Origin of the sequence: Nonomuraea sp. CA-143628 (assembly GCF_050942315.1) — a bacterium.
In the GTDB taxonomy this organism is placed as follows: domain Bacteria; phylum Actinomycetota; class Actinomycetes; order Streptosporangiales; family Streptosporangiaceae; genus Nonomuraea.
In genome coordinates, this window is the sequence record NZ_CP192072.1 from 2646924 (window position 1) to 2702604 (window position 55681).

Genomic DNA, 55681 nt, shown 5'->3' on the forward strand with positions numbered 1-55681 from the left:
AGGAACGGTACGTCCTGGCCATCCTGCTCCTGTCGCCTGGGCAGCCCGTGTCCATCGAAACGATGATCAACCGGATTTGGGGCGACGCGCCGCCGACAAAGGTGCGCGAGAGCGTCCACAGCTATATCGCTCGACTTCGTGGCCGTCTGAATCGGCGGTTCGGCGATGCCCGGGCGCTGCTGATTAACCGCTCCGGGGCTTACGTTCTGGAGGTCGACCCCCAACAGATCGACCTGCATCGTTTTCGGCAACTGAACACGCAGGCACGAGCTATCGCGGCCAGCGGGCACTCGGAAGACGCGCTGCGCCTACTCCGCGAAGCGGAGAACCTGTGGCGGGGCGATCCGCTTTCCGGCCTGTCCGGGGAATGGGTGACGCAGTTCCGGACGAGCCTGGAGAGCGAGCACCGCGCGGCGATCGGCACCCGCCTGGCGATGGAGCTCGACGCGGGCCGGCACGCCGAACTGGTCGGGGAGTTGTACGGGCTGGTCGACCAATATCCGTATGACGAGTCGTTCGTCGAGCAGCTGATGGTGGCCCTGTATCGCTGCGGGCGCCAGGGTGACGCGCTGACGGCCTACCACCGGGCCAGCCACCGCCTCTCCGACGACCTCGGAGCCGACCCCGGGCCCTCCTTGCGCGGCACGCACGACCGCATGCTCCGCGGCGATCCGGACCTGGCCGTGCCGCCCGCCCGCCACCGCACTCCCGGCGGGCCACTCGCCGACAATCTGCCCCGCGATATCGGGGACTTCACCGGGCGAGAGGCGGAGCTGAACCAGCTGTACACCGTGTTGGATCGTTCCCCCTCAGCGGTCGTGATCGAGGCCATCGACGGCATGGCCGGGATCGGCAAGACGGCCCTCGCCATCCACGCGGCGCACAGACTGGCCGACCGGTACCCGGACGGGCGGTGGTACCTCCATCTCCGCGCGCACGATCCCCACCAGCCGCCGCTCGATCCCGCCGAAGGCCTCGACACCCTGCTCCGGCTCCTGGGGGAGGACCCCAAGCGCATTCCCGGGGCGCTGGAGCCGCGTGCCGCGCTGTGGCGGGCGTGGGTCGCCAACCGCAGGATGCTCATCGTGCTGGACGACGCGGCCGGCGCCGACCAGGTGCGGCCGTTCCTTCCCGGGGCACCTGGCTGCCTCGTGCTGGTCACGAGCCGGCATCGGCTCGCCGGCCTCGAAGGAGCGCGACCGCTCCCGCTGGACGCTCTGGCGCCATCGGAGGCGACGCTGCTCTTCCGCCGGATCGTCGGCCAGGACCGGCAGCTCGACGCGGGTGACGTCAACCAGCTGGTCCGTCTGTGCGGCTACCTTCCGCTCGCGGTCACGATCATGGCCAACAAGCTCCGCCATCGGCCGGCTCGCGGGGTCGGAGACCTGGTGGCGAAGCTGTCCCGCGCCAGGGACCGGCTGGCCGAGATGCGTGCGGGAGACAGCGACATCGTCACCACGTTCGAGCTGTCGTACCGGGAGCTGTCCCCGGAGCGGCGGCACGCCTTCCGTCGCCTCAGCCTGCACATCGGCGCCGACCTCACCGCGGGCGCGGCGGCCGCGCTGATCGGCTGCGACCTTGAGCGAGCGGAGCGCGTCCTGGAGGAGCTGATCGACCGCCATCTCGTGGAGGAGCCGGACGCCGGGCGGGTCCGTTTCCATGATCTGCTCCGCGCCTATGCGGCGGAACGCGCGGCCGAGGAGGAACCCGTCGAGGAGCTGCGGCGAGCCGTCCACCGGCTGCTCGACCTCTACCTGTACACCGCCGATCAGGCCGATCGCGTCCTCTATCCGCACAGGCGGCGCGCCGCCGTGGACGTCACCCATCCGGCCGTGGATCCGCCGTCCGTGAGCGACCCGCGTGCTGCCGCTGAGTGGCTGCGCGCCGAGCGGGCCAATCTGCTCATGTGTGTACGTCACTCCGCCGAGCGGGGCTTTCCGGCGCATGCGGCCCAGCTCTCGCAGGCCGTCGCGACGTACTTCGAACGATCGGCGCTCTGGGAGGAGGCCGCCCGCGTCCACGAGCTCGCCCGCCAGGCCTGCCAGGAGATGGGCGACCGCGAGGGGGAGGCTCGCGCGGAGCTCGAACTCAGCCTGGTACGCAGCCGTACGGGCCACTATGCCGCGGCCTTCGAGCATGTCGCCAGCGGCCTCAGCGTCTTCCGCGCCCTCGGCGACCGGCGCGGCGAGGCCGACGCTCTGGACCACTTCGCCGGCGTGTGCTGGCTTTCCGGGCGCAACCGCGAGGCGCTGGTGTATGCGGAGGAGGCGCTCGCGCTGTTCCGTGCCGAGGGGGATCGGCATGGGGAAGGGAGCGCGTTGCTGCATTCGGGGATCGTGCTGTCGTCTCTGGGGCGGACAGAGGAGGCGGTGGCCGTCTTCGAGAGCTCGTTGGAGATCATGGAGGGGATCGGGGATGTCGCCACCAAGGCAATGTTGTTGAACAATCTCGGGGATTTGCACCTCGCCCGTGGTGATCACCGGGAGGCGCTCAGACTCTTCCGGGACTCGCTCGCTGTCATGCGCGAGACCGGGTGGCGGCAGTACGAGGCGGTGGCCTTGAACAACGTGGCCGGCGTCATGGCCCGTGAGGGGCGCCGCGACGAGGCCTTGCATTTCTATCGTGAGGCTTTGTCAACTTATCGCGAGACCGGTGATCGCCGGAACGAGGCGGACGCGTTGAGCAATATCGGGTCGATGTACCTGGAGGCGGGGCTGACCGCTGAAGCGCTGATCCATTTTCAGAAGGCGCTTGCCCTTTCGGGTGATATAGGGGATTTGTACGAAACTGCGCGTGCGCTTCAGAGGATTGGTGACACTCAGCAGGCTAGTGGGCAGTTTGTCCTTGCTCGGGGGACTTATGAGCGTGCGCTCTCTTTATCCAGAGATGCGGCAGATCCCCAGCTGGTAGCGGGTTCTCTCCAGCGTCTCGGTGAGAGTCTTCTGCAGGTTCATGGGAGGAGTGCGGCCGAAGAGGCATGGCGGGAGGCTTTGGGGATATTCGAGCGGTTGGGCGCTCCAGAGGCTAGAATTCTCCAAGATCGCCTTAATGATCATGACGTGGCAGGATGAAATTCTAGAAACGGTCCCCTTGCCACATCTGGGCCGCTGCACGTAACTTACTGCGGTAAGTCCGAAATGCCCCCGAAAGGTAAGAATAAATGGGTGCCATGATGATGATGTGGGTCCTAGAGGCGCTGAAGTCGGTTTTCAGCTGAAGGATCCTCAAGAGAGGTGGTCCAGGCGACCCCTGAGTCGGAGATACGTCGCAGACTCGGCCTCGCCAAGCACTTCCAGTGCCATCTCATAGCAGTGATGTGCCTCTTCCGGTCGGCCGGTACGTCGGGCCAGCTCGCCCAGGCCCTCCAGGGCCGCGGCCCGGCCGACCGAAGATCCCAGCTGATCCATGATCTCCAGCGCGGAACGCAGCTCACGATCCGCCTCTGCCGGCTCCTGATCGACGTGGGCATACCCAAGAAGGATCCCCACCCGGGCCTGGTTATAGAGGTCGGCCACGTTGCTCAGCATCCTCCGCGCCTGCTCCAGGTGGATCACCGCGTCAGATCCCCGTCCCTGAGCCACGAGGACGCCGGCGAGATCCGTAAGTCCCAGCGCGGCCTGCCGGTCGGCTCCCGACCCCCGATACATGGCGATCGAGGCGGTGAACCTGGCGATCGCCACCTCGTGGTCACCCCGCGCTGCCGCGACCAGCCCGAGCCGCCGCAGTGATCCGGCCTCCCTGCCCCGCTCACCAAGCCGGCGCCAGATCTCCAGCGCCTCCTCGAACCGCTCGACAGCCTCGTCATAGCGCCCCAGATCGTTCAGGCTCAGCCCCAGGCGGTTGAGCATTTTCGCCTCGGCGTAGGCGTCCCCGGCCGCGCGCGCCGCAGCCAGCCCCGTCTCCTCCACCCCGACTCGCTCCACGTGATGGCCCATGTACAGGAACAGCGGCCATAGAGAATCGACCATCTGCCACGCCGTCACCTCCCGCCCGCGTTGGTGCGCCAGGGTGACGGCGGCGCTTAGGTTCGCGCGTTCGGCCGCCAGCCAACCGAGCGCGTCCTGCGGGCCGCCGAAGTCCGTCGACTCGGCGGGCGGCGGCTCGGCATCGCGAGGCAGTCCGGTGCGGTACGGCCGGAGCTGCCGTTCCGCGTGCGCGGCCGTGGCGAGGTACCAGGCGAGCAACCGTCCCTCGGCGTTCTCACGCTGGTCCTCGGCCTCGACCAGTTGGGCGGCGTGCAGGCGGACCAGCGTGTGATGGAAGCGGTAGCGGCGGCCGTCAGAGATGTCGGTCAGCAGGTTCGCGTCGGTCAACTCGCCGAGCAGTCGCCTGGCCTCCACCTGGGGGATGCCGGCGAGCGCCGCCGCCGCGTCGCCACCGAACGTGTTCCCTGGTACGAGGGCCAGATACCGGTACAGCCGAGCAGCTTCGGGGCGGAGCGCCCGGTAAGACAGGTCGAGCGCGGAGCGGACTGCCATGTCGTCTCCGATCGTCAGCGTCCGTTGCTCCTTGGCCAGCGCGGTCACCACCTCGCGCAGCGGCCAACTGGGCCGCGCGATCAGGTGGGCCGCCGCCACGCTCAGGGCCAGGGGCAGCCGCATGCACAGCTCGACCAGCTCGGCCGCTGCCTCCAGTTGCCGATCCAGCCGATCGTTCCCCAGCGCGTCGCGGAGAAGCGCGAGACTCGCCGCAGTATCGAAGCGGTCGACGTACACCCCGCGCGCACCCTGCACCAGCAGGCTGGTCAGCCGGTGCCTGCTGGTCACCACGGTGATGCTCGCCGGCGAGGCCGGAAGCAGCGGCCGTACCTGAGCGGCTGTCAGCGCGTCGTCGAGCACGACGAGAAGCCTCTGGTCGTGGGTCACCGTGCGATACAGCGCGGCACGCCGGGCCGTATCTCCCGGTATGAGCTCTGCCGGGATGCCAAGGGCGTGCAGGAAGTCGCCCAGCACCTCCTGCGGGCTGGCCGGGTCGTCGTCGGAGTGGCCGCGCAGTTCGGCGTACAACTGCCCGTCCGGATAGTGCGAGCGGATCATGTGCGCCCAGCTCAGGGACAGTACGGACTTGCCCACGCCGACCGAGCCCGTTATCAGCGCGGTGACTGGCACATCCGTCGCGTCTTCCCGCAGGGCCTCGAGTTCGGCGATGGCGGCCTCGCGGTCGATCAGGCGCGGCCGTGGGGGAAGTTGGCTCGGCAGGGGAAGCGAAACCGCCTCGTGGAAATGGACTCCCCCGAATATGTCACGAGCTTGGACAAGCGAACCGTGAACTATCCCAGCCGCCTCGTTGTGCACGATTTTCGACAGTTTTCTCCTGGATACCATGCAGAATCGACACCAATCCATGCCTCGGTCGCCGTGCGCCCATGCGGATGACGCGGCCTGGAGTACGGACATCAGCAGCAACAATGATGGATGAAAAAACATGCTGCAATATGCCGCAGATTATATTGGGCATGGCGCTCTGTAGTTCGCCGCTGACGTTATGGCGATAATTGGCCCGCATCAGTCGGAATGCCTGGAGAGGAACCCTGCGGCGCACCACCGAGACGCATGGCGCCGTGTCCGCCGGCGAACGCGATCAACAGAGGGGCGTCCCACTCATCTGAGGCGCACAGCCATGCGGCGCTGAACAGATTGAGATCGCTCGAGGGCGATCGGCGGAGATTCTCCCCTCAGCGGACGCTCTGTTCAGGCGATCTTGCACGTGATTTCGCACGTGGTCTGGGATAGTGGCCATGTGTCTACCGTTCACATCGAGGCCAAACCAGACCATCTGCTGCGCCTTGCCCGGCAGAAGGATCCGGTGGGCGCGGTCGCGGAGATGATCTGGAACGCGCTCGACGCGGAAGCGAGTCTTGTCAGCGTCGATCTTGAAGTCAACGAGCTGGACGGTGTGGAGTCGGTTCGTATCACCGACAACGGCCACGGCATGCCGAACGCCTCCTGCGCGAACTACTTCGGGGGTCTGGGTGGATCCTGGAAGATCACTGCCAAGGTGTCCCCCGAGCTGAAGCGTGGACTCCACGGACGAAGCGGGCAAGGCAGGCTCCGCGCGTTCGCGCTAGGTGGGCAAGTCCAATGGACCACGGTCGCGAGGGCCGCTGACGGCCGGGTTGAACGCACAGTCATCAGCGGAGTGGTCGACAGTCCTGCGGATTTCAATATTTCCGCACCCGAATGCGTAGAGATACCGTGTGGGACACGGGTGGAAGCGTCGGTCCCGGCGGACTTCGCTACCCGTCTTGCTCAGGACGACACGGCCCAACGGCTCGCTTCGACGTTCGCGCCGTTCCTGGCGGCCAATCTCGATGTGCAGATCGTCTATCAGGGCACCGTCCTTGACCCGGCCACCGTGTGGACCGACATGGCCGAATATTCGGTGCCGTGGCCGGACTTGGGGGGATATGCCGAACCGGTGCTGCGCGTTATCGAATGGCCCAAGGATGTCGGCCGAGTGCTCGCCCTTTGTGATGCCAATGGTGTCGTCCTGGACGAGCCTTCTCCGGGCATCCAAGCGCCTGGCTACCACTTCACGGCCTACCTGCTATGGGACGGCTTCGTCGAACGCCGGGACGACCTGCCCTTGGCGGAGATGGACGAGATCGGACCCCTTTTGGCACTTGCGCGGGAGACACTCCGTGCGCACGTCAAGAGACGCGACCAAGAGCGCCGAACCAGACTCATCCAGGAGTGGAAGATCGAGGGGGTCTATCCCTATTCTGAGGAGCCTGCCGAGCCCGCGCAGGCTGTCGAACGTGAGATCTTCGACGAAGTGGCCACGCGGATCTCCCGGCGCCTGCCAGGCGTGACGCAGAGCAAGAAGACCACCTTGCGGCTGCTCAGAGAGATCATTTCCCGTGACCCGAGGGGACTCTATCCGGTACTTGACGAACTGTTCCGGCTGCCTCAGTCGGAACAGGAGGAGCTCAAGCGGATCCTTCAGAGGACGAGCCTCTCTGAAGTGATCAAGGCAACCGGACAGGTCAGTGACCGGCTCGATTTCCTGGCCGCGCTGAAGAAGCTGGTCTTCGAGCCGGAGATCAGCCGGACGGTCAAGGAACGGAGCGAACTACACAAGATCCTTGAGCGCGAGACCTGGATCTTCGGCGACGCCTACGCGCTCATGGTCAGCGACCAGAGCCTGGATACGGTCCTCGTTCGCCATCTCCAAGAGCTCGGCCGGGAGCCAGAAGACGGCAAGCTCAATCCGGTCCGCCGCGAGGACGGCCGGACGGGCATCGTCGACCTCCTGCTGGGGCGTGCTCACCGGGGAAGCTCCGGGCGAGAACACCTCATAGTCGAACTCAAGGCTCCCAAGGTCAAGATCGGCCAGGCGGAGGTCGCCCAGATCAAGAGCTACGCGGAGGCGATCGTCAGCGATCCACAGTTCCGCGATGCCCGCGTTTCCTGGGATTTCTGGGTCGTCTCCACCGAGATGGCGGAGATCGTCAGACGTGATGCCAGCGCGCCGAATCGCCCGCCAGGCTGCATCGCCGAGTGGGAGGGAGGGGTCCGAATCTGGGCCCGTACGTGGAGCGAAATCATCGATGATTGCGAGGATCGGCTCCATTTCTACCGGGACCGGCTGAACCATGACCCGGCCACAGAGCACGCTGTGGAATACCTTCAGCGAGTCCATGGGGAGGTCGTACCCGCCGACAGATGACGGATAAATGTCGGTGAGGTCCGATATGAATCGGCCATGGGCACATGGGATGTGGGGCCGTTCGACAACGACTCGGCCGCCGACTGGTGCGGCGATCTGCACGACGCAGCCCCTGAGCAGCGTCCGGCGCTGGTTCGCAAGGCGCTCAAAGTCGTTGTGGGTCGTACGAGATATCTGGACAGCGATGAGGCAGTAGAGGCGATCGCGGCAGCGGCCATCGTCGCCTCTCAACGCAGCGGCATGCCGATCACCTCGCCTTATGCGCCGGACTTCCTGTTGGAAGGCGGCAGAGTGGAGATCAATGACGAACTCGTGGCGCTGGCCGTGCGGGCGTTGGACCGGCTGATGGGTGAGGACTCGGAGTGGCTGGAGCTCTGGGAGGAGAGCGGCTCCTCTCCGGAGGCCGTGGCCGTCATAGAAGGCATTCGCGGTGCTCTAGGGAGCACGTGAGCAACCTCCGAATGCCTTCGACATGCGACGGTCGCCGGCCGCTCTGCCTAGCGAAAGCTGGAAGACCGTGACGTACAGCCGGTCGGGGCGGAGGCCGAAGCCGTCGCGCAGCAGGTCGTAACCTCATCGAAGGCTCTGCTGGCCAGCGACCAGGAGCCCAGCATCTCGAACACCTTGAGCACACCGCTACCGCCGCCACGAGGACGGCAGCCTGGAGCCCCTGCCGCGATCCGGGATCGACACGGGGATGGAGCTGGAACGGCTCCTCACGATCTTGCAGGACAAGCCGTCGGTCTTCGAGACCGATGCGTTCCAGCCGTGAATGAAGACCATCCCGTCCTTGTGGAGCATGGATGAGTCGTCGTTGCGTCTGATCATGGACTACCTGCGTTCCGGCATCGTGGTCATCGGCGACGGGCTCACGCCGTCCAACCCCGGGCGAGGCTACGTGCTGCGCGGGCTCACGCGGCGGGTGCTCACCACCCTGTGGGGCGATGACTCCTCCCGCCGTTTGTCCGACCTTCCTCGGGAGCTCATTGAGCAGACGCTCTCGATGCCTTCCTCGCCGCTGGATCTCCTCCCGCGAGCCGTCCACCAACGTGGCCGCGATCTATGGAGAGATACCTTCCCCGTATGATGTACACCTTTGAGCAACTCCGAGGCTTTGTCGCCGTGGCCGAGGAACTGCACTTTGGTCGGGCGGCCATGCGGCTCCGCATGACCCAGCCGCCGCTGAGTCGGCAGATCCGGAAACTCGAATCAGCCGTGGGTGTGCAACTGCTCGAACGTGACAACCGGCGCGTGGCGCTCACGCCGGCCGGTGAGGCCTTCCTCGGCGAGGCGCGGCGGATCCTGGCCATCGCCGAAGCCGCGTCCGATCTGGCGCAGCGCGTCCACTTCGGCACCTGCGGCGTGATTCGCCTCGGCTTCACGGCCACAGCCACGTTCAGTGTCCTTGGCCGTATGCTCAACCGGCTCGAACACGAATTGCCGGACGTGCAGATCGAACTATTTGAAATGGTGACCCGCGAGCAGGTCGCGGCTCTTGCCAGCGAAGACCTCGATCTCGGCCTGGCACGCCCACCGTTCGACCCCGAGGTGTTCGATTCCCTCTTGGTGTATCGCGAGGCACTGTTGCTGGCGGTGCCCGCCGGGCACTGGCTGACCCGGCTCGATCGGCCTGCGCACGCCGATGACCTCGGCGCAGAGCCGTTGATCTTCCACGGGCAGCAGCGAGCTCGTTACTTCTACGACCTGGTGGTCAGCACTGTGCCGCTGGCCCAGGAACGAGTGGTGCACAGCGTGAGCCAGGTGCTCACCATGCTGTGGTTGGTGTCCGCCGGTCGTGGTATCGCCTTTGTTCCAGCTTCCGCAGCCCTGAACAACGTCCCGGGCGTGGAGTACGTACCCCTGGGCACTCGCCATCCCGAACCTGTCGAACTGCACCTACTGTGGTCGAGGCACTCTCGTAATCCAGCGCTCAGCCGAGTGCTGCACGCTCTGAGGACCGGTCTGCCCACGCGGTGACCTTGGTGTTCACTGAGCGCTGCCGCCGATGATGCCATCACGGTATCAAGTGATACGGAAATGCTCTTGGACAAGCATCATCAATGCTCCTTAGCGTGACGGCGTGGCGCTGACCCCCCTTCCGAACTGGCCAGCCGATTGACCACCGGCCTGCTCGCGTTCCCCGTGACCCACGGTCAACTCGCCGGCGACGAGCCCCGACACCGTGACCACCTCGCAGGGCAGGCGGCACTCGGCATGGGCCCTGGTGGAGGCGCAGGGAACTCATGTCGGCGCTGCGGCACCCGGTCGAAATCATCGCCCTCGACACGTGCCGGCTTCGGCAGGACGGCCCGAACCTGACGCACCATCCGCGTCGCATCCCAGAGGGTCGCTGCCTCACACCGGGGTTTCGTCATCACGCCTCGGTCCAAACCCCCAGAAGGGACACCCCCCATGGAATCGAGCAACGTGGATCGCAGATCACTGTTCCGCGCAGGCGCCGCGACGGCCGGGGTCAGCCTCGCATCGATGATGGGCGCGCCAGACCCTGCCGCGGCAGCATCCGCCGACGCCCAAGACCAGGGCAACACCGCCAAGCCCCGCATGGTGCTGGGCACCCAGAGGCGCTCGCCGTCTGAGGCCGCGCTCCAGGAGTTCAAGCGCCACGGCGTCGCCCGAGTGTGCGGCTACCCGGTGGACCCGCCCTACGACCAGAAGACCGGCGATCGCGGGTATTGGCTCGTGTCCGAAGTGGAGCAGGAGAAGGAGCGCATCGAGAGCCAGGGTCTGGTGATGGACATGGTCGCCCTGCCGTTCCTCGAATCATCATTGATCGACACCGACTTCCGTCCCGCGATCATGATGGGCAAGAGTCCTGAGCGGGACCGGGACATCGAGGACATTCAGCGGATGATCGAGGCCTGTGGCCGTGCCGGCGTCGGAACCATCAAATACAACATGAGCATCCTGGGTGTGATGACCACGGGTGAGGTGCCCGGCCGCGGGGGATCGAAGCTGCGCCAGTTCCGTGCGAGCGACCTCGACTACACCTTGCCGGACACCATCGCGGGCAAGGTCGATCCGGACACGTACTGGGAGCGCATCGACTACTTCCTCGAGCGGGTCGTCCCGGTGGCGGAGCAGTACAAGGTGCGTCTCGCCTGCCACCCCCAGGATCCGGGAACGCCGCCGGGCGGGTACCGCGGCGTGGTCGAGAACGTCCTCAGCGTCCCCGGCGGCAAGGGCCTGTTCACGTTCCTGGACCTGCGCCGCAATCGCTACCACGGCCTCAACCTCTGCTGCGGGACGCTGGCGGAGATGCTGTGGAACCCGAAGCGGGAGATCTACCCCATCGTCCAGAGGCTGGCCGCCACCAAGCGCGTGTTCAACATCCACCTGCGCAACATCAAGGGGCGGCGCAACGACTTCATCGAGACGTGGGGCGACGAGGGTGACATCGACCACGCGGAGATCATCAACATCCTGGCCGACGCGGGATACGACGGGGCGATCGACCCCGACCACGTACCTCCGAGTGACGCCGACCCATCGAAGTCGCAGGCATACGCGCAGGGGTACGGCTACATCCTCGGCATGATCGCGGCCGCCGAACACCGAGCAGCGCGACGGAACCCCCGAGAGTAGCCGTTCCGCGGCGTCGACCACCGCAAGATCGCTCAACGCAGCCCCTCGGCTCTGGTCCGCAAGGCGCTCAAAGCCGTTGCGGGCCGTACGAAATATCTGGACAGCGATGAGGCGTCAGAGGCCATCGCGGCAGCGGCCATTGTTGCGGTGCTCTCCAGAACGGCCCCGGTCCACTTGGATGGACCGGGGCCGTTCGTCGTGACCAGGCTTGGTCTGCCTCTCCTGTGGAGGCCGCGGGTCACAGGCTGCGGGCGGTGATGTCGCCGCTGGAGGTGGTGGCGTGGATGTCGAGCTCGGCGGTGCCGTCGTTCTTGAGGGTGTTGGCAATGCGGCCGTAGGCGGTGCCGGCGTCCAGGGAGGCCGAGACGCCGGCGGCGGCGCTGACGTCGATGTCGCCGGACTCGGTGCGGAGCACGATCTTGCCGCCGGTGGCCTCGGCGATCCGGATGTCGCCCCGTGCGGTGCTGATCTCCGCGGCGCCGCCCAGCCGGCCGACCTCGACGTCGCCGTCGGTCGCGGTGAGGCGCAGGCTCGCGGTCTCCTCCAGCTTGATCTGGTGGTAGGCGCCTTCGAAGGTGACGTCGCCGAGGCGGCCGACGGTCCGCAGTTCGGCGCTGCCCGACTTCGCCTCGACGCGGGAACCGATGGGCAGCTGGATCGTCACCTCGATGGCTCCGGTCGGGCCGAGGTACTGGTTCTTCGTCGCGGTCTCGATCCGCAGGACGCCGTCGGCGTATTCGACCGTGGTCTGCTCGGCGGCCTTGACGTCGCGGCCTTTGGAGGCGTTGGCGGGCTGGACCTCGACGGTGGTGTCGGCCCGGTCGGCCGCGATGAACTGAACGCGTCCGGCGGGGATGTCCAGGACGGCGGTGATCGGGGCGAGGGTGTCGAACTTCTGCATCGTGTGCTCCTGTTGAATCTCAGTTCAGCGTGGCCCAGTTCGTAAGCGCTGGGCCGTTCATGGGATTGAGCATCGCCGACCGTGCTGATACCGGGCCGTCGCCGTCCTGACGCCGCCGCTGACATAACGCGGAGAGCAGCCGGCCGGGCCCGGCCGGGGATCCAGCCCGGTCGGGCCTCTTGCGTTCAGGGCGAGGGCGGGTCGGCTGATTCCCGAGTTGACGCTGGCCGACATCGACTGCTTGGAGATCGAAGCCTTGGAGCCGCGGATGGGGCCCGTTTGTAGTCGTCGCTCTGGCCCAAGGGATTGCGGTGTGCGGCACCCTGAGGGGATCGGGGCCGGCTGGTCGGAGAGCGTTATGCCCGTCGGAAGGCGAGAGGCTCCTTGTTCCGGGTGTGAGCGTGGGCTGGCTGCCGATTACCCGCGGAATCTTTCGCCCTCTGCTTCCTGAAGTGTGTCCAAGCGGACACGTTGTGTATGCGATCTCGTTGAGCCCCGGCTAGGGTTACATCATCTTTACCTAGTAGGTAAATGTCCCAGGTGGGAGGCGCCGGTAGGTTGGAGGTGTACTACGAGGACCCCAAGTTCAAGAAGCGGTGTGAGTCCGACAAGGAGCGGCGCAGGCACTTTGGCCATGAACGAGCCAACGCATTGGCAAAGCGTCTGCAGCATCTCAAGGAGGCGGAGACGCTCGACGAGATGCGGCATCTCGGTGGTCGCTGCGAGGAATTGACCGGAGACCGGAAAGGTCAGTTGTCGGTCCGACTGGACGCCAACTACCGGCTCATCTTCGAACCAGAGGAGTGGATCGCAAGCGAACAAGGGTGTCTTGATTGGGCGGTAGTGACGGCAGTCGTGCTCATCGAGATCGTGGACTACCACTGAGATCGGTGAGAGCCATGCAACCGCAAGCGGTACAACAGCGTAAGAAGGGACAGTGATGGCCGGAGCCAGGACGAGACGCACGTTGTACGCGGCTGGGGACCTTGACTACGCGGTGCCGCCAGGGGAGACCCTGCGCGAGCTTCTCGAAGAGAGAGGCATGACGCAACGCGAGCTGGCTGATCGCGCTGGGCTTTCCCCTAAGCATGTCAACCAACTGATTCATGGCCTTGTTCGCCTGACTCCCGATGTCGCGGAATCTCTGGAGCGCGTTGTCGGAACTCCCGCACGGCTCTGGAACCGGCTCGAAGCGGACTACCAGTCCACGCGAACACGACTTCGATACACCAGAGACCTTGAGCAGTATGCGGGTTGGCTTAAAGAACTTCCGGTTTCCGAGCTGGTCAAGCGCAACGTTCTTCCGGAAGAACCGAAAGACGGGCCATCGCGAATTGACCAGCTCCTCGCCTTCTTCGCCGTCGCGACGGTTGATGTGTGGCGGGACATGTACGAGCGGCCGACGGCCTGTGCGTTCCGCAAGTCGAAGGTTCAAGATTCGAAGCTTGGGTCGTTGGCCACGTGGCTGCGGCTTGGCGAACTCGAGGCGCTACAGATCCGATGCGCTCCTTATGACGCCACCGAATTGAAAAGATCGCTCCCGGACCTGCGGGCTCTGACCACGATGTCGGCGCGCGAGTTCCGGCCCAAACTGCAGGAGATCTGCTCGCGCAGCGGCGTTGCGGTGGTCTTCGTAGAAGAGGTGAAGGGTGCCCGAGTCAGCGGAGTCACTCGCAAGATCGGTAGTAAGCGGGTAATCCAACTCAGCCTTCGCTACCGAACAGATGATCAGCTCTGGTTCAGCTTCTTCCATGAAGTTCATCACGTGCTCAACGCTGATGATGAGATGCGTATCGAGATCGCGGATAAGACTGATCACGAGGATCCTAGAGAGCTTGAGGCCGATCGATTCGCGGCGGATGCTCTGATACCGCCTCAGTATGCCCATCGCCTTGCCGATCTGACTTCGAAGACGCAGGTTCGCGCGTTCGCCGATGAAATGGGGATCGCTCCGGGGATTGTTGTGGGAAGACTGCAGCGTGAACATCCGCGAAGGTGGCCGTACAGGAACGGAAACGATCTCAAGCGAAGCTTGGATCTACTCGAGGTGTGAGGTTGGCACGCATGGCAACCGGAGCTCCCCTCGACCAGGGGTGCTCGCATTGTGTGGGATCCACACTGCCGAGGCGATGGGACGCGGTGCCGGTGGTGTAGGAGCCCAGCCTGCTCAGCGACCTGTCGCCCGTGGATCTTCATGGGGAGAGCGGTGCGGGGAGGAGGAACGGTGAGTTTGTCACGGTGGGTGCTCACTCCAGGTCGTAGACGGTCACCGGGATGCCTTTTGTAATGAGCCGGTGGGTGATGAGCGGTTCGACTCGGTCCCAGGTCCCGCCGGCCAGGCCGCAGCCGATCCGTGGCATATGCAGGCTCGCGCCAAGTTCGATGGCGTTGATGGCGACGGCTTCCAGGCTCCGGTCGACCGCGTCGTAGCGGATGGGCGGCCCTTCTTTGGTGTGCTGGATGCCGTGCTGGCCGATCATGTTCGCCACCCACAGGGACTCCTCGACCTGCACCAGCTGCACCTGGCCCAACTCGAATCCCGCACCTGAGCGGTGCCAGGCGCGGAACTCGGCCTCGGGTTCCGGCCAGCGGCGGGAGATGGCCAGGACGAATCCACGGCCCCAGCCGCCGACGTCATTGCAAATGTGGCAGATGATGCGCGGCTCGTTTCCGGCCGGGTGGGTCGCGTCGCCCATGAGATAGGTGATCACAGCCTGGACCTTAGGCAGGGAGGCCGACAATTCCTGTCGGACGTGCCTGGCGGGATCTTCAGCTACGGTCGCGTTGTTGCGGCATATGGCTGCCGCCCTCGACGCGGATGTGCGACTGACGTTCGGGCGCGATCTCGGTTCGGCGTGGTTCGAAACCCACGCAGCCCGAACGAAGCCATCGATGGAAGCGCCCCAGCCGGAGATGGGTGGATGGTCGGCTGGCCGGGATCCGCGTTCCGGGCAGCGCCGGCGGCGTCAGACCGGAAGTCCGTCAGACCGGAAGTCCGTCAGGCCGGAAGTCCGTCAGGCCGGAAGTCCGTCAGGCAGGAGGTCAGGCGGTCCCGTTGAACGGCGTGAGCCGGAGCCTCAGCGCTGTCGGTGCCGAATCCTGCACATAGGACGCGTAGTTCGCGACGTCGTCGAACGGGAACCCGTACGCCTTGTGGTCCCGGGTGTTCTCGTGCAGGACCCGCGCGTAATGGTTGCTGACCGACGTGAGATAGAACGTGCTCCGGTCGGTCGTCGGCTGGTCGGGGTGGTTGTGCAGGGTCGAGCGGTTGAACGCGGCGCCGAGGATCGCCGCGACCGGGCCGGAGGTGCCGCCGGCGTCCAGGGCGCCGTTGCAGTAGAAGATGTCGCGGGTGCTCGGCCGCGCGAATGTCCGGATGCCGTTGTTGAAGACGAGTTGGCCGCCGGACACCCGCCCGGTGTACGTGGTCCCGCCGACCGCCACCCGCAGGTTGGCCGACGCGTACGTGTTCCAGACCTGAGTGACGTAGGATCGAAGTACGTGGAAGAGAAGATGCCCGAGTCGATGCCGTGTCCCGGAGCGATCACCCGGAGGTTGTCGCCGACGATGAGGGGCCGGAAGGCGGGGTTGGCCGCGATGCCGGCGAAGATGGTGTCGCGGCCGTTGGGGACGAGGGTGCCGACGGTCTGGCTGGACTGCCCGTCGAGCCGGAGCTCCATCGGGATGCTGAACATGTCGACCATGGTGGTGTTGCAGAACATGCCGTCGCTCTTGAACGTGAACTCCATGAAGTCGTGCAGCACGCCGTAGCTGGGGTCCGAGCTCACCCAGCCGGCCGGGTGCTGTAACGCCGGGCGGCCGTTGCCGTCCGTGACCACCCTGAACTTCACCTTCTGGCCGATGGAGACGTAGATGCGGCCGGACATCCAGGGCAGGTTGAGGCGGGTGTCGCCGTTGGCGGCGAGCGGGATGGACAGGTCGGCGAAACCGTCGGGGCCGTTGAGTGACCCCGATACCGGCACCCTCGTGCCGTCCGCGCGGACGTAGACCTGCTGGCCGGTGGCCAGGTCGGTGCCGACGATGTAGAGGAAGATCGCGTTGTTGGCGTACCGGAAGGTGTGGTTGACGACCGTCAGGGGGAGCGTCGTGGCGGCCTCGGCTCGGGGGGCGAGGGCCAGCACCGGAGTGGCGGCGGCTACCGCCGCGCCGGCGAGTAGGGTTCGTCTTGTGATCATGGTTCGGGCTCCTCACGATCGTGCCGGGCTGCGGGGTCACCCTGCCGCCGCCCCAAAGCTAAGAGAGCGCTCTCTCGCAGCATTTGGTTAAGTTTCTTTTCTGTAAAGCGGGCTGTCAAGAGCCTGGGTGGCGGTCAGTGGAGGTGGGGTCGTGAATCTGCTCGACGACGACGCGCTCGAACGTTCCTCCGTCGTGGCCAACTGCTGGATGAACCGCGAACGCCGCCTGCCCGGCTACAACCGGGAGCTGGGCATCGACGTCGTCGACACACTGCGTGCCCGGCGGCGCCCGGGGCAGCCCGTGCGTTGGCTCGATCTGTGCTGCGGGACGGGGTACGCCCTCGGCCAGGCCGCCGACCTGCTCGGTGGCGAGGGTGGCGAGGGTGGCGAGGGTGGCGAGGGTGGCGAGGGCGGCCGGGGGGGCGAGGCTGAGATCGTCGCTGTGGATCTGGTCGACTTCTTCGCCCGCCCGCCATGCCCGCCGCGCCTGCGGCTGATCACCGCCTCCGTCACCACATGGCGGGCCGAGCATCCCTTCGACCTGATCACCTGCGTGCACGGGTTGCACTACATCGGTGACAAGCTCGGGCTACTCGCCAAGATCGGCACATGGCTCGCCGATGACGGACTGTTCATCGCGAACTTCGACGTTCGCGCCATCCGTCTGGAGGGCGGCGCGCCCGCGGGCCGCCGCCTCACCACCTCGCTGCGCTCGCAGGGCGTGACGTACGACGGCCGGGCCCGGCGGATCGGCTGGACGGGGCGGCGTCTCATCGACCTGCCGTACCGCTACCGGGGGTCTGACGATCAAGCCGGTCCCAACTACACCGGCCAGCCCGCGGTCAACTCGTACTACGAGTATTACGAATGCTAGGAAGCGGTGGCGATCGCGGCGCGGATGGCGTCGGCGCGTTCCTTGGGGAAGATCTTGTGTTCGGGGTCGGCGTCCAGGAACTGCAGCATGGACAGGACCTGGCCCGCTGATGCCCAGCTGCCTTCGTCGATGACGCGGAACGTGACCCACCAGGAGGGCGAGGGGGCCGGCATGCCGCAGGCGTCGGCGAGTGCGGCGAGGATGCCTTCGATGGCTTGGGCGCGGGTTTCGCGGGGCCAGGCGCCGTACATGACGGCTACGTCGACGACCATGACGTCAACAACTTCAAAGCTGTCACTGAGCAGGGCGCCGCCGATGGCGATCATGTCGGGATCGCGTCCGACGAAATGGACCTGGAAGCCGATGCGTGCCTCGGGTGCGGGCTGACCCACCTCGGGGACCAGGACGGCGTCGGTGAGGGTCTGGGCGAGCAGGCGGCGCTGTTCCAGCGTCAGCCTCCCTTTGGGGGTGTTCACGGTGATCACGGTCATGCTGCTGGTCCTTTCCTTCGTACAGGGTCGGTGGCGGTCTGGATGAGTTGCTCCAGCTGGACGGCGACGTGGTCGAGGGCGGTGATGTCGCGTTGGGCGCGGCACATCGCGACCGTGCCTTCGACAGCGGCGACGATCAAAGTGGCCATCTGTGCCGCTACCGCGAAGTCGGCGCCGTGCTCGCGTAGCGAGTCGGACAGCAGCTTCTCCCAGGCGGTGAACATCTCGGCGGCAGCGTCCAGGGCCTCGGGGGCCGCGTCGGCAGGTGGTTCCTCCACGGAGACGGCCAGCACCGGGCAGCCGGCCCGGAAGTCGCTGTCGAGCACGGTCTGCCGCCACAGGCCGAGGAAGGCGCGCAACCCGGCGACCGGTCCGGCGGCCAGTTCCCGGCGCAGTACGCCGGACACCAGGTCGCCGGCGAAGTGGACCGCTTCGGCGGCCAACTGCTGCTTGCCGCGCGGGAAGTAGTGGTAGGTCGAGCCCAGCGGGGCTCCGGAATGGGTGGCCAGGTCCCGTACTGTGCTGCCGGCCAGGCCGCGCCGCCGGATCAGGTCGGCGGCGCCGACGACGATCCGTGATCGCGGATCCGCCTGTGACATCGGGTACGCCCTCCTCGGAGTTGATTATGACGCTCGTTATAACCTACCGTGAGGTGCGACTATAACGGGCGTCATAACCTGGAGGACCAATGCGGGAACTCACGTTCGTGCGCAGCGGCCGTCTCGCCTGGCATGAACGCCCCGCGCCCCGCCTGACCGAACCGGGCGACGCCATCGTCCGGCCGTTCATCGCCGGACGCTGCGACGGTGACATCCTGCCGCTGCACCGGCCGGTGTCCCGGGTCATGCAGGCCGGTCTGATGCTGGGGCTGATCGACCCGGTCGTACGTGGCATCTGTGGCCCGGTACCGTTCCGTGGACCGTTCGCCATCGGCCACGAATGCGTCGCCGAAGTCCTCGAAACCGGTCCCGGCGTCACCAACGTGCGCCCCGGCCGGCGGGTGATCGTGCCGTGGTCGATCTCCTGCGGCATCTGCCCATCCTGTCTGCGGGGGCTCACCGCCAAATGCGACACCACCACTCGGCACGCCGGACGTACGCTGGCCGCCTTCGGGTTCGGCTCCGCCTGTGGCCCCTGGGGCGGGATGATCACCGATACCCTACGCATCCCCCACGCCGACCACATGCTCGTCCCGATTCCGCACGGTGTCCCCGCCCTGCGAGTGGCGGCCGCCGGCGACAACCTCGCCGACGCCTGGCGCGCCGTCATCCCGCCCCTCACCGCGCGAGGTGGTGGGCGCGTCCTGATCCTCGGTGGCGGGGCCAGAAGCATCGGCCTGTACGCCGCCGGCCTGGCCGCCGCCCACGGCGCCACAGTCGACTACCTCGATGAGAGCGCCACCCGGCGCCGGATCGCCGAAACCCTCGGCGCCCGCACCCCCCGCAACCTCGAAGGCCGCTACGACATCGCCGTCGAAGCCACCTCCCGTCCCGCCGGCATCCGCCGAGCCCTCCGCGCGCTGGCGCCCGGCGGAATCTGCACCGCCGTGGGCTACTACCTCGCCACCGGCACCCGCGTACCGCTCATGCACATGTACGCCACCGACGCCACCCTCCACCTCGGCGTCTCCCACCCCCGCGCCGTCCTGCCCGACCTGCTCGACTTCGTCGACCGCACCGGCTTCCCCGCCGAGACCGTCACCACCCTCACCGCCGACTGGGACGACGCGCCCAGCGCCTACCAGGCCAGGACCACCAAGGTCGTCCTGAGACGCGACCCCATCGCCCCGGAGCGCCCCGGGCTGGGGACTTCCCATTAGCTCGTGAGCAGAGCTAATCTTTTTGGATGAGCACAGCGGACCTTCCCGACGCCCTCGTCGGTGTCCTGACCGGTATCCAGCGGCTCATCCGGCGTCGGCTGCGCAAGGGGATGACCAGGCCGCTGCTGCGCGGCGCCCAGGTCGAGCTGCTGCGGCTGGTCGCGGCCAACCCCGGCATCGGCGTCTCGGCGGCGGCCAAGGAGCTCTTTCTGGCGGGGAACTCGGTGTCCACGCTGGTCAACCAGCTCACCGCCGCCGGGCTGCTGCGGCGCGAGATCGGCCACGACGACCGCCGCTCCGCCCGGCTGCTGCTCACCCCCGAGGCCGAGGCGCGGCTGCGGGCGTGGGAGGAGCGGCGGGCCGCGCTCGTTCGCGAGCGGGTGGAACGACTCAGCGAAGAAGACCGGGTCGCGCTGGCCGCCGCGCTTCCGGCGTTGCGCCGGCTGGCCGAGGGTCTGCAAGAGGAGGCGGAAATGATATGAGTGACGACACACCGGCCGTCGCCTGCACGGGCCTGCGTTACTCCTTCGGGCAGACCAGGGCCGTGGACGGCCTTGATCTGACGGTCGTCGCCGGTGAGGTGTTCGGTCTGCTCGGTCCCAACGGCGCGGGCAAGACCACCGCCATCCGCTGCGTGACCACGCTGCTGCCCATCCCGTCCGGGATGGTGCGGGTTTTCGGGCACGACGCGGCCACTGAGCAGATGGCGGTACGCCGCCTGCTCGGCTACGTGCCCCAGCAGCTGTCGGCGGACGCGAGCCTGACCGGGCGGGAGAACGTCTCCCTGTTCGCCCGCGTCTTCGACGTCCCCCGGCGGGAGCGGGCGGCCCGGGTCGAGCAGGCGCTGGAGGCCGTGGGGCTCGGCGACGCCGCCGACCGGATGGCCGCCACCTTCTCCGGCGGCATGGTACGCCGCCTCGAACTCGCCCAGGCGCTGGTCAGCGCGCCGCGCCTGCTCATGCTCGACGAGCCGACGATCGGGCTCGACCCCATCGCCCGCACCAGCGTGTGGGAGCACATCATGGCGGTACGCGCCGCCACCGGGATGACCGTCCTGGTCACCACGCACTACATGGACGAGGCCGACCAATACTGCGACCGGGTCGCGCTCATGCACCAGGGACGCGTACGGGCGCTCGGCACACCGGAGCAGCTCACCGACGATCTGCGTGCCCGCCTCGGCGACGGTTCGGCCCCGACGCTGGAGGACGTCTTCCGTGACGTCGCCGGCAGCGGCCTCGGCGACGGAGGAGGGGAGTTCCGCGATGTCCGACGTGCCCGCACCACTGCCACTCGACTCGGCTGACAGGAGCGGCTTCGACCTGCTGCTGGTTCCGCCGCGTGCCCGCACCGGGTGGCGGGTGCTGCCCGCCAGGGTCGCCGCGATGTGCGTGGTGGAGCTGCAGAAGCTGCGCCACGATCGCACCGAGCTTTACACCCGCGCGATCCAGCCCGCCCTGTGGTTGCTGATCTTCGGCGAGACCTTCACCCGGATCAAGGTGATCCCCACCGAGGGCATCCCATACCTGGACTATCTGGCGCCCGGGATCATCGCCCAGTCCACCATGTTCATCGCCATCTTCTACGGCATCCAGATCATCTGGGAACGCGACTCGGGCGTCCTGACCAAGCTCCTGGTCACGCCGACGCCGCGGGCCGCGCTGGTCACCGGCAAGGCGTTCGCCGCCGGGGTCAAGGCGATGATCCAGGCGGTCGTCGTGGTGCTCATCGCCGCGCTGCTGGGCGTGAGCATGACCTGGAACCCGGTACGCCTGGCCGGGGTCATCGTGGCCGTGGTGCTCGGCTCGGCGTTCTTCTCCTGCCTGTCGGTGACGATCGCCGGGATCGTGCTGACCCGCGACCGGCTGATGGGCATCGGGCAGGCCATCACCATGCCGCTGTTCTTCGCCTCCAACGCGCTCTACCCGACCACGGCCATGCCTGACTGGCTGCGGTACATCAGCGTGATCAACCCGCTCAGCTATCAGGTCGACGCGCTGCGCGGGCTGCTGCTCGGCATCCCCACGAACCTGCCGCTGGACTTCGCGGTGCTGCTCGCGGCCGCGGCGCTCGGCATCACGGCGGCCTCCTGCCTGCTGGGGCGACTGGCGCGGTAACTCACCGGCTCAGCCAGGTGAGCGCGGCGGTGACCAGGGCTTCGACGCCCATCGGCAGGGTGGGGGAGATCAAGGGCGCGAAGAAGGGGGAGTGGTTGCCCGGTACGTCCTCGGCCAGGCGGCCCTCCCGCTCGGCGCGGGCGTACTGGGACGGGTCGGTGCCACCGAGACCCCAGAAGACGGAAGGCACACCGGCGGCGGTGCCGAAGACGCCGAAGTCCTCGCTGCCCATCATCGGCGCCATGTCGGCCACCCGGGCGGCGCCGAAGCGCCTGGTGAAGGCGTCGGTCAGGTCGGCGGTGGCGCCGGGGTCGTTGGCGGTCAGGGGGAAGGCGTTGAGGGTGTGGAAGGAGGGCGGCCGGGGCGCGCCGGACGCCACGGCCTCGGCGTTGACGACGCGTTCGATCGCGGCCAGCAGGGTGCGGCGGACCTCGGGGGAGAAGGTGCGGATGTTGAGCGTGATGGACGCCTCGTCGGCGATGACGTTCTCCTTGTGGCCCGCGTGGATCTGGGCCACCGTCAGCACGGCGCGCTCGAAGGGCGACACCTCGCGGGAGACCACGGTCTGCAGGCGCATCACGATGGCCGCGGCCAGGACCACGGGGTCGACCGTACGTTCCGGCTGCGAGCTGTGCCCGCCCCTGCCGTACAGGCGGATCTCCATGCTGTCGGCGGCGCCCAGGATCTCTCCCGGCCGGATGAACACCGTGCTCGCCGGTCGCGGGAAGACGTGTTGCCCGAGGACGACGGCCGGCCGGCCGGTCAGGTCGAACAGCCCGTCGTCCACCATGGCCTGAGCCCCGGCCGCGATCTCCTCCGCGGGCTGGAACAGCGCCACGAGCGTGCCCCGCCACTGGTCGCGGCCCGCCGACAGCAGGTGCGCGGCCCCGGCCAGGCAGGCCACGTGCATGTCGTGGCCGCAGGCGTGCATGAGCCCGTCCGTGGTGCTCGCGTACGGCAGGCCGGTCCGTTCCAGCACCGGCAGGGCGTCCATGTCGGCGCGCAGCGCGACCGTCGGCCCCTCGCCGTTGCGCAGGACGCCCGCCACGCCGGTGCCGCCGATGCCGGTGCGCACCTCGAACCCGGCCTCCCGGAGGCGGTCGGCGGCGATGCCCGCCGTGCGCTTCTCCTCGAAGGCGGGCTCGGGGTGCTGGTGCAGGTCCCGGTAGAGCGCGGCGAGCTCGTCTCGGGCCGCGTCGTCGAGCCGGCCCATCACCGCGTCGATTCCCCTCATACGAGTCCTTCCAGCGTGATGATCTCCTTGCTGAGGGTACGGCGGGCGGCGTCGAGCTGGTCCGGGTCAGGGGAGGTTCGGGGGAAGCCGTCGGGCAGTTCGCGGAGTACGGCGTTGTACAAGGCGGTACGGCGAGGCTGACGCGCCGGTCGCGGCAGGCGGAACAGCGCGGCCACCAGCCGGTCCACGGTGCCGGTGTCGAAGACGGACTCCCACGCCTGCCGCTCGGGTCCGAATCCGAAGCCCTCACGGGGGCCGAGCAGGCGGGCCGCGGCGGTGGCCGCATCATCGACGCCGAGCCCGGCAGCGGTGCTGTCGAGCACCACGCCGTACTCGTGCGCCGCCGCTTCAGGCGAGACCACCCCGCGCTCCACGTCGCGCAGGACGGCGGCGGGGTCCCTGGCGTACGGGTCGCCGTAACCGCCCGCGCCCGAGGTCAGGAGGGTGATGATGTCCCCACGCTCCAGCGGCAGCACATCGATCTTGAGATGCCGTCGCTCTCCCGGCGTGCCCGGGTTGACGATCAACTCGGTAGGCGCGCCGGGACCGCCGCCCCGCACGCCCCACGGGCGGAAGCACAGCCGTTCCAGCCCCCGGGCCAGCAGTTTCGAGCCGTCGTCCAGCACGCGGAAGGTCAGTTCGAGACCGCAGCCGCCGCGCCAGCGCCCGGCGCCCCCGGAGTCCGCCCGCAGGCCGTAGCGGAGGATCTCGACGCCGATCTCCGTCTCGACCGTCTCCACCGGGTTGTTGGACAGGTTGGAGATGCCGCTGTCGCGGCCGTCCACGCCGTCGGCGCCGTCGCGGGCGCCGGTTCCGCCCACCATCGGCTCCAGCACCTGGACGTTCTGCTGCTCGGCGACCACGACGGGCACCACCAGGCCGCTGGAGGCCGCCGGGAGGATCGCCGGGGCGGCGAGCCCCAGCGCGCCGCCGACCGCGTCGTTGACGCGAGACGCCGAGGCATGCCGTACGCCCACGGCGGCCGGGCGCACGGGGTTGACCAGCGAGCCCTCCGGCGCGGTGACGCTGATCGGCTCGATGAGCCCGGCGTTGAGCGCGATGCCCGGGTCGAGCGTGCAGATGAGCGCGAGCACCCGGGTGGTGATCCAGGCGTGCGGCCGGCCCAGGGTCGCGATGTTGAAGGCTGCGGCGACCTGCGGATCCGTACCGGTGAAGTCGAGGTGCAGCTCGCCCGCGTCGAGGGTCGCGGTGACCGACAGGCGTACCGGGATGCTGGAGACCGCGTCGTCGTCGAGGTAGTCGACGAAGCGGTAGGTGCCGTCGTCGAGCCGGGACAGGGCGGCCCTGGCCTTGCCCGCGGTGTAGGAGACCAGGTCGTCCTGCGCCGCGAGCACCGTGTCCACGCCGTGCTGGGCGATGACGCCCGCGAGCCGTTCGCGGCCGGTGCGCAGGGCGGCGAGCATGGCGCGGATGTCGCCCAGGTTGGCCTCCGGCGTGCGGCTGTTGGCCGTGATCAGCGCCTCCACGTCGCGGCTGGGCTCGCCCGCCCGGACCAGCTTGACCGGCGGGATCTGCAGGCCCTCCTGGTAGATCTCGTCGTTGATCGGCGACAGGCTGCTCGGCACCCGGCCGCCGATGTCCGAGCAGTGGATGAACGCCCAGCCGTAGCCGACCACCTCGCCCTCGTGGAAGTACGGCTCGATGACCTGGATGTCGGTGAGGTGGGTGGCGAGGCCGCCGGACCGGTACGGGTCGTTGGTGATGATCACGTCGCCCGGCTCCAGCGGCCCGGCGCCCCGTACCGCCTCCAGGAGGTTCAGCCCGACGAACCCCGACACGCCGATGCCGCGCGGGTAGGCGACGAAGCCGCCGTCGAGTCCGGCGAGCGCGCAGCAGAAGTCGGCGGTCTCCTTGACGTACAGAGACCGGCTCGTACGCTGCAGCGTCAGGCACATCTCCTCGGTCAGGGCGCTCAGCCGGTTGCCGACGATCTCCAAGGTGACGGGGTCGAGCCGCACGATCAGGCCTTTCGATGTAGATGCAGGTTCCCGGCGCCGTCCACGTCCCCGGACCAGCCGGGCGGGACGACCACGGTGGTGTCGTCCTGCTCGACGATCGCCGGGCCGTCGAACGCGTCGCCCACGCCCAGGGCCGTCCGCAGATGGATGTCGGCGGCGTGCCACGCGCCGTCGAGCAGGACCTGCCTGCGGCCGTGCGGGGCGGGACGTCCTGTTCCCGGAGGTACGGCGGCCGACGGCAGCTCGGCCACCGGCCCGACGACGCCCAGCCTGGCGGTGCCCAGCTCGATGGGGGCGTGCTGGTCGCGGAAGCCGTACAGGCGCTCGTGCTCGGCGTGGAACGCCTCGGAGATCGCCGCCACCTCGAACCGGCCGGGATCCAGGGCGACACGCAGCTCGTACGCCTGGCCGGAGTAGCGCATGTCGGCCGAGTAGGACAGCGAGGAGCCTGCTGCTGAGGCGGACTGTTCGGTGAGCCAGGCGCGGGCCTGGCCGGACAGCTCGCCGAGGACGTCGGCGAGGCGGGCGGCGCTCGTGGGGTCGAGGCGGCGACGGAGGCTGCGGGCGAAGTCGCGCCGCAGGTCGGCGCCCGCCGCGCCCAGGGCGCAGAAGGTGGCGGCCGTGGGCGGCACCACGATGTGGGTGATGCCGACCTCCTCGGCGAGCATCGCGGCGTGGGTCGGGCCCGCGCCCCCGAACGGGACGAGGGTGAACAGCCGGGGGTCGAGGCCGCGCTGGGCCATGATCTTCTGGAGCTCGGTGGCCATGCCCGCCGTGGCCACCCGCAGCGCACCCGCGGCGACCTGGTGAGCCGCCTCCTCAGCAGCGCCGTCCGTCGCGGGGTCCGGGCGATCCGCGGAGCCCAGGCGAGTGGCGAGGTCGGCGAGGGACTTGGCGGCGGCGTCCGCGTCGAGCCGCATCCGGCCCCCGAGGAACGTCGCCGGATCGATCAGCCCGGTCGCCAGGTAGCAGTCGGTCACCGCTGGACGGTCCCCGCCCCGGCCGTACGCCACCGGGCCGGGCTCGGCCCCGACGCTCTCGGGCCCGACCTTGAGCACGCCTTGATCGTCCACCCGGACGACGGACCCGCCGCCCGCCCCGATCGCGCTCACCGCGACGACGGGCACGATCAGCGGCAGCCCGCCGACCGTGGTGTGCGTGGCGAGTTCGGGCGAACCGTTGACGGTCACGGCGATGTCGCTGCTGGTGCCGCCCATGTCGAAGGTGACGATGGCGCCCATGCCGAGCCGGGCGGCCGCGGCCACTCCGGCGGCCGGGCCGGACAGCACGGTCTCGATGGGCCGTTCGGCGGCGGAGCGCAGGCTCATCGACCCGCCGTTGGACGCGCTGATGAAGATGGGGGCGGGCACGCCCCGCGCGCGCACCCTGCTCTCCAGCCGCCCGAAGTAGTCGCGCATCAGCGGCTGGATGTAGGCGTTGAGGCAGGCCACCAGGGCCCGCTCGTACTCGCGTACCTCGGGCCAGACGGTCGCGGAGGCCATCAGCGGCAGTTCCGGGAGCCGCTCCCGCAGGCCGGCCGCGACGCCCTCCTCGAAGTCCGGGTCGGTGTAGCCGTGCAGGATCAGGACCGCCGCCGCGTCGGCCCCGATGGCGCGCAGCCGGGCGGCCACGCGGTCCAGTTCCGGCCCGTCCGGCTCGGCCACGGGCGCGCCGCCGGGGCCCAGCCGGGCGGAGATCTCGACGATCCGGTCACGCGGGACGAGTGGTTCCTCCTTGCCCGCGTACAGGTCGAAGGAGGACGGCATGCGGCTGCGGCCGATCTCCAGGATGTCCCGGTAGCCCTCGGTCACGACCAGGGCGATCCGCGCGCCACGGCGCTGGATGATGGCGTTCAGCCCGATCGTGGTGCCGTGCGTGATGCCGCCGATCTCCTCGGGCCGCAGGTCGGCCTGGGCGAGGATGGCCGCGAGTCCGTCGGCGACCGCTCTGGAGGGGTCGGCGGGCGTGCTCGGCTCCTTGTGGTGGACCACCAGGCCGCGTTCCGGTACGGCGGCGACGAGGTCGGTGAACGTGCCCCCGACGTCGATGCCGATCCGCGCCATCAGGGGAACAGCCGTAGTCACAAAGCCTCCGAAATGCGAGCGAACCTATCGGCGATCACCATCACGACCACGCTCGCGGCCATGAGGAGCGTGGACACCGCGGCCATCGACGGGTCGAGCTGGTACTGCACGGCCGAGAAGATCCGCAGCGGCACCGTCGTGGTGTTGGCGCCGGCCACCAGGGCCGTCACGGCCACCTCGCCCAGCGACGTGACCGCGGCGAGGATCGCGCCCGCCAGGATGCCCGGCCGCAGCAGCGGCAGCGTCACGGTGAAGAAGACCCGGGCCCGGCCCGCGCCCAGGCTGGTCGCGGCCCGTTCGAGCGCCGGGTCGAGGTTCGCCGCGCTCACCATGACCGCGCGCACCACGAAGGGCAGCGCGACCAGCGAATGCGCCAGCCACAGTCCGGGGACACTGTTGATCAGGCCGACGCCGTGGAAGTAGTAGAGCAGTCCGAGCGCGGTGATGATCTCCGGGACCATCAGCGGCGACAGCGCCAGCCCCTGGAGCAGCCGCCGACCGGGGAAAGAGCCCTGCGCCAGACCGTAGGCGGCGAGGGTGCCGATCACCACGGTCGTCGGTACGACCATGAGCACGAGGACCCCGCTCAGCCGGAACGACACCTGCCAGTCGGGCGAACCGAGCACCTCGCCGTACCAGCGCAGTGACAGCCCGGACGGCGGAAAGGCCATCGAGGCGTCCCGGTTGAACGAGCTCACCACCAGCACCACCAGCGGCGCTATCAAGAACAGGAAGACGGCCGCCGCGCAGGCGCCACCCAGCAGCCCCACGGCCCGGTCATAGCCGAATCTCCGCCGTCGCCCAGCTCTCCGTCCCAGCTCGGCTCTCCGTCGTCGCTCAGCCATGGAGCCGCCGTTCCCAGATCCGGAACCCGCCCGCGAGCAGCGTCGTGGACAGGAGCGTGAGCGCCAGCAGCGCGAAGCTGAGCGCCGCCGCGACCGGATAGTTGAACACCGTCTCCACCTGGTCGTAGACGCGGATGCCGGCCAGCGGCTGGGTGACGCCGCCGACCAGCAGCGGCGTGATGTAGATCCCCATGGCGAGGGCGAAGACGATGAGCGCGCCGGTGACCACGCCGGGCAGGCTGAGCGGCACCGTGACCCGCAGGAACGTCCGTATCGGCCCGGCACCGAGCGTCTGGGAGGCCCGGTGCAGGTTGTGGTCCAGCCCGCCGAGGGCGGTCGTGAGCGGGATGATCGCGAACGGCAGCAGCACGTGCGTGACGGCGATCACGACCGACGGGTAGCTGGTGAGCAGCCGCGCGGGCTCGTCCCGCAACCCGGTGGCGACGAGCAGCCGATTGACGACCCCGTTGCCGGACAGCAGGACGACCCATCCGTAGGTGCGTACCACCACACTGGTCAGCAGCGGCGAGATCACGATGACGAACAGCAGGGTGCGCGTCGTACCGGGGGCGCGGCGGGCCAGGACGTACGCGGCCGGGTACGCGAGCAGCACGCACAACGTCGCCACCAGCAGCGCGGTGGCCAGGGTCTCCAGCAGCGAGCCGTAGAAGTAGGGCTCGGTGAAGACCCGCTTGTACTGGTCGAGGGTGAATCCGGGCAGCGCCGTGTTGTAGGAGTCGACCGGGCTGAAGCTGAGCCGGAGCAGCTCCACGAGCGGCACCAGGAACAGCGCCGTCAGGAAGACGACCAGCGGAGCCACGTATGTCAGACCGGCCCACCGCCTGGCACGGGTCATCCGCCCGCTCCTACGTCTCCGGCTGCTCCCACGTCTCCGGCCGCCTCCACGTCCGCCCCCGCTCCCGTGTCGAGGACGATCACGTCGGCCGGGTCCCAGTGCGCGACGACGGCCGTGCCCGCGCCCGGTGGGTCGGCGGAGTCGGCGCCCGTGTCGGCGACCTGCACGGTCAGCGTGCGCCCGTTCGCCAGCCGCACCTCCACGTGCCAGGCGTCGCCGGCGAAGGCGCGATAACCGACCGTGCCAGGGACGCCCCGGCCGTTGGCGCCCTCGCCATCCGTGCCCTGGCCGTCGGCGCTCAGCCGTGTGCTCAGCCGGATGCGCTCAGGACGGATCGCGACCACCGCCCGGCCACCCTGCCGGACCGGCAGCGGGCCCGCGTCGAGCAGGATCCCGTCCACGTCGAGCCGGCCGTCGGCCACCGTGCCCTCCAGGACGTTGGCCGCGCCGATGAACTGCGCGACGAACCGCGTCGCCGGTCGGCGGTAGACCTCGTCGGGGGTGCCGAGCTGCTCGATCCGGCCGCCGTTCATGACCGCGATCCGGTCGGACAGGGCCAGCGCCTCCTCCTGGTCGTGGGTGACGAAGACCATCGTGGTGCCGATGCGGCGCTGGATGGCCCGCAGCTCCACCCGCATCTCCCTGCGCAGCTTGGCGTCGAGGTTGGACAGCGGCTCGTCGAGCAGCAGGACGGCGGGCCGGATGGCGAGGGCGCGGGCGAGGGCCACCCGCTGCTGCTGCCCGCCGGACAGCTGCCGGGGGCGGCGGTCCGCGTAGCCCTCCAGGCCGACCAGGCGCAGGGCCTCGCGTACCCGCTCCTCCCGCTCGGCCCGGTCCAGCCGCCGGATCCGCAGCCCGTACGCGACATTGCCGGCGACGGTCATGTGCGGGAACAGCGCGTAGCTCTGGAAGACCATGCCGAGCCCCCGCCGGTACGGCGGGCGGTCCGTCACGTCGGCGCCGTCGATCACGATCCGCCCGGCCGTCGGCTGCACGAAGCCGGCGACGCAGTTGAGCAGGGTCGTCTTGCCGCAGCCACTGGGCCCGAGTATCGACAGGAACTCGCCCTTGCGGATCGACAGCCGCTCCAGGTCGAGCACGCGGGCGCCCTCGTAACCGGCGGCCAGGCCCTCGATCTCGACGTGTCCGGCGCCTTCCTCGGGCAGTTCGATCAGCCGAAGATCTGGTTCCACCGCTGCTGCCATTCGTTCAGCTTGGGGGTAGCGACGGCGTAGTCGACCCAGATGAACTTGCGATAGACCTCGGGGCCGTGCTGCACCCGCTGGTCGAACTCCTTGCTGTAGGTGATCGTGTCGTTCCCGGCGGCGTACCAGGTGCCCTCGGCGAACGGCTTCTGGTTGGCCGCGGCCGTCAAGTAGTCGAGGAACTTGGTGGCGAGAACGGTCTTCGCCGTGCCGGCGGCGACGAAGTAGGAGGTCAGCGCGCCCACCGGACCGGACTTGGGATAGGTGTAGCCGATCGGCGAGCCGGCCTGCTCCATGGCGAAGGCGCGGCCGTCCCAGAAGGGCATGATCCAGGCGTCGCCGTTCTCCATGACCGTGGCGGCGTTGCCGGCGTTGGCCGGGAACGACGACACGCAGCCCTTCAGCTTCGCCAGCTGGGTGAACGCCTTGTCCACCGCGGCGGGGTCGGACAGCTTGCCGCCCTGGGAGGTGACCAGGGCGGAGAAGAACTCCAGGCCCGGGTTGTAGGTCAGGGGCGGCAGCGCGACATGGCCGCAGTACTGCTTGTCGAAGATGTCCGACCAGTCGGCGGGCGGGTTCTTGATCTTGTCGGTCCGGTACATCAGCCCGGTCGAACCCGTGGTGAGCGGCACCCCGTACTGCTTGCCGTCATAGGCGGACTTCTCGGTCAGTACGGGGTCCAGCTCCTTCCAGTGCGCCAGCCGGTCGGTCGGGAGCGGCTGGAGCAGACCGGTGGCCGCGGCGGGGCGCGAGGCGTCGGGCGTGAAGGCGATGACGTCGAACGGCGGGTTCTCGCCGCCGGCCGCGCGCAGCTTGGTGAGCCATTCGGCGTTCGCGCCGTAGACGAGGTTCACCTTGACGCCCGTGTCGCGTTCGAACGGTTCGACGAACGATTTCTTGAACAGCTCGCCCCAGGCCCCCGCGAACGCGGTGACCGTGATCTCCTGCTTGGCCGCCGTACCTGTCGAGCCGCCCGTGTCGACGCCGCCGCACGCGGCGAGCGTCAGCACGATCGCCAGGCCCGTGCCCGCCAGGCGAGTTGTTCCGCCCTGCATCAATCCCTCTCTGTCCGAGCCGCCAGTCAGGCTCGCGACGAAAACCGACTATACCAGTCGGAATAAGGGGCTATGTCGACACTTGTCGAGTTTAGCCAACTTCGTCCCGTTACCCCGGTTTTTGCGGGGCTTAACCGGATGGAGAGAGATACGGGGTCAGGGGCGGCCCGGTGGGGCCGCGATCGGGCTGTAGTGGAGGCTCGCCAGCAGGCGCCGGTCCCCGTCCTTGACCGAGATCTGGGTGACGCGAAAGCGCCCGTCGGCCGGTGTGCCCTGGAACGCGGCGCGCTGCGCCAGCACGCCGATGGCCACCGCCGTGTCGCCGTATTCCCGTACGGTGACGTCCGCCCAGCTCATCTCGTGCGTGACCATGCCGCCTCCGCGGTAGCGCGCCAGCCACTGGTCCTTGTTCAGGATGAAGCCGAGCGGCCCCACGAGGGTGAAGTCGGGCACGGTGAGCGCGTCGAGCGCTTCGGTGTCGCCGCGGCGCTCGGCCGCCATCCACTGCCTGCTGAGTTCGTCGAGTCGCTGGTCGATGGTCATGATCAGATCTCCTGTCTCTCCATGGGCTGGCCCTGGCGGTACATGCGAGCGGGCTTGTTGCCCGCCGCCTGCCCGCCGTCGATGGGCAAGGTCACTCCGGTGATGAACGACGACTGGTCGGAGCAGAGCCACACGACCGCCGCGGCCACCTCTCCTGATTGGCCGACGCGCCGCATGGGCGTCGACAGTCCGGCCAGGCGCTGCGCCTCCTCGCCCGCCGCCTCCAGGTGGTGGGTGAGGATCGGGCCGGGGGCGACCACGTTGACGCGGACGCCCTGGTCGGCGTAGTCGAGCGCGGCCACCTTCGTCAGGCCGATGATCCCGGCCTTGCCCGCCACGTACGCGCTCAGGCCCGAGTGGCCCTGCACCCCGGCGAGCGAGGCCATGTTGACGATCGAGCCGCCACCTGAGGCGAGCATGGCCCGGATCTGGTACTTCATGCCGAGGAAGGTGCCGCGCACGTTCGTGCGGATGCCCCGGTCGAAGTCGTCGGGATCGATGTCGGCCAGCGGCGCGGGCATCGGCCCGTCGGTGGCGTTGTTGAAGGCCGCGTCCAGCCGGCCGAAGGTCTCCAGCGCCCGCTGGACCAGTCGCTCACTCGATGCCGCGTCGCCGACGTCAAGGGATACGGCCAGCGCTTGTCCGCCGTCGAAGCGGATGTCCGCGGCGACCTGTTCGACCGCCTGCGTGTCGCGGGCGCCGAGCACCACGGCGGCGCCGGCCTGGGCCAGGGCGCGGGCGGTGACGGCTCCGATGCCGCGGCTGGCCCCCGCCACGACCGCGACCTTGCCACTGAGGGAAGAGTTTGGCTGCATGTCCTTGACGATAGATATCGAAGCATTAGATGTCAAACGGTTAGATGGCACTGCTAAACTCGGCGGCATGATGCCACCCGTCCGGCCGCCGATCGGCCTGCTGCTCACCACCACCGCCAGGACCCTGAGCCGGGCCTTTGACGACGCGCTCGCCGCCGCCGGCGGGTCGGCCCCGGTCTGGCAGATCCTCGTCACGATCAAGTCCCGGCAGCTGGGCAACCAGCGCGAGCTCGCCGAGGCGGTGGGCATCCAGGGGGCGACGCTGACCCACCACCTCAACGCGATGGAGAGCGGCGGCCTGCTGACCCGTCGCCGCGACCCCGCCAACCGGCGCGTCCACGTGGTCGAGCTGACCGAGGAAGGGGAGCGGTTGTTCCATCGGCTGCGTGAGGTGGCGATGGCCTTCGACACTCGCCTGCGCGCGGGGCTCAGCGAGGAGCAGACCGCCTTGTTCGAGGAGATTCTCACCCAGCTGGCGCAGAACGTCCGGGACTAGACAGGCGGTCAGACCGGGCTCAGCCTGCGGGTTTCGGCCGATCCCTGCCGGGAAGCATGGTCCACGGCCCCCCGCCCGCGCGAGGTGGGAGACGTATGCGCATCGAGGTGACGCCCGACGGTCCCTACGTGGTGACCGGATCGGTCCCCATGGCCAGGCAGGTCATCGGCGGCGACGCGATGGGCCAGTCGACGAAGTGGGTCCAGGGCGAGGACTATCCGGTCGCGGAGTCGTACGAGCTCTGCCGCTGCGGCCGTTCGCAGAACAAGCCCTACTGCGACGGCAGCCACGAGCGGGTGCGGTTCGACGGCACGGAGACCGCCTCGCAGCGGTCATACCTGGGGCAGGCGGAGGAGCAGACCGGGCCCGAACTGGCGCTCACCGACGCGCCCGCGTTCTGTGCGTTCGCCCGCTTCTGCGATGCGGACGGGCAGGTGTGGAAGCTCCTCAAGATCCCCGGACAGGGCGAGACCGCCGCGCGACAGGCCGCGCACTGCCCGTCGGGCCGGCTCACCGCCTGGGCGTCCCGCTCGCCGCTCGAACCCGAGCTGCCGCCGTCCCGCTCGCCGTTCGAACCCGAGTTGTCGCTGTCCCGCTCGCCGATCGAGCCCGAGTTGCCGCCGTCCATCGGCATCGTCGAGGACGAGGTGGCGGGCGTGGGCGGGCCGATCTGGGTACGCGGCGGCATTCCGGTCACCTCGGCCGACGGCCAGAACTACGAGGTACGCAACCGCGTCACGCTCTGCAGGTGCGGAAACTCGAGGAACAAGCCGTTCTGCGATGGCTCGCACGTGACCATCCGCTTTACCGGCGCCTGACCCCGGTTCGACCTCACCCTCGCTTGCCGGGGCCTGACCCCGCTTCGACCCCACCTCCGCGCCATGAGGAGGATGGGTTCATCAGCTACCACCGGTTGAAGCTGGTGGTTTGCTCTCACGGTCCCGTCTGGGTGAAGGGAGGCCGGTAGCGTGTGGCTGGTTGATGGCAGCCCAGTCCGCTGCGCCGCGTGTGGCGATATTGCGGGCCGCGATGTGGTCGGCGTGCCCAGCGAGGCCACACCTGGTGCAGACGAACCGGCCCCGCGCCGGCCTGTTCGCCCGGCTGACATGCCCGCACTCCGGACACGCTTGCGAGGTGTAGGCGGGGTCGACCAACACGAAGGCGACCCCGGCACGGGCGGCCTTGTAGCGGGTGAAGGTGATCTGCTGGGCGAACGCCCAGCTGTGCAGGGTGCGCAGCTGGAACCGATGAGCCCTTACCCGGCCGCGGATGCCCTGCAGATCCTCCAGGGCGACACCACGACCGGTGCGTTCGGCTTCACGCACCACATGCTTACTGATTTGGTGGTTGAGGTCGGTCATCATCCGGTGCTCACGACCGGTCAGGCGGCGCAGCACCCGCCGCGCCGCCGACGTCCCCTTCTTCTGCAGCCGACGACGTTGCCGGTGCCGCCGCTCCCGCAGCGTGCGGACGTGGCCGTTACCGCCGACCGGGCCCGTCAGGGCAGGGCCGGGCAGCACCGCGCCGTCGCAGGTGACCGCCAGGTTCGCCACCCCTTGATCCACCCCGAGGAAGCCGCCGACCGGCTCACGCACCGCCGGCTTGGGCAGGGTGAGCGCGACCTGCAGCAGCCACACCCCGCGCCAGCAGATCACGTCGACCTCCCCCACCGGCAACGCGTCCACGACCTTGAGATCTTCTGGGCGGCCGGTGTAGGGGACGGTGACGCGGCCGCTGGGGGTCCACAGCGACACGGTCCGGGCGTCACGATTCCAGCTCATCAGCCGGGCGTCGTAGGGGACGGCGCCGTGCGGGCGGAAGATGTGCGCGCGTTTCTTGCTGGCCCGCCGGTTGGCGTAGGCGCCGGCGACCCGGGCGATCGCCCGCACGGCCGCTTGCGAGCCCAGCCCGGCCACCTGCGCACGCACCTCGTAGTAGGCCAGCCGGTGCAACTCCACCACAGTGAAGGTGCGGTGCTGCCAGGCCAGCCGGGACACGACGGTGGCCGCCTCATTGCACAACAGCACCGTCGCCGCCAAGGCGTCGGCCTGGGCTGGGGTGGGTGTGAGTCGCAGTTGCACGATCGTGGGCAGGCCGGTGCGTTTGGTGGCGGAGCGGCGGATCGCCAACGCGCACCTCCTGTAACAGTACTCTCACCCACCGCACATATTACCGAACGTGACCGAGTCTTTCCATACTGTTTTCGAGAGGAGGGGTGGCGCTTCCTCCCGGCCCTAAAGGACCGGGTCTCCGCGCCACCATTCAGATGAACACACGATCTATTGGCCAGACCCGTGTCGGCGCCATCGGGCTAGGCGCCATGCCCATGTCCGTAGCGGGGCACATGCCCGACGAAGCCCAGTCGATCAAGACCATCCACGCGGCGCTCGACGCGGGAGTCACCCTCATCGACACCGCCGACGCCTACACGCCGTCGGCCGACCAGGTGGGCCACAACGAGCGGATCGTGGCCAAGGCCCTGGCGAGCTGGAGCGGCGACACCGGCGACGTGCTCGTGGCCACCAAGGGCGGCCACACCCGGGTAGAGGGCGGCGGGTGGCAGGTCAACGGCCGGCCGGACTACCTGGCCGAGGCGTGCGAGCGCTCCTTGAAGGCGCTGGGGGTGGAGGCGATCGGGCTCTATCAGCATCACCGGCCCGACCCCGCCGTGCCGTACGAGGAGACGCTCGGCGGCCTGCGCGACCTGCTCGACGCGGGGAAGATCCTGATGGCGGGCATCTCCAACGCCAACCCGGAGCAGATCAGGCTCGCCCACGAGATCCTGGGCGGGCGACTGGCCAGTGTGCAGAACGAGTACTCGCCGAAGTTCCGGACCAGCGAGCCGGAGATCGACGTGTGCGCGGAGCTCGGGGTGGCGTTCCTGCCGTGGTCGCCGCTGGGCGGCATCAGCTCGGCGTCCGAGCTCGGCGGCAAGCACACGGCGTTCGGCACGGTGGCGGCGGCGCGGGGCGTGTCGCCGCAGCAGGTCTGCCTGGCCTGGGAGCTGGCGCGCAGCCCCGTGGTGATCCCCATCCCGGGGGCCAGCAGGCCGGAGAGCATCATCGACTCGGCCGCCGCGGCCGACCTCGTCCTCACCGATGAAGAGCTGTCCCTGCTTTCCTAGCCCTACTGCGGGTGGGCTGGGGCCGGTTGGTCGGCCGGCTCCAGCCCGCGCAGCTCGGCCAGAGTCTCGTCGGCCCAGGCGAGCGCCGAACGGCTCTGCGCGAGGCCGAGGCTGAGCGCGTACCTGCCGAACTTCGACGGGTCTTTGCACTCCAGGACGGCCAGCCGCTCCCGGCCCGCCGCCCTGATGCGCTCGACCACCGCGATGGCCGACTCCTTGTCGAGCAGCGGAAGCAGGAACGCCTGGAGAGCCACCTCGCTGCGTATCGCACCGGCCGGTTCGTGCTCGACCAGCCAGGAGCGCAGCTGCTCCGCGCCCTCGGGCGTGATCGCGTACATCTTCCGTCCGCGCGCCCCCTCCGACTCGACCGCCACCAGCCCGTCGGCGGCCATCTTCACCAGCTCCGGGTAGATCTGCGTGTGCCCGGCCTGCCAGACGTGATTGAGCGACCGCTCGAAGGATTTCGCCAGGTCGTAGCCGCTGGCCGGCCCCTTGGCGTCGAGGAGCCCGAGCAGCGCGATCCGTAGGGACATGTCGGCCAGCATAGCAATGGCTTGACATGTCAATTCTTACATGTCACTCTCCACACGTGAATACTGACATGAAGCGCAGAGGCGATGGCCTCCTGCTGGTCGCCGTGCTCGGCGGCATGTTCTTGGGAATGCTCGACCAGACGATCGTCGGTACGGCTCTGCCACGGATCATCACGGAGCTGGGCGGCGTCGATCTCTACACCTGGGTCGTCACGGCCTACCTGCTGACCTCGACCGTGACCGTGCCCCTCTATGGAAGGCTGTCGGACCAGCACGGCAGGAAGCCGCTGCTGTTGATCGGCATGTCCGTGTTCCTCCTGGGCTCGGCGTTGTGCGGGGTGGCGCAGGACATGACGCAGCTCATCCTGTTCCGCGCGTTGCAGGGCTTGGGCGCGGGCGCGCTGCTGCCGCTGTCGATCGCCCTGGTGCTCGAACTGTTCCCGCCGGAGAAGGGCGGGGCCCGGGTGCAGGGCGCGATGGGCGGGGTGATGGCGCTCAGCTACCTCGCCGGGCCGTTCCTGGGCGGGCTCTTCACCGACCACGCGAGCTGGCGCTGGGCCTTTTATGTGAACGTGCCGATCGGCCTGGTGCTGATCGCGATCATCGTGCGGCGCCTGCCGCGCCAGTCGGGGCATGGCGGCGGGCGGCCTGATTATCTGGGCATCGGGGTCTTCACGGTGGCCATCAGCGCGCTGCTCATCGGCCTGACCGAGAAGGGGCTCGACGGCCACACCTGGACCAGCGTCCCGGTGATCGGGCCGATCGTGCTGGCTCTGGTGTCGCTCGTGGTGTTCGTGGTGGTGGAGAGGCGGGCCGAGGCGCCCATCATGCCCATGCACCTGTTCCGGAACCGTACGTACACGCTGGTCAACGTGACGTCCTTCTTCACCGCCTTCTGCATGTTCGCCGGTGTGGTGTTCCTGCCGCGCTACTTCCAGGAGGCGCTCGGCGCCAGCGCCACCGAGTCGGGGCTGCGGATCTACCCGCTGACCCTGGCCATGGTGGTGGGCAGCATGGTCGTGGGCGCGCTGATCAGCCGGACGCGCGTCTACAAGCCGTGGCTGGTGGCGGCGCCGTTCCTGCTGGTCGTGGGCACGCTGCTGTGCGCCGGTCTGACGCTGGACACGCCGCCCTGGGTGCTCGTCGGGTGGATGGCGCTGATCGGCCTCGGCATGGGCCCGATGCTCTCCGGCCTGACCGTGGCCGTGCGGGACTCGGTGCCGCCCCAGTACATGGGTACGGCCTCGGCCAACCTGACCTTCTTCCGCCAGATCGGCGGCTCGGTCGCCCTGGCGCTGGCCGGCACCGCCTACACCTCTGTCATCGCCACCGAGGCGCCGCTGCACGGGCTGGCCGCCGCGCACGCCTCGGCCGCGGCCCTGGTCATCCCCTCGCTGGGTGTCGTGGGCGCCCTCGTGGCGCTGGCCGCCCTGATCGCCATGCCCGGTGCGCGGATCGACCGCGAAACCCCGCAGCCCAAGGTCGAGGCCAGTTTCGCGTCCTGAGCGCCGTCATGCGAAGCTGTCCTTGTCCCCAACACCAGGAGGTCCTCATGGCGGAAACACCGGAGCCGGAAGTCGACGAAACTCCCGAGGACGAGATGAAGCGCAAGTTCCGCGAGGCGCTGGAGCGCAAGCGTAACCAGCATGCCGACTCGAGCGCGGGTGGCAGGGGCAACGACCCTTCCAAGATTCACGGCGCTCACGGGCCCGCCGCCAGCAAGCGTTCTTTCAGGCGGAAGAGCGGCGGTTGACCTGAGCTTTTCTGGGGGTACGGCATGCCGTACCCCCTTTTTTCTTGACCCTCTAGGTAGATCTTCGCCCGTTTCATGGGCTTATGTTTGCCTTTGTCCGGTTTGCTCCCTATAGTTCATGGAGTTACCAGCCGGTGACTTTGGGGCTTCAACAGGGGAGTACCAACCGGCAGGCGCCGAATCCCGCTCGCGGGAACCGGGGAACCAAACGTTCCTTAGGGGTGAATCCGACCGCGGTCGGTAGGGCATCTCCACGTCCGAACCCGTCAGCTAACCCGGTAGGCGAGATGGAGAGGACACCTACCGCATGCGTAACCCCCGCGTCGTGCCGCCAGCCCGCGTGTTGTCGTCCGCCGACTGACCGGCGCCTTCCCCCGCTCTTCCACGCTCCGCGTAGCGCCCGTTTGGCGTTTTGCCCGGCTACGCCCATCTTTCGCGAGCGCAATCCCCTTGTTCCCGTATAAAGGACTTTGCTACTCCATGTCTGTTCGATCTGCCATGCTCACCGCCGCAGTCGTCGGTGCGATCTCCATCGGCGCAGGCACCGCCGCACACGCCGACACCGGCAGTGACAAGAAGGTCCTGCTCAAGGGCAAGACCACCGCGTCCTACTTCTGGGACGACTCCTCCGGCCGCGCCGGGGACACCGGGTTGCCGGCCAGCGGCAAGCCCATGCAGAAGGGGCTCGCCGCCAGCCCGAGCTGGCCGCTCATGACCGAGGGCTATGTCGTCTACAAGGGCAAGAAGATGCCCTTCTTCGTCGGCGACCGCGGCCCGGGTGTGCCGTCCTCCAGCGGCGTCATGCTCGACCTCGACGCCAAGACTTTCGCCGCCCTGACCGGTGGCCGCTTCAACTCCAGCACGCTGGGCGTGGACGGCAACGGTGGCGCGGGCCACATCAAGATCGACTACGTCATCACCAAGTGGGGTAGCGGCCCGGGCAAGAAGAACTACCCGCTGCCCTACTCGACCGGTTCGTACGCCGTCGTGGACCACAACCCCGCCAAGCCCCCGAAGATCGTGACCGAGGGCGACAAGCCCGCCGCGGTCAAGCCCGCTCCCGCCAAGGCTGTGCCGGTGGCCGCCAAGAAGGCCGACAAGGCTGAGGAGAAGATCGTCGAGTCGAACGCCATCGGTGGCGCCGCCGCGGCGGTCGCGCTGGCCATGTTCGGCGGCTCGACGGTCGGCCGCGAGCGGATCCGCAAGCTCGTCCGGCGCTGACGGCCGTCAGGTCCGAAGACGGTCTCGATGACGGCCGTCAGGTCTGGAGCCGACGGCCTTGATGGTCGTCGATTTCGAGGCTGACGGTCTTTGCGTCCCGGGAAACAGAATGTCATTCTGACCTCGTGACCACGCTTGCAGCCGCGAACGGCATCGAGATCGCGTACGAGTCCTTCGGCTCACCCGGCGGACGTCCCCTGCTCCTCATCATGGGGCTCGGCGCCCAGCTCATCCACTGGGACGACGAGCTCTGCGAGCTCCTGGCGGAGCAGGGCCATCACGTTGTCAGATTCGACAACCGTGATTCCGGACTTTCCACACACCTGCACGACGAGGGCGTTCCCACACTGGGGACGTCCTCTTCGTATCTGCTGGACGACATGGCCGACGACGCGGCCGGGCTGATGGACGTCCTCGGCTGGCCCGCCGCCCACGTCGTGGGCGCCTCGATGGGCGGGATGATCGCCCAGACGCTCGCCATCCGGCACCCCGAGCGGGTGCTGACCCTTACCTCGATCATGTCGACCCCTGGTCCGGACGTGGCCCCGCCCACGCCGGAGGCCAGCGCGGTGCTGCTCGCCGCGCCCCCGACCGATCGGGAGGCCGTGCTCGCCCAGTCCTTGAGGACCTGGGCGGTGATCGGCTCACCCGGCTTCGACATGGACCGGGAACGCATCCTCCGGCTGTCCGGCCAGGCCTACGACCGGTGCTTCGACCCGCCGGGCACGACCCGGCAGCTGGCCGCGATCATGGCCTCCGGTGACCGCACGGAGCGGCTCGGCACGCTGGGGATCCCCGCCCTGGTCATCCACGGCGAGGCCGACGCGCTCGTCCCGGTCGCCGCCGGCCACGCCACGGCGGCGGCGATTCCGGGCGCCACGCTGCTGACGTTCCCCGGCATGGGCCACGACCTGCCCCGGCCGCTCTGGCCTGAGATCGTCAGCGCCATCACCAAGCTCACCACGAGCTGACATACCAGGGATGGTCGGTGGCTCGTGTCCGCCGCGCCCGGACACGAGCCACCGGGTCTCTCAGACCTCCAGCTTCTCCTCGATGCCGCGTAGCTGGTGCCGGGCCAGCGCCAGATTGGCCCGTGACCGGTCCAGGGCGAGATAGAGGAAGAGCCCCTTGCCGCCGCGGCCGCTGATCGGCCGGATGATGTGATACTGGCCGCTGAGCGTGATCAGGATGTCCTCGATGGCGTCCTTGAGCCCCAGCGAGTCCATCGTGCGCAGCTTGGCCTTGACCACCTCCGTGTTCCCCGCCGCGGCGACCTGGAGATCCAGGTCCTTGGAGCCGCCGAGCGCGCCCAGCGCCATGCCGCTGCCGTGATCGACGATCACCGCGCCGAGCGAGCCGTCGATCGTCATCATCTCCTTGAGAGAGACGTCCATGCTGGCCATGCCTTCCTCCGTTCAGGCTCAGTGAATCCGTGCTGAGATGGCGGCCACGCTGGCCGCCGTCTTGCGCCCCTCCAGCCGGAGCAGCCCGAGATTGGTGCCGGGCTCAGCCAGGACTGCGAGGACGATGGTGGGGCCCGCCGCGTAGAAGGCGGCGAAGCCGGCGGTGCCGGAGATGAGCGTCTCCTCCAGTACGCCCTGACCGGTCATGATCGTCATTCGCCTGCTCAGCGCGAGCAGCGCCGCCGACAATGCGGCGACCTGCTCGCCACTGCCGTCGGCGTTGTCGCAGGCGATGCTCATGCCGTCGACCGTGCAGGCGACGCTCCCGCTGATGTCCGGAGTGCGCTCGCGCAGGAGAACCATCTCCCTGAGCACTTCTTCACGCAGCTCCACCGGTGGCCTCCTTTGCGGGCGGGGGAACCTCATGTCAGCTCCTCCAGTGCCTTCTTCAGGCGCATCAGCAGGGCCAGGTCCGTGGGGTCCGCCGTGACCGGCGGGCCGAGCGGCAGGCCGGGGGCACGGGGATCGTGCGGCGGCCGTTCACCGGTGGCTACCCGCCCCCGATGCGGCAGCGCACCCCGCCCGTCTCCGTCGCTCTCTGCCGGGCCCGCACTCGCGGTCCCCGCCGCGCGCTCACTGGCGCTCCCCGCCCTGTGCTCACCGGCGGTCTTCGCCGCGCTCTCTTCCGGGGCTCGCGACGTGCCGCGCGTGGCGGCGCCCTTGAGCGGGCCGTCTGGGGCGTGCGTGGTCGTGGTCGTCTCCACGGGCGGTGCCAGCAGACCGGCCGCCGCCATCCTCCGTACGGCCAGCAGCACCGAATAGCCGGACCTGCCGATCCGCTTGGCCAGGTCGAGCGGTGTCGCCTCGGCCCCCGCCCCGGTGACGACCTCCCACTGGACCGAGTCCAGAGTCACCCCGCTGCCCGGCAGACACGGCGCCGGCCGTACCGGTGCGGTGTCCAGCTGGGCGGACGGCCAGATCTGCGCGAGATAGGCGCGGCGGCGCGCGCACTCCCGCATCAGGCCCGCCACGTCGAAGAACCACTGGCCGCCCAGCCAGTGCTGCTCGCCCGGCCGGAACTTCGGCCGCGACCCGCCGGCCGGCAGCAGGAAGAACGCGGCGTCCAGGACGGCCCCGAGCACGCAGTACTGCAGCTCGCCCAGGGTGACGGGCCCCTCCTCCAGCAGGCGCGCGCAGCCCCCGTCGTGCTGCAGCCTGCGCAGCGCGGTCTCCGGCAGCCGCCCGCGCGCCGCCAGCAGCCGCTCGACGCCGGGGGTCTGGGCGCACTCCATGTACGTGACCCGGCCCTCGCTGAGGAAGATCGTCCCGGCCCGGCCCACGCGGAGGGCGCCCGTGGCCCGTTCACGGGCTAGGCCGGCCAGAAGCGTGTCCAGCGGTGCCATGGCTCAGGTGAGCAATTGGCGGGAGATGTTCAGCAGGCGGTATCGCGCCAGGGCGAGATTCGACCGTTCCAGGTCGAGGCGCAGGTAAATGACGAGCGGCCCCTCGAATACCGTTTCGAGGAATCTGAGTAAATGATGGCCTTTGTCGGTAGTGACCAGCATGTCGTCGATACGAACGGTTTCGCCGGGGCAGGAGCGGGCCAGGCCGTCCATGGTCGCGCGCAGCGTCTCGGTCAGGGCGGCGGCGGAGCTCTCGGCGTCCACGCCCTGCGGTGGCCCGCTGATGGCCACGGCCATGCCGCTCGTCTGGTCCACCAGCATCGCGTCCAGCGCGCCTGGTATCGCCATGACCTCGGTCAGGCAGTCATCCAGTCCCAGCACGTGACCCTCCCACGCCGTCATGAGGACTGGGACAGCGTAGGAGCGGCGGATGACGGCCGGGTGATCGGATAAAGCGAGATATGTATGAGGTTAAAGATGTCTACGGCCAAGGTGGAGAAAAACCTAACCGCGACGGAGATTTCCTGATTAGGGGTATTGCTTGCGATATTTAAGAGCTTCGCTCACATTATTCTCGGCCCGGCTCGCCGATGTCCAACGGATACTCTGGAGAATATGAAAATCCTTCTCTTTGGCGCGACCGGCATGGTCGGTCAGCGCATCGCCGCCGAACTGGCGGCCCGCGGCCACGAGGTGACCGGTGTCAGCAGGTCGGGACCGGTCAAGGGAGATGTGCGCGATGCCGCCACGCTGGGCCGCGGCCACGACGCCGTGATCTGCGCGATCGCTCCGCCCCGCGACGGGAGCGAGCCCGAGGGACCGTTCCTCGACGCCCATCGCGCCCTCATCGACGGCGTCCGCGCCTCCGGGGTCAGGCGGCTCGTCGTCGTCGGCGGCGCCGGCGGCCTGGAGGTGGCGCCCGGTGTCGACCTGGTCGACACGCCCGGCTTCCCGGAGATGTACAAGAAGGAAGCGCTGGCCCAGCGGAGCGCTCTCGGTCTCTATCGCGAGGTCGACGACCTCGACTGGACCTACGTCTCCCCGGCCGCGGAGATCGCGCCCGGAGAGCGTACCGGCCACTTCCGTGTCGGCGGCGACCGGCTTCTCACCGACGCCGAGGGCAACAGCCGCATCTCCGCCGAGGACTACGCGATCGCGATCGCCGACGAGGTGGAGAAGGGCGAGCACCCGCGCCGGCGCATCACGGTCGCCTACTGAACTCCGTCCGACTCCTTGAGGTCCGACTCCTTAAGGTCCGGCTCCTCAAGGTCCGACTCCTCAAGCAGGTCGTCCGCCTCCTCCAGGAGGCCGCCCGGCTCCTCGGGCAGGAGGGCCTTCTCGTCGGGCTTGTGGACGAGCACCTTGTCCACGTACGACTTCACGGCGGCCGCGATGCCCACGTCGGCCCCGGCCGCCTCCGACAGGTACCACCGGTGGTCCAGCACCTCGTGGAAGAGCTGCGCGGGCTCCAGCTTCCCGCGCAGCCGGGCCGGAATGCCCTCGACCGTCGGCTGGAACACCTCGGCCAGCCACCGGTGCGCCACGATCGCCTCGTCCTCGTGCCGCAGGCCCTTGGCGACCCGGAACCCGTCGAGGTCGTTCAGCAGCCGCCTGGCCTGGTTCTCCTCGACGTCGAGTCCGGTGAGCCGGAGCAGCCGCCGCTGGTGGTGCCCCGCGTCGACCACCTTGGGCCGGACGATGAGCCGCCCGGTGCCGACCTTGCGCCGCACCATCATCTCGGCCACGTCGAAGCCCAGCAGGTTGAGCCGCCTGATCCGCTGCTCCACCCGGTGCCAGTCGACCTCCTCGATGATCTCGTCCTGGGTGATCTCGTTCCACAGCCGGTGGTAGCGGGTCACGATGTCCTCGGCGGTGTCCATGGGGTCGATCGACGGGTGCAGCAGCCCGCCCGCCTCCAGGTCGAGCATCTCGCCGAAGATGTTCATGTGCGCGGTCTCGATGTCGCCGAGCCGCTGACCCTCACTGATCATCGGATGCATCTCGCCGGTCTCCGCGTCCACGAGGTAGGCGGCGAAGGCGCCCGCGTCCCTGCGGAAGAGCGTGTTCGACAGCGAGCAGTCGCCCCAGTAGAAGCCGATCAGGTGCAGCCGCACCAGCAGCACGGCCAGCGCGTCCAGCAGCCGGGTGAGCGTGTCGGGCCGCAGCGTGCCCGACATGACCGCGCGGTACGGGAGCGAGAACTGCAGGTGCCGGGTGATCAGCGCCGCGTCGAGCCCCTCGTCCCGGCCGGTGACGTAGGCGATCGGCTCGACCGACGGCGCGTCGAGCCTGGCCAGGTCCCACAGCAGCTGGTACTCCCGCCTGGCGTACCGCTCGCTGATCTCCTTGATCGCGTACACGTTGCCGGACAGCCGTACGAACCGCACCACGTGCCGCGAGATACCGCGCGGCAGGTCGACCATGTGATGCGTCGGCCAGTCGGCGAGAGGGACCTCCCAAGGCAGGCGGATCAGGTCGGGGTTGCCGAGCGCGCCGGTGATCTGTAGGGGCATATGCCCAGGATATTGTGCGGACGTGGACGAGTTTCTCAAGTGGTACTTTTCCGGTCGTCCCGTCGTCGCCAGCACCCTGGGAGCCGACGGCTACGATCACACGCTCGGTGACTTCACCGCCGCCGCCTTCGCCGCCCGTGAGCGGGAAGAGATCGTCTGGCTGGACCGGCTCTCCAGACTGGAGACGCCGACACCGGACGACGCGATCGACAGGGATCTCGTCCTGTCTCAGCTGAGGGGCTCCATCGCCCTCGCCTCCTGGCCGGACTGGCGGCGCGACCCGGCCGTCTACCTGTCGGCGATCTTCACCTCCATGTTCACGCCGTTCCAGCGGCGGCTCAAGCCCGAGCCTGAGCTGGTGGCCGCCGCCCTCTCCCGGCTGGCCGAGGTGCCGGACGTGCTGGCCGCCTGCCGGGCCAACCTCGACGCCGAGCTCGCGGCGCCGCTGCTCGTCCAGCGCGGCCTCGGGCAGGCGCGCACTGGGCGCAACTTCCTCACCAAGACCATCCCGTCGATGGTGACGGACCCGGAGCTGCGCGCGCGGCTCGCGTCCGCCGCCGAGCCGGCCGCCGCCGCTTTCGATGCCTTTGTCACCTTCCTCGAAGAGTTCAAGTGCGGCGGCACCTGGCGGATGGGCGAGCGGCTCTACTCGACGCTGCTGCGCGAGCGCGAACTGCTCGGGTACGGCGCTGCCGAGCTGCACGAAAAGGGCGAAGCGGCCTGGGCGTCGCTGGACGCGCGGATGCGCGAGGTCACCAAGAGGCTCAACGGCACCGAGGACTGGCGCGCCGCGATGGAGTCCTTGATGGACGACCATCCCGCCACGCTGGCCGACATGCGGGCCGAGTACGAGGCCGAGACCCACCGGGCCCGCGAGTTCGTCAGGGAACGCGACCTGGTGACCTTCCCCGAGGGGGAGGAGTGCCTGGTGCTGCCCTCGGCCGAATACACCAGGCCGGTCCTGGCCGTGGCCCACTACCTGTCGCCGCCGCCGCTGAGCAGCTCGCGTACCGGCGTGTTCTTCGTGCCGTACACGCCTGACGGCTTCACCGAGGAGCAGGTACGGCAGCGCCTGCGGACGAACTCGCGGGCCCAGATGCCGTCGATCGCCGTCCACGAGGCCTACCCTGGCCACCACTGGCACCTGTCGCACATGGCGAGCAACACCCGGACCGTGCGCAACGTGTTCCGCACCCCGTACTTCACCGAGGGCTGGGCCCTCTACGTCGAGAAGGTGCTGCACGAGCAGGGCTACTTCGACACGCTCGCCACCGAGCTGGCGCACCTGGACTGCCGCATCTTCCGCGCGGCCCGCATCGTGGTGGACACGGCGCTGCACTGCGAGGACATGTCGATCGAGGAGGCGGAGACGTTCATGGCGACGAAGGCGTCACTGTCACCCGGAACGGCGCAGGGGGAGGTCAACCGCTACTGTGCCTGGCCCACGCAGGCGCCGTCCTACCTGACGGGCGCGATCGAGATCGACCGGATCAGGGAGTCGTACGACGGGTCGCTGAAGTCGTTCCACGACAAGATCGCGGGCTCGGGCGGCCTGCCACTGGGACTGGCCGAACAGGCGGCCCACCTGTAGTCGTTCAGGTGGTGCGGCGGGGGAAGGCCGGGGGGTTGAGCGAGCGGTCGATCACGGCTGCGAGCTGCTCGTCGGTCAGGATCGTGGGCTTGCCGACGCTCAGCCCCCGCACGTACACCTCACACAGCCATTCGAGTAACCGGGTGGCCTCGAAGGCCTGCTCAAGCGTGGCGCCGATGGTGACGCCGCCGTGGTTGGCCATGAGCGCCGCCTGCTTGCCGTCGAGCGCCGCCCGGACGTTGGCCGCCAGCTCCGGCGTCCCGTACGTCGCGTACTCGGCCACGCGCACCACCCCGCCCAGCAGCAGCGCGTTGTAGTGGACCGGTGGCAGCTCGGTCATCGTGGTGGCCACGACGGTCCCGAACACCGAGTGCGTGTGGACGACGGCCTGCGCGCCGGTGGTCTCATAGACGGCCAGGTGCATCGGGGTCTCCGAGGACGGCTGCAGGTCGCCTTCGACCAGGTACCCCTCGATGTCCACGATCGGGCACATCTCCGGCGTCAGCCGGTCGAGCGCGACCCCGGACGGGGTGACCGCGACCAGTTCGCCCTGACGGACGCTCAGGTTGCCCGACGTGCCGATGACCAGGCCCTGCTCGACGGCTCTCTGTCCGTACTCGCACAGCTGCTCGCGGAGGCTCATGGCGGAGCAATGTAGTCGGTCGTCCGAAATGCGGCAATGCCATGGACGGCAGTGAGCGGGTTAGGTCCGCCGCTCCCCAGGGGTTCGGCCCGCCGCTTCCCACGGGAAGTGGCGGGCCGAACCCCTGTGCGCCTGCCGGTCAGTAGCCGACGGCGAAGCGCTGCCGGCGGTGGGCAGGCCGCTCGATCTCGTCGAGGAGGGCGACCGCGTAGTCCTCCACGGAGATGGTGCTGTTGCCGTCGTCGTCGATGACGAGGTCGTCCAGGGCGGTGCGGTAGGCGCCCGTGCGGGTGCCGGGCTCGATCATGGCCGCGGGGCTGATGCTGGTCCAGTCGACGTCGGTGACGGTCCGGTAGTAGTCGAGGGCGTCGCCGTGGGAGTGCATGATCGGCAGCAGGAAGTCGGGCAGGCCCGGGGCGTCCCACACCTGCTTGCCGTCGGGGGTGCGCAGGGAGCCGGCGCCGCCGACGGTGATCAGGCGGGGTGCCTGCTCGCCGAGGGTCCGCAGTCCTTCGGTGAGGGCGACGGCGGCGGGCTTGATGGTGGCGATGTGGCCGGGGCCGTCACCGCCGCCGACGGCGCTGACGAGGACGTCGTGGCCCTTCGCGGCGGCGGCGACCGACTGGGCGTCGAGGACGTCGCCGGTGGTGACGCTCAGGTTCGCGTGGGGTTCGGTGACCTTGGCGGGGTCGCGGACGACGGCGGTGACGGTGTGGCCGCGGTCGAGGGCCTCGCGGACGATGGCGGAGCCGATGGTGCCGTTGGCGCCGAAGACGGCGATGTTCGTCATGGCAGTGCTTTCCTTCTTGTAGTGATGGTTCGGGGGGCGGTCAGGTGGAGGCGGGGGCCAGGTGCCGGTCGAGGGCCTCGGTGAGCTGACGGGCGCTGGAGAGCGGTCCGCCGAGCCGGTGGGTGCCGGTGGGGGCGTGCAGGAGCAGCGTCGGGTAGGCGTCGACGCCGAGCCGGCGCAGTTCTCGGAAGCCGCCTTCGGCCTCGGCGCGGGTGGCCGGGTCGTGGAAGGCTTCGGCGACGGCGTCGGCGTCGAGGCCGTGCCCGGCGGCGATCGACCGGTACACGTCGAGGTCGGAGAGGTTGTGGCCGTCGACACACCAGGCGCGGTTGAGGGCGCTCGCCAGTTCAAGGGCGCGTCCGGGAGCCTGGCGGCTCAATGCGACCAGCCCGGTGGCGGCGTCGGTGGAGTCCAGCACCAGGGTTCCCTCGGCCACGGTGCGCTGATAGCCCTCACCGAAGGTGACCCCGGTGGCGGCGGCGATGCGCCGGGTGGCGTCCGAGATGTGCGGGTACGCCGCCACGGGCAGGGCGCGCAGGCCGGAGAAGAGGCCCCCGGACAGCACCCGCAGCTCGATACGGTCCGCGTTGTCGTCGGCGAACCGCCGCAGCGCCGGACCCAGGCCGTAGCACCAGCCGCAGTAGGCGTCGAACGCGTACGTCAGACGGATACGGTCGGTCATTCGGTGCCTCCTGACATTGGTAGAAGTCAGTCATCGATGTCCGCCGGGAGTCGCGACGTCCTTGCCGCCGCATATGCTCTCGACTGACTTCAAAGGTAGGATCCGGGAAAGGTGCCGCCCAGGTGCGGTGAGGACTCGTCGTGGTGAAAAACGGACAAGAAGCGATCCGAGAGATCCAGTACGTCCCGCCGGCGGCCGGCGCGGTCGGTGTCGAGGTGATGACGATCGCCGAACTACGCCGCCGCCTGCATGGGCCCGGCGGGGCGGAAGGCGCCCGGGACGCGCAGGGAGCCGGCCGCGCACAGCGCCCGGACTTCCACCTGCTCCTCACGGTCGACCAGGGGCTGCTGTGGCACATGGTCGACTTCGCCGACTACGCCGTCACCGACAGCACCTTGCTATGGGTCCGCCCCGGCCAGGTACAACGCTTCGGCGACCTCAGCGCGGCGAGCGGCACCCTGGTGCTGTTCCAGCCCGACTTCCTCGACCCCACCACAGCCACTGACGTCCGCCTCGACGACCCCTTCGGACGCGCCCTGTGGCAGATCACCGGAGAGGACGCCCCCGCCCTGCGCCGGGCCCTCGACCACCTCGCCTGCGAGTACGGCACCACCCGCATGCCGGCTTCCACCCGCTCCGCCATCCTCCAGCGGCTGCTCGCCGTGCTCCTGCTGCGCCTGACCCACCTGACCGCCCCCGTGGGCACCCTGCCCGCCGAGCACGCGGAAACCTTCCAGCGTTTCCGCGCCGCCGTCGAAACCGACTTCACCCGGGCCCGCGACGTCGGACACTACGCACGCGTCCTCGGATACTCGCCGCGCACCCTGACCCGGGCCGCGCTCGCCGCGGCCGGAGTCGGCGCCAAGGAGTTCATCGACCGTCGCGTCGTGCTGGAGGCCAAACGCCTCCTCGCCCACGGCGACCAATCTGTCGCGGGCATCGGGGTCCGCCTCGGCTTCCTCGACACCAGCAACTTCGTCAAGTACTTCGTCCAGCGCACCGACAGCACACCGGCCACCTTCCGTAGCCGGTACCGCCCGGCCCGGGTCGCCCGGTGAAGCCGCCAGACGTACCTTCTTCGGTGCTGATCAATTCGTCGAACTGATGGCCCGATCCCAGCGACGCATGGCACGCGGGCCTATTTTCGTTCCTGCCCCGCCCTCATACGTTCAGGGCATGAACGACAAACTCGCCCTGCCCACGGGGTCGCTGGCCGACGCGAGCCTCGCTCTCGTACAGAAGTCCGAGAGCACGCCGATCGCCGACCACAGCATCCGCAGCTTCCTGTTCGCCCGCCTGCTGGCCGAGCAGGAGAACTGCCTGAACGACGCGGCTTACGATGAGAACCTGCTCTTCGCCGCCTGTGTGATGCACGATCTGGGCCTGGGCACCCTCGCGGCCGGCCAGGCCAGGTTCGAAGTGGAAGGCGCCGATCTGGCGGCATCCGTGCTGACCGAGCACGGCATCGCCGCGACGGACGTCGACCGGGTGTGGGAAGCGATTGCCCTGCACTCCTCCCTGGGCATCGCCGACCGGCGCGGACTGCTGACGTATCTGACGCACAAAGGTGTCTTCACCGACGCCGGAGTCGTCCCTGACCTCGACGCCGCGACACTCCAGCTGGTCTACGCCACCTACCCCCGGCCCGCCGACTTGCGCTTCATGCAGGACGCGATCGTCGAGCATGCCGCCCGCTCCCAGGCCGCGGCACCGCCATACTCGATCGCGGCCTGGTACCTGCGCGAGCGACAGGCCGGAACGTGACCGCACATCGCCGGCACCTGGCTGAGGCTGAGGGCCGAATCGGGTAACCAAGCGCCGTTGCGGCGGGACGTTGCGCCCGGTCAGCGGGCGTCTCCCTGGACAGACGCCCGCCACGTGCGGCGGTTGGCGGGTTGGGCGGCTTGCCGTACAGGATGGAAGGTCTTTTGAAAGACCATCACAGATGGTCGAGAGTGGCGAGCATCAGGCGCTCCAGGTCCACGCGCGAGAGGCGGCCGGGATAGAGCAGCAGGTGCAGGCTGAGCCCGTCGACCAGCGCCAGCAGGCGCTCGGTGATGTCGTCGAGGTTCTCGTCGGTGGTGAGTTCGCCCGCCGCCCGAGCCTCGCCGAGCAGCGTCCGTACGGCCCCGCGGAGCTCGTCGGCCTCGGCGCGCTGGACCTCGGCGAGCCGCTCCGAGGCCAGGCTGCGGCTCCAGAAGCTGACCTCCAGACGCGTCTCCTGAGTACGCTCCGCATCAAGGGGCAGGTTGTCCAGCAGCAGCTCACGCAGGGCGGCCAGGCCGGTGGCGCCCTCGATCTTGCGCGTCAGTCGCTCGCGGATGCGCTGGTGGGACTGCCGCAGCGCCGACAGCAGGATCTCGTCCTTGTCGGCGAAGTAGTGCGCCAGCACGCCGTTGGAGTAGCCCGCCTCCTTGGCGATGGCCCGGGTCGTGGCGGCGTCGATGCCGTCCCTGACGATCACCCGGCGGGCGGCTGAGAGCACCTCGCGCCTGCGCTCGTCATGGTCAACGATCTTCGGCATCCGGTGGCCCCCTTCTTCGGTGCTGTCCTGAGCATATTGACTTTTTATTCGGACGTCTGTCTATTTAGACCCATGACCGTCCCCGCCAGCCCCACCGTCGCCACGATCGGCGTGCACATCGTCGACATCCTCGCCAGGCCCGTCTCGTACATCCCGGAAGGGCAGGACACCGCCCTGGTGGACCAGATCCGGCTTACCGCCGCGGGATCCGCGGCCGGGACGGCGGTCGACCTGGTCAAACTGGGCAACGAGGTCGTCTCCATGGGCGCCATCGGGGACGACGAGCTCGGGGACTTCCTGGTGGCGGTGATGGCCAAGCGCGGCGTGGACGTCTCCCTGCTCACCCGCAAGGCCGGCGAGCAGACGGCGGCCTCGATCCTGCCGATCAGGCCCGACGGCGGGCGTCCCAGCTTCCACGTCCCCGGGGCGAACCTCGGGGTCACGCCGGCGGACCTGGACGAGGCGCGGCTGCGTGGTGTGCGGGCCGTCCATCTGGGCGGGATGGACGTGACGTTCGGGCTGGGGGATCCGGCGTTCTTCGCGCTGCTGGACTCGCTTCGGGCGGCCGGGGTGATCGTGACGATGGACCTGCTGTCGGAAATGCCGGACTTGCTGGGGATGGCGCGGGCCTTCCTCCCGCACGTGGACTATGTCCTCCCGAACGGCTCCCAGGCGCTCCTCATGGCGGCTTCGTCGCCTTCGTCGGCTTCCGTGGCGGAGGTGTCGGCAGCAGCCCAGGCATTGCTGGGGGAGGGGCCGCGCGGGGTGCTCGTGACCATGGGAGCCGAGGGGAGCCTGGTGGTGACCGAGGCGGGGATCGAGCAGGTGCCCGCGCTCAAGGTCGAGGTCAGCGACACGACCGGCTGCGGGGACGCGTACTGCGCCGGGTTCATCACCGGGCTGCTGCACGGACAGGACGTGGTGGGCGCCGCCCGCTGGGGCACGGCCGCCGCCGCCCAGGTCGCCACCGGACTCGGCTCGGACGCGGGCCTCACCGACCTCGAATCCACCCTTGCCCTCCTGACATGACCCCGCCGCCGGCTGCTGTGTTCGACCCGTGGAACTTGGAGAGGGATTTCAGATGACAGACGCTGAGCTTCGTCAGCGGGCGTTGAAGGTCGTGCCCGGCGGCATGTACGGGCATCTCAACGCCGCGATCTTCGCCCCCGGATACCCGCAGTTCTTCGAGCGCGGCGAAGGGTGCCGCCAGTGGGACGTGGACGGCCGCGAGTACATCGACTTCATGTGCAGCTGGGGCCCGGTGGTGCTCGGGCACCGGCACCCACGCGTGGAGGAGGCGGCCGCCAAGCAACTGGCTCTCGGCGACTGCCTCAACGGGCCGGGGCCGATCATGGTCGAGCTGGCCGAGCTGCTGGTCGACACCGTGCCCAGCGCCGACTGGGCGATGTTCTCCAAGAACGGCACCGACGCCACCACCCAGGCCCTCATGGTCGCCAGAGCGGCCACCGGCCGCACGAAGGTGCTGATGGCCCACGGCGCATACCACGGGGCCGACCCTTGGTGCACGCCGTCACTCGCCGGGACGACGCCGAACGAGCGGGCCGACCTGGTGGAGTTCGACTACAACTCGATCGAGTCGCTGGAGGCCGCGGCCGCCACGGTCGAGGGGGAGGTCGCGGCGATCATCGTGACGCCGTTCAAGCACGACTCCTTCGAGGACCAGGAGCTGGTGGAGCCCGCTTTCGCGCGAGCCGCGCGGGCGCTGGCCGACCGGATCGGGGCCGCGCTGGTGATCGACGACGTCCGGGCGGGGTTCCGGATCGACCTGCGGGGGTCGTGGGAGCCCTATGGCGTACGGCCGGACCTGACAGCGTGGTCCAAGGCCATGGCGAACGGCTACGCCATAGCCGCCGTGACCGGCACGGACGCGCTGCGCGGACCGGCTCAGACGCTGTATTCGACGGGCTCGTTCTGGTTCTCGGCCGTCGCGATGGCAGCGGCGAAGGCGACGATCGAGACGCTGCGCGACACCGACGGCATCGCGGCCATGGAGCGGGCCGGGACGCAGCTGCGTGACGGGCTGTACGGGCAGGCCAAGGCGCACGGGTTCGTGGTGAACCAGACCGGACCTGTGACGATCCCGTGGCTGAGCTTCGACGGCGACGCCGACCTGTCGACCGCCATGTACTGGAGCGACGCCTGCCTGCGGCACGGCGTGTACATCCACCCGTGGCACAACTGGTTCATGTCGGCGGCGCACACGGAGGAGGACGTAGCCCGGGCCCTGGAGGGCACCGACCTGGCCTTCGCCGAGACCCGGGCGCACTTCGGCTGACGGGACCCGCGCGTGTGGGCTGATGGGTCCCGAGCGCACGCCGACTGATGGGATCCCAAGCGCGCTTCGGGCTGACGGTGGGTGGCTGTTTGGGCGGTAGGCATCTAATGTCCTTCCTGTAGAGGATCACGGCAAAGGTGTTACGGGTCGATTGCGCCCCTTGACGAGTGCGCCCGGCCGTTCGTACCTTCGGGCAAACGGTTAGGAAACTTTCCTAATTCGTCCTCTTCAGGAGCCCCCATGACCCACCCGGGAGAGATCACTCGGCGTCAGCTGCTGCGCCGAATCGGCATGACCGCGTTCGTCGCCGGCCCCGGCGCGGGCCTGCTGAGCGCCTGCGCCACCAGCGGTGCCGGCGACGAGCCCACCGCGACGCCGACCAGCTCGATCGCCGCCTCCGCCGACCCGAAGAACCCGTTCGGCGTCGACGCCAAGAAGCCGCTGGAGGTCACGATCTTCAGCGGCGGCTACGGCGACGCGTACGCCAAGGACCTGCACGAGAAGATGTACGAGAAGAGGTTCCCCGGCGCGACGGTCAAGCACAACGCGACCCAGCAGATCGGCACCCAGCTGCGTCCGCGCTTCGTCAGCGGCGACGTGCCCGACGTGGTCAACAACTCGGGCCCCGAAGCGCTCGACCTGGCCGCCATGGCCGGCGAGGGCCAGCTGGCCGACCTGACCGTGCTGTTCGACGCGCCGTCCTTGGACGACCCGTCCAAGAAGGTCCGCGACACCGTGACGCCGGCCGTGCTGGACAACGCGAAGATCGACGACAAGGACCTGGTCCTCAACTACACCGTCTCCCACCGCGCGCTCTGGTACAACGCCAAGCTCTTCGCGGACAAGGGGTGGGCGCTTCCGAAGACGTGGGCGGAGTTCAAGGCGCTCGGCGACACGGCGAAGAAGGAAGGCATCCTGCTGTTCGCCTATCCCGGGCAGAAGGGCCCGTACTACCAGCTCTGGAACGCCCTCTACACGGCCGCCAAGATCGGCGGCAACCAGGTCCTCATCGACATCGACAACCTGGTCGACAACGCCTGGAACGCCGAGCCGGTGAAGCAGTCGGTGACCGCCTGGGTGGAGATCCAGACGCTTTATGGCGATAAGGCGTACTTCGGCCTCGACCACACCCAGACCCAGGTCAAGCAGCTCCAGAACAAGCTGCTCTTCTACCCGGTCGGCTCGTGGATCGAGAACGAGATGGCCAAGGACAAGCCCAAGGACTTCGAGTACGCCATCGCCCCGATCCCCGACGTCACCGCCGCCGACAAGATGCCGTACGGGGCCATCCAGGTGGGGGTCGGCGAGAACTTCTTCGTCTCCGCCAAAGGCAAGAACCCGCAGGGCGGCCTGGAGTATCTCCGCATCATGCTGTCGAAGGAAGGGGCCAAGGGCTTCACCGAGAAGACGCTGAACCTCACCGTGGTCAACGGCGCGGCCGAGGGGCTGGATCTCACCCCCGGCCTCAAGAGCGCGGCCAAGGCACAGGACGTCGCCGGCCAGAACATCATCACCGACGCCCGTTTCGAGGGCTGGTACAAAGAGTTGTTCGACTACGGCACCCAGCAGATCAACGTGGTCATGGCCGGGCGCATCACGCCCGAGAAGTTCTGCCAGAACATGCAGAAGAAGGCGGACGCCATCAAGAAGGACTCGTCCGTCGTCAAGCAGACGCGGAGCAACTAGCCCATGGAGCGGTTGCGCAAGTACGGGTTCGTCGCCGCGTTTCTCGCCGTTCCTGTCGCTCTCTACTCGGTGTTCGTGATCAGCCCCTACATCCAGGCGTTCCAGATCTCCCTGACGGACTGGAACGGCTACAAGTCGAGGCTGCACTACATCGGGCTGGACAACTTCACCCGGTTATTCGGGGACGAGGTCTTCTGGCGGGCCCTGCGCAATCACGGAATCCTGCTGCTCGTGCTGCCGCTCGTGACGGTCGCCATCGCGTTGTTCTTCGCGTTCCTGCTGAACCTGGGTGGGGGAACGCGCGGCGCGGGAATGAAGGGGATCTGGGGGTCGAAGTTCTATCGGGTGGTGTTCTTCTTCCCCCAGGTGCTCGCCGTGGCCGTGGTCGGGGTGCTGTTCAAGGCGGTCTACCGGCCCGACGAGAGCGGCGTGATCAACGGACTCCTGGTCAAGCTGGGCCTCGATCCCGTCGGCTGGCTCGTCGAGCCGAACCTGGCCCTCTGGGCGATTCTGGCGGTGATGATCTGGCAGGCCGTCGGATTCTACGTGGTGCTCTTCTCGGCGGGAATGGCCGCCATTCCGAAGGACTACTTCGAGGCGGCGGCGCTCGACGGGGCCGGGCGGGCGCGGCTGTTCTTCTCGATAACGCTGCCGCTGCTGCGCGACACCATCCAGGTGGGGTGGGTGTATTTGGGGATCGCGGCGTTCGACGGGTTTGCGCTGATCCTCGTACTCGCC

General features: G+C 68.8%; 53 protein-coding genes, 2 pseudogenes and 1 riboswitch (2 of these 56 only partly in view). Of the genes and pseudogenes, 29 read left to right on the forward strand and 26 right to left on the reverse strand.

From position 1 onward, the window contains the following. Window positions 1-3071, forward strand: partial view of a BTAD domain-containing putative transcriptional regulator gene (locus ACQP2T_RS12430; RefSeq protein WP_433516290.1) — the 3' portion only. It extends 70 nt beyond the left edge of the window; the window shows 3071 of its 3141 coding nt (coding positions 71-3141); the start codon falls outside the window, past its left edge; it ends in the stop codon at window positions 3069-3071. A gap of 153 nt (window positions 3072-3224) precedes the next feature. Here ACQP2T_RS12430 and ACQP2T_RS12435 read toward each other — a convergent pair whose 3' ends face one another. After that, complete coding sequence (locus ACQP2T_RS12435) at window positions 3225-5108, reverse strand: tetratricopeptide repeat protein (protein WP_433516291.1); 1884 nt, start codon at window positions 5106-5108, stop codon at window positions 3225-3227. A gap of 631 nt (window positions 5109-5739) precedes the next feature. Between ACQP2T_RS12435 and ACQP2T_RS12440 the strand changes: the two genes are divergently transcribed. From ACQP2T_RS12440 to ACQP2T_RS12465, 6 genes and pseudogenes are all read left to right on the forward strand, one after another. Beyond that, window positions 5740-7668, forward strand: coding sequence for an ATP-binding protein (locus tag ACQP2T_RS12440; protein WP_433516292.1), 1929 nt, complete (start codon window positions 5740-5742; stop codon window positions 7666-7668). Between the two features lie 36 nt (window positions 7669-7704). After that, complete coding sequence (locus ACQP2T_RS12445) at window positions 7705-8118, forward strand: DUF4259 domain-containing protein (protein ID WP_433516293.1); 414 nt, start codon at window positions 7705-7707, stop codon at window positions 8116-8118. A 235-nt stretch (window positions 8119-8353) separates the two neighbouring features. Beyond that, a pseudogene (locus tag ACQP2T_RS12450) lies at window positions 8354-8755 on the forward strand (alanine--tRNA ligase-related protein). Beyond that, a complete protein-coding gene (locus tag ACQP2T_RS12455; protein ID WP_433516294.1) occupies window positions 8752-9645 on the forward strand; it encodes a LysR family transcriptional regulator in 894 nt (297 codons plus the stop codon). Before ACQP2T_RS12450 ends, ACQP2T_RS12455 begins: the two are co-directional and overlap by 4 nt. A gap of 435 nt (window positions 9646-10080) precedes the next feature. Then, window positions 10081-11271 (forward strand): mannonate dehydratase, encoded by a 1191-nt coding sequence (locus ACQP2T_RS12460; protein ID WP_433516295.1) that lies wholly within the window; start codon window positions 10081-10083, stop codon window positions 11269-11271. A gap of 51 nt (window positions 11272-11322) precedes the next feature. Continuing rightward, entirely contained in the window at window positions 11323-11529 is a 207-nt protein-coding gene (locus ACQP2T_RS12465; protein ID WP_433519762.1) for a DUF4259 domain-containing protein, read from the forward strand. Here the strand turns inward: ACQP2T_RS12465 and ACQP2T_RS12470 are convergent. Then, entirely contained in the window at window positions 11510-12172 is a 663-nt protein-coding gene (locus ACQP2T_RS12470; RefSeq protein ID WP_433516296.1) for a DUF4097 family beta strand repeat-containing protein, read from the reverse strand. The genes ACQP2T_RS12465 and ACQP2T_RS12470 overlap by 20 nt on opposite strands. A gap of 564 nt (window positions 12173-12736) precedes the next feature. Here ACQP2T_RS12470 and ACQP2T_RS12475 point away from each other — a divergent pair. Next, window positions 12737-13057 carry a type II toxin-antitoxin system RelE/ParE family toxin gene (locus ACQP2T_RS12475; protein ID WP_433516297.1) on the forward strand — a complete coding sequence of 107 codons (321 nt, stop codon included), beginning with the start codon at window positions 12737-12739 and terminating at the stop codon, window positions 13055-13057. 157 nt (window positions 13058-13214) lie between these two features. Then, complete coding sequence (locus ACQP2T_RS12480; RefSeq protein ID WP_433516298.1) at window positions 13215-14225, forward strand: ImmA/IrrE family metallo-endopeptidase; 1011 nt, start codon at window positions 13215-13217, stop codon at window positions 14223-14225. Window positions 14226-14418: 193 nt separating this feature from the next. Here ACQP2T_RS12480 and ACQP2T_RS12485 read toward each other — a convergent pair whose 3' ends face one another. Further along, window positions 14419-14883 (reverse strand): macro domain-containing protein, encoded by a 465-nt coding sequence (locus ACQP2T_RS12485; protein ID WP_433516299.1) that lies wholly within the window; start codon window positions 14881-14883, stop codon window positions 14419-14421. Window positions 14884-15214: 331 nt separating this feature from the next. After that, window positions 15215-16368: pseudogene (locus ACQP2T_RS12490) on the reverse strand (beta-1,3-glucanase family protein). 151 nt (window positions 16369-16519) lie between these two features. On the opposite strand from ACQP2T_RS12490, the gene ACQP2T_RS12495 reads away from it, so the two are divergent. Continuing rightward, on the forward strand, window positions 16520-17242 hold the full coding sequence (locus ACQP2T_RS12495; protein WP_433516300.1) for a class I SAM-dependent methyltransferase: 723 nt from the start codon (window positions 16520-16522) through the stop codon (window positions 17240-17242). Here the strand turns inward: ACQP2T_RS12495 and ACQP2T_RS12500 are convergent. Further along, on the reverse strand, window positions 17239-17733 hold the full coding sequence (locus ACQP2T_RS12500; RefSeq protein WP_433516301.1) for a tautomerase family protein: 495 nt from the start codon (window positions 17731-17733) through the stop codon (window positions 17239-17241). The two genes, ACQP2T_RS12495 and ACQP2T_RS12500, sit on opposite strands and share 4 nt — an antisense overlap. Then, on the reverse strand, window positions 17730-18332 hold the full coding sequence (locus ACQP2T_RS12505; RefSeq protein WP_433516302.1) for a TetR/AcrR family transcriptional regulator: 603 nt from the start codon (window positions 18330-18332) through the stop codon (window positions 17730-17732). The genes ACQP2T_RS12500 and ACQP2T_RS12505 overlap by 4 nt, the downstream gene beginning before the upstream one ends. A gap of 89 nt (window positions 18333-18421) precedes the next feature. On the opposite strand from ACQP2T_RS12505, the gene ACQP2T_RS12510 reads away from it, so the two are divergent. From ACQP2T_RS12510 to ACQP2T_RS12525, 4 genes are read left to right on the forward strand one after another with little or no spacing between them, the layout of a single operon-like run. Continuing rightward, on the forward strand, window positions 18422-19552 hold the full coding sequence (locus ACQP2T_RS12510; RefSeq protein ID WP_433516303.1) for an alcohol dehydrogenase catalytic domain-containing protein: 1131 nt from the start codon (window positions 18422-18424) through the stop codon (window positions 19550-19552). Window positions 19553-19578: 26 nt separating this feature from the next. After that, window positions 19579-20034, forward strand: coding sequence for a MarR family winged helix-turn-helix transcriptional regulator (locus ACQP2T_RS12515; RefSeq protein ID WP_433516304.1), 456 nt, complete (start codon window positions 19579-19581; stop codon window positions 20032-20034). Further along, a complete protein-coding gene (locus ACQP2T_RS12520; RefSeq protein WP_433516305.1) occupies window positions 20031-20858 on the forward strand; it encodes an ABC transporter ATP-binding protein in 828 nt (275 codons plus the stop codon). The genes ACQP2T_RS12515 and ACQP2T_RS12520 overlap by 4 nt, the downstream gene beginning before the upstream one ends. Then, on the forward strand, window positions 20818-21669 hold the full coding sequence (locus ACQP2T_RS12525; protein ID WP_433516306.1) for an ABC transporter permease: 852 nt from the start codon (window positions 20818-20820) through the stop codon (window positions 21667-21669). The genes ACQP2T_RS12520 and ACQP2T_RS12525 overlap by 41 nt, the downstream gene beginning before the upstream one ends. Before the next feature lies 1 nt (window position 21670). On the opposite strand, the gene ACQP2T_RS12530 is transcribed toward ACQP2T_RS12525, so the two are convergent. From ACQP2T_RS12530 to ACQP2T_RS12570, 9 genes are all read right to left on the reverse strand, one after another. After that, window positions 21671-22903 (reverse strand): amidohydrolase, encoded by a 1233-nt coding sequence (locus ACQP2T_RS12530; RefSeq protein ID WP_433516307.1) that lies wholly within the window; start codon window positions 22901-22903, stop codon window positions 21671-21673. Further along, complete coding sequence (locus tag ACQP2T_RS12535; protein ID WP_433516308.1) at window positions 22900-24882, reverse strand: hydantoinase B/oxoprolinase family protein; 1983 nt, start codon at window positions 24880-24882, stop codon at window positions 22900-22902. The genes ACQP2T_RS12530 and ACQP2T_RS12535 overlap by 4 nt, the downstream gene beginning before the upstream one ends. 2 nt (window positions 24883-24884) lie before the next feature. After that, the gene (locus ACQP2T_RS12540; RefSeq protein ID WP_433516309.1) at window positions 24885-26966 is read right to left on the reverse strand and encodes a hydantoinase/oxoprolinase family protein; all 2082 of its coding nucleotides are present in this window, start codon (window positions 26964-26966) and stop codon (window positions 24885-24887) included. Then, complete coding sequence (locus ACQP2T_RS12545) at window positions 26963-27736, reverse strand: ABC transporter permease (RefSeq protein ID WP_433516310.1); 774 nt, start codon at window positions 27734-27736, stop codon at window positions 26963-26965. Before ACQP2T_RS12545 ends, ACQP2T_RS12540 begins: the two co-directional genes overlap by 4 nt. A gap of 67 nt (window positions 27737-27803) precedes the next feature. Next, window positions 27804-28667 carry an ABC transporter permease gene (locus ACQP2T_RS12550; RefSeq protein ID WP_433516311.1) on the reverse strand — a complete coding sequence of 288 codons (864 nt, stop codon included), beginning with the start codon at window positions 28665-28667 and terminating at the stop codon, window positions 27804-27806. Further along, window positions 28664-29860 (reverse strand): ABC transporter ATP-binding protein, encoded by a 1197-nt coding sequence (locus ACQP2T_RS12555; protein WP_433516312.1) that lies wholly within the window; start codon window positions 29858-29860, stop codon window positions 28664-28666. Before ACQP2T_RS12555 ends, ACQP2T_RS12550 begins: the two co-directional genes overlap by 4 nt. Further along, entirely contained in the window at window positions 29839-30927 is a 1089-nt protein-coding gene (locus ACQP2T_RS12560) for an ABC transporter substrate-binding protein (protein WP_433516313.1), read from the reverse strand. The genes ACQP2T_RS12555 and ACQP2T_RS12560 overlap by 22 nt, the downstream gene beginning before the upstream one ends. Before the next feature lie 156 nt (window positions 30928-31083). Then, window positions 31084-31470 (reverse strand): nuclear transport factor 2 family protein, encoded by a 387-nt coding sequence (locus ACQP2T_RS12565; RefSeq protein ID WP_433516314.1) that lies wholly within the window; start codon window positions 31468-31470, stop codon window positions 31084-31086. Between the two features lie 2 nt (window positions 31471-31472). Continuing rightward, window positions 31473-32285, reverse strand: coding sequence for an SDR family NAD(P)-dependent oxidoreductase (locus ACQP2T_RS12570; protein ID WP_433516315.1), 813 nt, complete (start codon window positions 32283-32285; stop codon window positions 31473-31475). Window positions 32286-32352: 67 nt separating this feature from the next. Here ACQP2T_RS12570 and ACQP2T_RS12575 point away from each other — a divergent pair, with 67 nt between their 5' ends. Continuing rightward, window positions 32353-32781 carry a MarR family winged helix-turn-helix transcriptional regulator gene (locus tag ACQP2T_RS12575; RefSeq protein ID WP_433516316.1) on the forward strand — a complete coding sequence of 143 codons (429 nt, stop codon included), beginning with the start codon at window positions 32353-32355 and terminating at the stop codon, window positions 32779-32781. A 95-nt stretch (window positions 32782-32876) separates the two neighbouring features. After that, window positions 32877-33599 (forward strand): CDGSH iron-sulfur domain-containing protein, encoded by a 723-nt coding sequence (locus ACQP2T_RS12580; RefSeq protein WP_433516317.1) that lies wholly within the window; start codon window positions 32877-32879, stop codon window positions 33597-33599. 81 nt (window positions 33600-33680) lie between these two features. On the opposite strand, the gene ACQP2T_RS12585 is transcribed toward ACQP2T_RS12580, so the two are convergent. Beyond that, window positions 33681-34910: an RNA-guided endonuclease InsQ/TnpB family protein gene (locus tag ACQP2T_RS12585; RefSeq protein ID WP_433516318.1), complete on the reverse strand. Its 1230-nt coding sequence runs from the start codon at window positions 34908-34910 to the stop codon at window positions 33681-33683. A 191-nt stretch (window positions 34911-35101) separates the two neighbouring features. Here ACQP2T_RS12585 and ACQP2T_RS12590 point away from each other — a divergent pair, with 191 nt between their 5' ends. Beyond that, window positions 35102-35905: an aldo/keto reductase gene (locus ACQP2T_RS12590; RefSeq protein ID WP_433516319.1), complete on the forward strand. Its 804-nt coding sequence runs from the start codon at window positions 35102-35104 to the stop codon at window positions 35903-35905. Window positions 35906-35907: 2 nt separating this feature from the next. Here the strand turns inward: ACQP2T_RS12590 and ACQP2T_RS12595 are convergent, their stop codons facing one another. Next, window positions 35908-36438, reverse strand: a complete 531-nt coding sequence (locus ACQP2T_RS12595) for a PadR family transcriptional regulator (RefSeq protein WP_433516320.1) — start codon at window positions 36436-36438, stop codon at window positions 35908-35910. Window positions 36439-36494: 56 nt separating this feature from the next. On the opposite strand from ACQP2T_RS12595, the gene ACQP2T_RS12600 reads away from it, so the two are divergent. The 4 genes from ACQP2T_RS12600 (at window position 36495) to ACQP2T_RS12615 (ending at window position 40383) form a co-directional block, all read left to right on the forward strand. Then, window positions 36495-37943, forward strand: a complete 1449-nt coding sequence (locus ACQP2T_RS12600) for an MDR family MFS transporter (protein WP_433516321.1) — start codon at window positions 36495-36497, stop codon at window positions 37941-37943. Between the two features lie 47 nt (window positions 37944-37990). Beyond that, window positions 37991-38191 (forward strand): DUF5302 domain-containing protein, encoded by a 201-nt coding sequence (locus tag ACQP2T_RS12605; protein ID WP_357644044.1) that lies wholly within the window; start codon window positions 37991-37993, stop codon window positions 38189-38191. A 164-nt stretch (window positions 38192-38355) separates the two neighbouring features. After that, window positions 38356-38491, forward strand: a riboswitch (cyclic di-AMP (ydaO/yuaA leader). Window positions 38492-38671: 180 nt separating this feature from the next. Then, window positions 38672-39412 carry a hypothetical protein gene (locus tag ACQP2T_RS12610; RefSeq protein WP_433516322.1) on the forward strand — a complete coding sequence of 247 codons (741 nt, stop codon included), beginning with the start codon at window positions 38672-38674 and terminating at the stop codon, window positions 39410-39412. A 125-nt stretch (window positions 39413-39537) separates the two neighbouring features. Beyond that, window positions 39538-40383 (forward strand): alpha/beta fold hydrolase, encoded by an 846-nt coding sequence (locus ACQP2T_RS12615; protein WP_433516323.1) that lies wholly within the window; start codon window positions 39538-39540, stop codon window positions 40381-40383. A 60-nt stretch (window positions 40384-40443) separates the two neighbouring features. Here the strand turns inward: ACQP2T_RS12615 and ACQP2T_RS12620 are convergent, their stop codons facing one another. From ACQP2T_RS12620 to ACQP2T_RS12635, 4 genes are read right to left on the reverse strand one after another with little or no spacing between them, the layout of a single operon-like run. Beyond that, the gene (locus ACQP2T_RS12620; protein WP_433516324.1) at window positions 40444-40815 is read right to left on the reverse strand and encodes a hypothetical protein; all 372 of its coding nucleotides are present in this window, start codon (window positions 40813-40815) and stop codon (window positions 40444-40446) included. Between the two features lie 18 nt (window positions 40816-40833). Next, window positions 40834-41208, reverse strand: coding sequence for a roadblock/LC7 domain-containing protein (locus ACQP2T_RS12625; protein WP_225292286.1), 375 nt, complete (start codon window positions 41206-41208; stop codon window positions 40834-40836). Between the two features lie 29 nt (window positions 41209-41237). Next, complete coding sequence (locus tag ACQP2T_RS12630; RefSeq protein ID WP_433516325.1) at window positions 41238-42218, reverse strand: hypothetical protein; 981 nt, start codon at window positions 42216-42218, stop codon at window positions 41238-41240. Between the two features lie 3 nt (window positions 42219-42221). After that, the gene (locus tag ACQP2T_RS12635) at window positions 42222-42620 is read right to left on the reverse strand and encodes a roadblock/LC7 domain-containing protein (protein ID WP_433516326.1); all 399 of its coding nucleotides are present in this window, start codon (window positions 42618-42620) and stop codon (window positions 42222-42224) included. Between the two features lie 213 nt (window positions 42621-42833). Here ACQP2T_RS12635 and ACQP2T_RS12640 point away from each other — a divergent pair, with 213 nt between their 5' ends. After that, a complete protein-coding gene (locus ACQP2T_RS12640; RefSeq protein WP_433516327.1) occupies window positions 42834-43436 on the forward strand; it encodes an NAD(P)-dependent oxidoreductase in 603 nt (200 codons plus the stop codon). Here ACQP2T_RS12640 and ACQP2T_RS12645 read toward each other — a convergent pair. Further along, window positions 43430-44731, reverse strand: coding sequence for a DUF4032 domain-containing protein (locus tag ACQP2T_RS12645; RefSeq protein WP_433516328.1), 1302 nt, complete (start codon window positions 44729-44731; stop codon window positions 43430-43432). The two genes, ACQP2T_RS12640 and ACQP2T_RS12645, sit on opposite strands and share 7 nt — an antisense overlap. A gap of 22 nt (window positions 44732-44753) precedes the next feature. On the opposite strand from ACQP2T_RS12645, the gene ACQP2T_RS12650 reads away from it, so the two are divergent. After that, a complete protein-coding gene (locus ACQP2T_RS12650) occupies window positions 44754-46322 on the forward strand; it encodes a DUF885 domain-containing protein (RefSeq protein ID WP_433516329.1) in 1569 nt (522 codons plus the stop codon). Window positions 46323-46326: 4 nt separating this feature from the next. Here the strand turns inward: ACQP2T_RS12650 and ACQP2T_RS12655 are convergent, their stop codons facing one another. The 3 genes from ACQP2T_RS12655 to ACQP2T_RS12665 all read right to left on the reverse strand — a co-directional run bounded on the left by ACQP2T_RS12655 (window position 46327) and on the right by ACQP2T_RS12665 (window position 48437). Continuing rightward, window positions 46327-46965 (reverse strand): class II aldolase/adducin family protein, encoded by a 639-nt coding sequence (locus ACQP2T_RS12655; protein ID WP_433516330.1) that lies wholly within the window; start codon window positions 46963-46965, stop codon window positions 46327-46329. A gap of 139 nt (window positions 46966-47104) precedes the next feature. Continuing rightward, the gene (locus ACQP2T_RS12660) at window positions 47105-47755 is read right to left on the reverse strand and encodes an NAD(P)-dependent oxidoreductase (protein WP_433516331.1); all 651 of its coding nucleotides are present in this window, start codon (window positions 47753-47755) and stop codon (window positions 47105-47107) included. Window positions 47756-47795: 40 nt separating this feature from the next. Beyond that, window positions 47796-48437, reverse strand: a complete 642-nt coding sequence (locus tag ACQP2T_RS12665; RefSeq protein ID WP_433516332.1) for a DsbA family protein — start codon at window positions 48435-48437, stop codon at window positions 47796-47798. A 143-nt stretch (window positions 48438-48580) separates the two neighbouring features. Here ACQP2T_RS12665 and ACQP2T_RS12670 point away from each other — a divergent pair, with 143 nt between their 5' ends. Both ACQP2T_RS12670 and ACQP2T_RS12675 read left to right on the forward strand, forming a co-directional pair. Continuing rightward, a complete protein-coding gene (locus ACQP2T_RS12670; RefSeq protein WP_433516333.1) occupies window positions 48581-49495 on the forward strand; it encodes a helix-turn-helix domain-containing protein in 915 nt (304 codons plus the stop codon). 118 nt (window positions 49496-49613) lie between these two features. Then, window positions 49614-50201 carry an HD domain-containing protein gene (locus ACQP2T_RS12675; RefSeq protein ID WP_433516334.1) on the forward strand — a complete coding sequence of 196 codons (588 nt, stop codon included), beginning with the start codon at window positions 49614-49616 and terminating at the stop codon, window positions 50199-50201. A 175-nt stretch (window positions 50202-50376) separates the two neighbouring features. Here the strand turns inward: ACQP2T_RS12675 and ACQP2T_RS12680 are convergent, their stop codons facing one another. After that, a complete protein-coding gene (locus ACQP2T_RS12680) occupies window positions 50377-50961 on the reverse strand; it encodes a TetR/AcrR family transcriptional regulator (protein WP_433516335.1) in 585 nt (194 codons plus the stop codon). A gap of 72 nt (window positions 50962-51033) precedes the next feature. Here ACQP2T_RS12680 and ACQP2T_RS12685 point away from each other — a divergent pair, with 72 nt between their 5' ends. The 4 genes from ACQP2T_RS12685 to ACQP2T_RS12700 form a co-directional block, all read left to right on the forward strand. Beyond that, a complete protein-coding gene (locus tag ACQP2T_RS12685; protein ID WP_433516336.1) occupies window positions 51034-51990 on the forward strand; it encodes a carbohydrate kinase family protein in 957 nt (318 codons plus the stop codon). A 52-nt stretch (window positions 51991-52042) separates the two neighbouring features. After that, window positions 52043-53257, forward strand: coding sequence for an aminotransferase class III-fold pyridoxal phosphate-dependent enzyme (locus ACQP2T_RS12690; protein ID WP_433516337.1), 1215 nt, complete (start codon window positions 52043-52045; stop codon window positions 53255-53257). Between the two features lie 240 nt (window positions 53258-53497). After that, window positions 53498-54943, forward strand: a complete 1446-nt coding sequence (gene ngcE, locus ACQP2T_RS12695; protein ID WP_433516338.1) for an N-acetylglucosamine/diacetylchitobiose ABC transporter substrate-binding protein — start codon at window positions 53498-53500, stop codon at window positions 54941-54943. 3 nt (window positions 54944-54946) lie between these two features. After that, window positions 54947-55681 carry the 5' portion of a carbohydrate ABC transporter permease gene (locus ACQP2T_RS12700; protein WP_433516339.1) on the forward strand. 180 nt of this gene lie beyond the right edge of the window, so 735 of the gene's 915 nt are visible here — the first part of the coding sequence; it begins with the start codon at window positions 54947-54949; its stop codon lies beyond the right edge, outside the window.

Bases quoted from the DNA above. Each gene is read 5' to 3' on its own strand.
- ACQP2T_RS12445 (WP_433516293.1), top strand. From the start codon at position 7,705: ATGGGCACATGGGATGTGGGGCCGTTCGACAACGACTCGGCCGCCGAC.
- ACQP2T_RS12455 (WP_433516294.1), top strand. From the start codon at position 8,752: ATGATGTACACCTTTGAGCAACTCCGAGGCTTTGTCGCCGTGGCCGAG.
- ACQP2T_RS12460 (WP_433516295.1), top strand. From the start codon at position 10,081: ATGGAATCGAGCAACGTGGATCGCAGATCACTGTTCCGCGCAGGCGCC.
- ACQP2T_RS12470 (WP_433516296.1), bottom strand. From the start codon at position 12,172: ATGCAGAAGTTCGACACCCTCGCCCCGATCACCGCCGTCCTGGACATC.
- ACQP2T_RS12480 (WP_433516298.1), top strand. From the start codon at position 13,215: ATGACGCAACGCGAGCTGGCTGATCGCGCTGGGCTTTCCCCTAAGCAT.
- ACQP2T_RS12500 (WP_433516301.1), bottom strand. From the start codon at position 17,733: ATGACCGTGATCACCGTGAACACCCCCAAAGGGAGGCTGACGCTGGAA.
- ACQP2T_RS12505 (WP_433516302.1), bottom strand. From the start codon at position 18,332: ATGTCACAGGCGGATCCGCGATCACGGATCGTCGTCGGCGCCGCCGAC.
- ACQP2T_RS12510 (WP_433516303.1), top strand. From the start codon at position 18,422: ATGCGGGAACTCACGTTCGTGCGCAGCGGCCGTCTCGCCTGGCATGAA.
- ACQP2T_RS12515 (WP_433516304.1), top strand. From the start codon at position 19,579: ATGAGCACAGCGGACCTTCCCGACGCCCTCGTCGGTGTCCTGACCGGT.
- ACQP2T_RS12520 (WP_433516305.1), top strand. From the start codon at position 20,031: ATGAGTGACGACACACCGGCCGTCGCCTGCACGGGCCTGCGTTACTCC.
- ACQP2T_RS12525 (WP_433516306.1), top strand. From the start codon at position 20,818: ATGTCCGACGTGCCCGCACCACTGCCACTCGACTCGGCTGACAGGAGC.
- ACQP2T_RS12530 (WP_433516307.1), bottom strand. From the start codon at position 22,903: ATGAGGGGAATCGACGCGGTGATGGGCCGGCTCGACGACGCGGCCCGA.
- ACQP2T_RS12550 (WP_433516311.1), bottom strand. From the start codon at position 28,667: ATGACCCGTGCCAGGCGGTGGGCCGGTCTGACATACGTGGCTCCGCTG.
- ACQP2T_RS12560 (WP_433516313.1), bottom strand. From the start codon at position 30,927: ATGCAGGGCGGAACAACTCGCCTGGCGGGCACGGGCCTGGCGATCGTG.
- ACQP2T_RS12565 (WP_433516314.1), bottom strand. From the start codon at position 31,470: ATGACCATCGACCAGCGACTCGACGAACTCAGCAGGCAGTGGATGGCG.
- ACQP2T_RS12570 (WP_433516315.1), bottom strand. From the start codon at position 32,285: ATGCAGCCAAACTCTTCCCTCAGTGGCAAGGTCGCGGTCGTGGCGGGG.
- ACQP2T_RS12575 (WP_433516316.1), top strand. From the start codon at position 32,353: ATGATGCCACCCGTCCGGCCGCCGATCGGCCTGCTGCTCACCACCACC.
- ACQP2T_RS12580 (WP_433516317.1), top strand. From the start codon at position 32,877: ATGCGCATCGAGGTGACGCCCGACGGTCCCTACGTGGTGACCGGATCG.
- ACQP2T_RS12590 (WP_433516319.1), top strand. From the start codon at position 35,102: ATGCCCATGTCCGTAGCGGGGCACATGCCCGACGAAGCCCAGTCGATC.
- ACQP2T_RS12595 (WP_433516320.1), bottom strand. From the start codon at position 36,438: ATGTCCCTACGGATCGCGCTGCTCGGGCTCCTCGACGCCAAGGGGCCG.
- ACQP2T_RS12605 (WP_357644044.1), top strand. From the start codon at position 37,991: ATGGCGGAAACACCGGAGCCGGAAGTCGACGAAACTCCCGAGGACGAG.
- ACQP2T_RS12610 (WP_433516322.1), top strand. From the start codon at position 38,672: ATGTCTGTTCGATCTGCCATGCTCACCGCCGCAGTCGTCGGTGCGATC.
- ACQP2T_RS12620 (WP_433516324.1), bottom strand. From the start codon at position 40,815: ATGGCCAGCATGGACGTCTCTCTCAAGGAGATGATGACGATCGACGGC.
- ACQP2T_RS12630 (WP_433516325.1), bottom strand. From the start codon at position 42,218: ATGGCACCGCTGGACACGCTTCTGGCCGGCCTAGCCCGTGAACGGGCC.
- ACQP2T_RS12635 (WP_433516326.1), bottom strand. From the start codon at position 42,620: ATGACGGCGTGGGAGGGTCACGTGCTGGGACTGGATGACTGCCTGACC.
- ACQP2T_RS12640 (WP_433516327.1), top strand. From the start codon at position 42,834: ATGAAAATCCTTCTCTTTGGCGCGACCGGCATGGTCGGTCAGCGCATC.
- ACQP2T_RS12645 (WP_433516328.1), bottom strand. From the start codon at position 44,731: ATGCCCCTACAGATCACCGGCGCGCTCGGCAACCCCGACCTGATCCGC.
- ACQP2T_RS12655 (WP_433516330.1), bottom strand. From the start codon at position 46,965: ATGAGCCTCCGCGAGCAGCTGTGCGAGTACGGACAGAGAGCCGTCGAG.
- ACQP2T_RS12660 (WP_433516331.1), bottom strand. From the start codon at position 47,755: ATGACGAACATCGCCGTCTTCGGCGCCAACGGCACCATCGGCTCCGCC.
- ACQP2T_RS12665 (WP_433516332.1), bottom strand. From the start codon at position 48,437: ATGACCGACCGTATCCGTCTGACGTACGCGTTCGACGCCTACTGCGGC.
- ACQP2T_RS12675 (WP_433516334.1), top strand. From the start codon at position 49,614: ATGAACGACAAACTCGCCCTGCCCACGGGGTCGCTGGCCGACGCGAGC.
- ACQP2T_RS12680 (WP_433516335.1), bottom strand. From the start codon at position 50,961: ATGCCGAAGATCGTTGACCATGACGAGCGCAGGCGCGAGGTGCTCTCA.
- ACQP2T_RS12685 (WP_433516336.1), top strand. From the start codon at position 51,034: ATGACCGTCCCCGCCAGCCCCACCGTCGCCACGATCGGCGTGCACATC.
- ACQP2T_RS12690 (WP_433516337.1), top strand. From the start codon at position 52,043: ATGACAGACGCTGAGCTTCGTCAGCGGGCGTTGAAGGTCGTGCCCGGC.
- ngcE (WP_433516338.1), top strand. From the start codon at position 53,498: ATGACCCACCCGGGAGAGATCACTCGGCGTCAGCTGCTGCGCCGAATC.